The organism is Pantoea sp. EABMAA-21, from assembly GCF_030053335.1.
In the GTDB taxonomy this organism is placed as follows: Bacteria; Pseudomonadota; Gammaproteobacteria; order Enterobacterales; family Enterobacteriaceae; genus Pantoea; species Pantoea communis.
In genome coordinates this window covers 287,195-344,865 of record NZ_JASGBX010000003.1, presented here as the reverse complement: position 1 = coordinate 344,865, position 57,671 = coordinate 287,195, and the positions used below count along the sequence as shown (strand labels likewise).

47 protein-coding genes and 3 tRNA genes (2 of these 50 running past the window's edge) are annotated in these 57,671 nt (G+C 55.4%); 15 read left to right on the top strand and 35 right to left on the bottom strand.

Features of this window, described 5'->3' with window-relative positions:
• The 3 genes from mazG to rlmD form a co-directional block, all read right to left on the bottom strand.
• A protein-coding gene (gene mazG / locus QMZ65_RS06950) for a nucleoside triphosphate pyrophosphohydrolase (protein ID WP_283215659.1) crosses the window boundary here: on the bottom strand, positions 1-759 show its 5' portion. It extends 33 nt beyond the left edge of the window; the window shows 759 of its 792 coding nt (coding positions 1-759); the start codon lies at positions 757-759; the stop codon falls past the left edge of the window.
• 151 nt (positions 760-910) lie between these two features.
• Positions 911-3,145, bottom strand: a complete 2,235-nt coding sequence (gene relA / locus QMZ65_RS06945; protein ID WP_283215658.1) for a GTP diphosphokinase — start codon at positions 3,143-3,145, stop codon at positions 911-913.
• A gap of 32 nt (positions 3,146-3,177) precedes the next feature.
• Positions 3,178-4,494 carry a 23S rRNA (uracil(1939)-C(5))-methyltransferase RlmD gene (gene rlmD / locus QMZ65_RS06940; protein ID WP_097117968.1) on the bottom strand — a complete coding sequence of 439 codons (1,317 nt, stop codon included), beginning with the start codon at positions 4,492-4,494 and terminating at the stop codon, positions 3,178-3,180.
• Between the two features lie 91 nt (positions 4,495-4,585).
• Here rlmD and barA point away from each other — a divergent pair, with 91 nt between their 5' ends.
• Complete coding sequence (gene barA, locus QMZ65_RS06935; protein ID WP_283215657.1) at positions 4,586-7,315, top strand: two-component sensor histidine kinase BarA; 2,730 nt, start codon at positions 4,586-4,588, stop codon at positions 7,313-7,315.
• A 195-nt stretch (positions 7,316-7,510) separates the two neighbouring features.
• Here the strand turns inward: barA and QMZ65_RS06930 are convergent, their stop codons facing one another.
• From QMZ65_RS06930 to QMZ65_RS06905, 6 genes are all read right to left on the bottom strand, one after another.
• Positions 7,511-8,650 (bottom strand): glycerate kinase, encoded by a 1,140-nt coding sequence (locus tag QMZ65_RS06930; protein WP_097117970.1) that lies wholly within the window; start codon positions 8,648-8,650, stop codon positions 7,511-7,513.
• 85 nt (positions 8,651-8,735) lie between these two features.
• On the bottom strand, positions 8,736-9,620 hold the full coding sequence (garR, locus tag QMZ65_RS06925) for a 2-hydroxy-3-oxopropionate reductase (RefSeq protein WP_034823058.1): 885 nt from the start codon (positions 9,618-9,620) through the stop codon (positions 8,736-8,738).
• Positions 9,621-9,639: 19 nt separating this feature from the next.
• Entirely contained in the window at positions 9,640-10,407 is a 768-nt protein-coding gene (garL, locus tag QMZ65_RS06920) for a 2-dehydro-3-deoxyglucarate aldolase (protein WP_097117971.1), read from the bottom strand.
• A gap of 52 nt (positions 10,408-10,459) precedes the next feature.
• Positions 10,460-11,791 (bottom strand): glucarate dehydratase, encoded by a 1,332-nt coding sequence (gene gudD / locus QMZ65_RS06915; protein WP_058961510.1) that lies wholly within the window; start codon positions 11,789-11,791, stop codon positions 10,460-10,462.
• Between the two features lie 10 nt (positions 11,792-11,801).
• Positions 11,802-13,148 carry an enolase C-terminal domain-like protein gene (locus tag QMZ65_RS06910; protein ID WP_283215656.1) on the bottom strand — a complete coding sequence of 449 codons (1,347 nt, stop codon included), beginning with the start codon at positions 13,146-13,148 and terminating at the stop codon, positions 11,802-11,804.
• 9 nt (positions 13,149-13,157) lie between these two features.
• Positions 13,158-14,504 carry an MFS transporter gene (locus QMZ65_RS06905; RefSeq protein ID WP_058961512.1) on the bottom strand — a complete coding sequence of 449 codons (1,347 nt, stop codon included), beginning with the start codon at positions 14,502-14,504 and terminating at the stop codon, positions 13,158-13,160.
• Positions 14,505-15,010: 506 nt separating this feature from the next.
• Between QMZ65_RS06905 and garD the strand changes: the two genes are divergently transcribed.
• Positions 15,011-16,570 (top strand): galactarate dehydratase, encoded by a 1,560-nt coding sequence (gene garD, locus QMZ65_RS06900; RefSeq protein WP_211729268.1) that lies wholly within the window; start codon positions 15,011-15,013, stop codon positions 16,568-16,570.
• Between the two features lie 118 nt (positions 16,571-16,688).
• Here the strand turns inward: garD and QMZ65_RS06895 are convergent, their stop codons facing one another.
• The 4 genes from QMZ65_RS06895 to syd all read right to left on the bottom strand — a co-directional run bounded on the left by QMZ65_RS06895 (position 16,689) and on the right by syd (position 19,392).
• Positions 16,689-17,135 (bottom strand): flavodoxin, encoded by a 447-nt coding sequence (locus tag QMZ65_RS06895; RefSeq protein WP_034823070.1) that lies wholly within the window; start codon positions 17,133-17,135, stop codon positions 16,689-16,691.
• Positions 17,136-17,147: 12 nt separating this feature from the next.
• Positions 17,148-17,927 (bottom strand): tRNA pseudouridine(65) synthase TruC, encoded by a 780-nt coding sequence (truC, locus tag QMZ65_RS06890; RefSeq protein ID WP_283215655.1) that lies wholly within the window; start codon positions 17,925-17,927, stop codon positions 17,148-17,150.
• Positions 17,927-18,253, bottom strand: a complete 327-nt coding sequence (locus QMZ65_RS06885; protein WP_200681239.1) for a YqcC family protein — start codon at positions 18,251-18,253, stop codon at positions 17,927-17,929. Before QMZ65_RS06885 ends, truC begins: the two co-directional genes overlap by 1 nt.
• Before the next feature lie 590 nt (positions 18,254-18,843).
• Positions 18,844-19,392, bottom strand: coding sequence for a SecY-interacting protein (gene syd / locus QMZ65_RS06880; RefSeq protein WP_058961517.1), 549 nt, complete (start codon positions 19,390-19,392; stop codon positions 18,844-18,846).
• A 62-nt stretch (positions 19,393-19,454) separates the two neighbouring features.
• Between syd and queF the strand changes: the two genes are divergently transcribed.
• The 3 genes from queF (at position 19,455) to xni (ending at position 22,636) form a co-directional block, all read left to right on the top strand.
• A complete protein-coding gene (gene queF / locus QMZ65_RS06875) occupies positions 19,455-20,300 on the top strand; it encodes an NADPH-dependent 7-cyano-7-deazaguanine reductase QueF (RefSeq protein WP_160833100.1) in 846 nt (281 codons plus the stop codon).
• Between the two features lie 186 nt (positions 20,301-20,486).
• Positions 20,487-21,842, top strand: a complete 1,356-nt coding sequence (gene ppnN / locus QMZ65_RS06870) for a nucleotide 5'-monophosphate nucleosidase PpnN (protein ID WP_034823077.1) — start codon at positions 20,487-20,489, stop codon at positions 21,840-21,842.
• Positions 21,843-21,880: 38 nt separating this feature from the next.
• Positions 21,881-22,636: a flap endonuclease Xni gene (xni, locus tag QMZ65_RS06865; RefSeq protein WP_283215654.1), complete on the top strand. Its 756-nt coding sequence runs from the start codon at positions 21,881-21,883 to the stop codon at positions 22,634-22,636.
• A 340-nt stretch (positions 22,637-22,976) separates the two neighbouring features.
• Here the strand turns inward: xni and rlmM are convergent, their stop codons facing one another.
• The 4 genes from rlmM to QMZ65_RS06845 form a co-directional block, all read right to left on the bottom strand.
• Entirely contained in the window at positions 22,977-24,077 is a 1,101-nt protein-coding gene (gene rlmM / locus QMZ65_RS06860) for a 23S rRNA (cytidine(2498)-2'-O)-methyltransferase RlmM (RefSeq protein WP_097117981.1), read from the bottom strand.
• Entirely contained in the window at positions 24,070-24,465 is a 396-nt protein-coding gene (locus QMZ65_RS06855; RefSeq protein WP_034823080.1) for a DUF423 domain-containing protein, read from the bottom strand. The genes rlmM and QMZ65_RS06855 overlap by 8 nt, the downstream gene beginning before the upstream one ends.
• A gap of 50 nt (positions 24,466-24,515) precedes the next feature.
• Entirely contained in the window at positions 24,516-25,433 is a 918-nt protein-coding gene (locus tag QMZ65_RS06850) for a transcriptional regulator GcvA (RefSeq protein WP_045816412.1), read from the bottom strand.
• A gap of 408 nt (positions 25,434-25,841) precedes the next feature.
• Complete coding sequence (locus tag QMZ65_RS06845) at positions 25,842-26,066, bottom strand: YgdI/YgdR family lipoprotein (RefSeq protein ID WP_034823084.1); 225 nt, start codon at positions 26,064-26,066, stop codon at positions 25,842-25,844.
• 208 nt (positions 26,067-26,274) lie between these two features.
• On the opposite strand from QMZ65_RS06845, the gene csdA reads away from it, so the two are divergent.
• Positions 26,275-27,480 (top strand): cysteine desulfurase CsdA, encoded by a 1,206-nt coding sequence (csdA, locus tag QMZ65_RS06840; RefSeq protein ID WP_283215653.1) that lies wholly within the window; start codon positions 26,275-26,277, stop codon positions 27,478-27,480.
• Between the two features lie 4 nt (positions 27,481-27,484).
• Positions 27,485-27,934, top strand: coding sequence for a cysteine desulfurase sulfur acceptor subunit CsdE (gene csdE, locus QMZ65_RS06835; protein WP_097117983.1), 450 nt, complete (start codon positions 27,485-27,487; stop codon positions 27,932-27,934).
• On the opposite strand, the gene tcdA is transcribed toward csdE, so the two are convergent.
• Positions 27,922-28,728 (bottom strand): tRNA cyclic N6-threonylcarbamoyladenosine(37) synthase TcdA, encoded by an 807-nt coding sequence (gene tcdA, locus QMZ65_RS06830; RefSeq protein ID WP_034823088.1) that lies wholly within the window; start codon positions 28,726-28,728, stop codon positions 27,922-27,924. The two genes, csdE and tcdA, sit on opposite strands and share 13 nt — an antisense overlap.
• A gap of 132 nt (positions 28,729-28,860) precedes the next feature.
• Positions 28,861-30,009, bottom strand: coding sequence for a murein transglycosylase A (gene mltA / locus QMZ65_RS06825; protein WP_034823090.1), 1,149 nt, complete (start codon positions 30,007-30,009; stop codon positions 28,861-28,863).
• Between the two features lie 204 nt (positions 30,010-30,213).
• On the opposite strand from mltA, the gene QMZ65_RS06820 reads away from it, so the two are divergent.
• The 3 genes from QMZ65_RS06820 to QMZ65_RS06810 all read left to right on the top strand — a co-directional run bounded on the left by QMZ65_RS06820 (position 30,214) and on the right by QMZ65_RS06810 (position 30,546).
• Positions 30,214-30,290: transfer RNA gene (locus QMZ65_RS06820), tRNA-Met, on the top strand.
• Positions 30,291-30,341: 51 nt separating this feature from the next.
• Positions 30,342-30,418 (top strand) — tRNA-Met (locus QMZ65_RS06815).
• A 51-nt stretch (positions 30,419-30,469) separates the two neighbouring features.
• Positions 30,470-30,546: transfer RNA gene (locus QMZ65_RS06810), tRNA-Met, on the top strand.
• A gap of 79 nt (positions 30,547-30,625) precedes the next feature.
• Here QMZ65_RS06810 and amiC read toward each other — a convergent pair.
• Positions 30,626-31,861: an N-acetylmuramoyl-L-alanine amidase AmiC gene (gene amiC, locus QMZ65_RS06805; protein ID WP_034823092.1), complete on the bottom strand. Its 1,236-nt coding sequence runs from the start codon at positions 31,859-31,861 to the stop codon at positions 30,626-30,628.
• A gap of 232 nt (positions 31,862-32,093) precedes the next feature.
• Here amiC and argA point away from each other — a divergent pair, with 232 nt between their 5' ends.
• Positions 32,094-33,422 (top strand): amino-acid N-acetyltransferase, encoded by a 1,329-nt coding sequence (gene argA, locus QMZ65_RS06800; RefSeq protein ID WP_034823094.1) that lies wholly within the window; start codon positions 32,094-32,096, stop codon positions 33,420-33,422.
• A gap of 224 nt (positions 33,423-33,646) precedes the next feature.
• Here argA and recD read toward each other — a convergent pair whose 3' ends face one another.
• The 13 genes from recD to QMZ65_RS06735 form a co-directional block, all read right to left on the bottom strand.
• A complete protein-coding gene (recD, locus tag QMZ65_RS06795) occupies positions 33,647-35,497 on the bottom strand; it encodes an exodeoxyribonuclease V subunit alpha (RefSeq protein WP_283215652.1) in 1,851 nt (616 codons plus the stop codon).
• Complete coding sequence (recB, locus tag QMZ65_RS06790) at positions 35,494-39,039, bottom strand: exodeoxyribonuclease V subunit beta (protein ID WP_283215651.1); 3,546 nt, start codon at positions 39,037-39,039, stop codon at positions 35,494-35,496. The genes recD and recB overlap by 4 nt, the downstream gene beginning before the upstream one ends.
• Positions 39,036-41,933: a pitrilysin gene (gene ptrA, locus QMZ65_RS06785; RefSeq protein ID WP_283215650.1), complete on the bottom strand. Its 2,898-nt coding sequence runs from the start codon at positions 41,931-41,933 to the stop codon at positions 39,036-39,038. The genes recB and ptrA overlap by 4 nt, the downstream gene beginning before the upstream one ends.
• Before the next feature lie 105 nt (positions 41,934-42,038).
• Positions 42,039-45,419, bottom strand: a complete 3,381-nt coding sequence (gene recC / locus QMZ65_RS06780) for an exodeoxyribonuclease V subunit gamma (RefSeq protein ID WP_283215649.1) — start codon at positions 45,417-45,419, stop codon at positions 42,039-42,041.
• 79 nt (positions 45,420-45,498) lie between these two features.
• A complete protein-coding gene (locus QMZ65_RS06775; protein WP_502921524.1) occupies positions 45,499-45,771 on the bottom strand; it encodes a prepilin-type N-terminal cleavage/methylation domain-containing protein in 273 nt (90 codons plus the stop codon).
• A gap of 1 nt (position 45,772) precedes the next feature.
• Entirely contained in the window at positions 45,773-46,201 is a 429-nt protein-coding gene (locus QMZ65_RS06770; protein ID WP_283215647.1) for a DUF2509 family protein, read from the bottom strand.
• Complete coding sequence (locus QMZ65_RS06765; RefSeq protein ID WP_211729275.1) at positions 46,198-46,737, bottom strand: prepilin peptidase-dependent protein; 540 nt, start codon at positions 46,735-46,737, stop codon at positions 46,198-46,200. Before QMZ65_RS06765 ends, QMZ65_RS06770 begins: the two co-directional genes overlap by 4 nt.
• The gene (locus tag QMZ65_RS06760; protein WP_097117992.1) at positions 46,728-47,198 is read right to left on the bottom strand and encodes a prepilin-type N-terminal cleavage/methylation domain-containing protein; all 471 of its coding nucleotides are present in this window, start codon (positions 47,196-47,198) and stop codon (positions 46,728-46,730) included. Before QMZ65_RS06760 ends, QMZ65_RS06765 begins: the two co-directional genes overlap by 10 nt.
• 180 nt (positions 47,199-47,378) lie before the next feature.
• Positions 47,379-48,173 (bottom strand): thymidylate synthase, encoded by a 795-nt coding sequence (gene thyA, locus QMZ65_RS06755; RefSeq protein WP_045816400.1) that lies wholly within the window; start codon positions 48,171-48,173, stop codon positions 47,379-47,381.
• A complete protein-coding gene (lgt, locus tag QMZ65_RS06750; RefSeq protein WP_034823111.1) occupies positions 48,170-49,051 on the bottom strand; it encodes a prolipoprotein diacylglyceryl transferase in 882 nt (293 codons plus the stop codon). The genes thyA and lgt overlap by 4 nt, the downstream gene beginning before the upstream one ends.
• Before the next feature lie 115 nt (positions 49,052-49,166).
• Positions 49,167-51,413: a phosphoenolpyruvate--protein phosphotransferase gene (gene ptsP / locus QMZ65_RS06745; protein ID WP_038645088.1), complete on the bottom strand. Its 2,247-nt coding sequence runs from the start codon at positions 51,411-51,413 to the stop codon at positions 49,167-49,169.
• A gap of 12 nt (positions 51,414-51,425) precedes the next feature.
• Positions 51,426-51,956, bottom strand: a complete 531-nt coding sequence (rppH, locus tag QMZ65_RS06740; RefSeq protein ID WP_034823115.1) for an RNA pyrophosphohydrolase — start codon at positions 51,954-51,956, stop codon at positions 51,426-51,428.
• 512 nt (positions 51,957-52,468) lie between these two features.
• Positions 52,469-52,642 carry a hypothetical protein gene (locus QMZ65_RS06735; protein WP_283215646.1) on the bottom strand — a complete coding sequence of 58 codons (174 nt, stop codon included), beginning with the start codon at positions 52,640-52,642 and terminating at the stop codon, positions 52,469-52,471.
• Between QMZ65_RS06735 and mutH the strand changes: the two genes are divergently transcribed.
• The 4 genes from mutH (at position 52,641) to QMZ65_RS06715 (ending at position 55,755) form a co-directional block, all read left to right on the top strand.
• Entirely contained in the window at positions 52,641-53,327 is a 687-nt protein-coding gene (mutH, locus tag QMZ65_RS06730; RefSeq protein ID WP_097117994.1) for a DNA mismatch repair endonuclease MutH, read from the top strand. The two genes, QMZ65_RS06735 and mutH, sit on opposite strands and share 2 nt — an antisense overlap.
• Positions 53,328-53,524: 197 nt before the next feature.
• Positions 53,525-54,235: a TerC family protein gene (locus tag QMZ65_RS06725; RefSeq protein ID WP_084937541.1), complete on the top strand. Its 711-nt coding sequence runs from the start codon at positions 53,525-53,527 to the stop codon at positions 54,233-54,235.
• 117 nt (positions 54,236-54,352) lie between these two features.
• Positions 54,353-54,571, top strand: a complete 219-nt coding sequence (locus QMZ65_RS06720) for a YgdI/YgdR family lipoprotein (RefSeq protein ID WP_034823127.1) — start codon at positions 54,353-54,355, stop codon at positions 54,569-54,571.
• Positions 54,572-54,714: 143 nt separating this feature from the next.
• Positions 54,715-55,755: an NADP(H)-dependent aldo-keto reductase gene (locus QMZ65_RS06715; protein ID WP_097117995.1), complete on the top strand. Its 1,041-nt coding sequence runs from the start codon at positions 54,715-54,717 to the stop codon at positions 55,753-55,755.
• A 202-nt stretch (positions 55,756-55,957) separates the two neighbouring features.
• Here the strand turns inward: QMZ65_RS06715 and lplT are convergent, their stop codons facing one another.
• Together lplT and aas are read right to left on the bottom strand one after the other, a co-directional pair.
• Positions 55,958-57,148 carry a lysophospholipid transporter LplT gene (gene lplT, locus QMZ65_RS06710; RefSeq protein WP_058961810.1) on the bottom strand — a complete coding sequence of 397 codons (1,191 nt, stop codon included), beginning with the start codon at positions 57,146-57,148 and terminating at the stop codon, positions 55,958-55,960.
• A protein-coding gene (gene aas, locus QMZ65_RS06705) for a bifunctional acyl-ACP--phospholipid O-acyltransferase/long-chain-fatty-acid--ACP ligase (RefSeq protein WP_283215645.1) crosses the window boundary here: on the bottom strand, positions 57,145-57,671 show its 3' portion. 1,624 nt of this gene lie beyond the right edge of the window; only the last 527 of its 2,151 coding nucleotides appear in the window; the start codon falls outside the window, past its right edge; its stop codon occupies positions 57,145-57,147. Before aas ends, lplT begins: the two co-directional genes overlap by 4 nt.

Here is a 57,671-nt window from a genome sequence, read left to right as displayed (position 1 = left end):
CCAGGCGGCTTCCATTTGATCCAGGGTCGCATCCTGCATCGCCAGTCCCTGCACGCTGATGATGGATTCAACCTGACGGAAGCGACGCTCAAATTTATCATTGGCTTTTTGTAAGGCGATTTCGGCTTTGCTGCCCAGATGGCGCGAAAGGTTGACGGTGGCAAACAGCAAATCGCCAATCTCCTCTTCCAGCTTGTCATTGTCGACCACCGCCTGCTGCGCTTCGTGCATCACTTCATCGATCTCTTCATGCACTTTATCCAGCACTGGCCCCAGGTTGTTCCAGTCGAATCCCACCGTGCTACAGCGCTTCTGGATTTTGTAAGCACGCATCAGTGCAGGCAAGGCTTTAGGAATGTCATCCAGCACCGAATGCTGTGACTTCTCTGCGCGCTCGCTGTGTTTGATCGCTTCCCAGTTTTTCAGTACTTCCTGCGTGGTGTCGGCCTGCACATCACCAAAGATGTGCGGATGACGGCGCTCCAGCTTGTCGCTAATCGCATTGCAGATGTCATCGAAGTTGAAACGCTGTTGCTCATCCGCCATTTGCGCGTAAAACACCACCTGAAACAGCAGATCGCCGAGTTCACCTCGCAGGTCATCAAAGTCCTCACGCTGAATCGCGTCGATCACTTCGTAGGCCTCTTCCAGCGTGTAAGGGGCGATGGAGGCGAAGGTCTGCTGACGATCCCACGGGCAGCCACGTTCCGGGTCGCGCAAGGTTTGCATGATGGTGAGCAGACGATTCAGGGCTGTCATGGGGAAATCCTTAGGGGTTAAAATGGAAAAGGTCGCCAAAATGGCGACCCTGAGGCGCACCGAAATCTGGTCGACGCGCAGAACAACCTGGACGTGCCATTTCGGGCGTACAGTAAATGCCAGGCTGCCCTTTCATGGCGGCCTGGCCACATCAGTTCAGACGGCGTGCGTCGATGATATCCGGCACCTGATTAAGACGCGCCAGCACGCGACCCAGCACCTGCTGGTTGTAGATTTCGATATCCATATCAATGGTTGCCAGCTGCTTTTTGGTGTCGCTGCGGCTGGAAACGCCCAGCACGTTAACCTTCTCATTCGCCAGAATGGTAGTGATATCGCGCAGTAACCCGCTGCGATCGTTGGCGGTGACGCGTACCACCAGCGAATAGCCGCTCGAATAATCTTCGCCCCACACCGCATCGACAATACGTTCCGGCGCATGGGAGATCAGTTCGCTTAACTGGTCACAGTCGGCTCGGTGAATGGAAATACCGCGCCCCTGGGTGATAAAGCCCACGATATCGTCACCCGGGATCGGCTGGCAGCAGCGCGCAATGTGGTGCAGCAGATTGCCCACGCCTTCCACCACCACGCGTCCACTTTCTCTGCGCGCAGATGAGGACTGATGTGATTTTTGCGTCAGCTGGCGCAGCGCTTCACGATCTTCCTCTTCCGCACTCGGCTTATTGAGTTTGGCCTGCAGGAAGTTGACCATCTGATTGAGGCGAATATCGCCGCCGCCAATCATCGCCAACAGCTCATCCTGCGAGCTGACGTTATAACGCGGCAGCAGAATTTTTTCTGCATCGCGGAAACTGATATCCAGCTGGCTCAACTCGCTTTCAAGAATCTGGCGGCCAGCCAGAATGTTCTTGTCGCGATCTTGTTTGCGGAACCAGGCGTGAATTTTTGAACGGCCACGGCTGGTGGTGATATAGCCAAGGTTCGGGTTCAGCCAGTCGCGGCTCGGGTTCGGCTGCTTCTGGGTAATCACCTCAATCTGATCGCCCATCTGCAATTGATAGGTGAACGGCACAATGCGACCGCTGATTTTGGCACCAATGCAGCGATGTCCGATATCACTGTGAATGTGATAAGCGAAGTCCAGCGGTGTTGAGCCAGATGGCAGATCGACCACGTCGCCTTTCGGGGTAAACACGTACACCCGATCGTCAAATACCTGACTGCGCACCTCTTCCAGCATCTCGCCGGAATCCGCCATCTCTTCCTGCCAGGTAATCAGCTTACGCAGCCACGCAATGCGTTCCTCGTGCCCTGCCGCACCGCGCGCGTTACTGGAAGTCGGGCCTTCTTTGTACTTCCAGTGCGCGGCCACGCCCAACTCCGCATCTTCATGCATCTGGCGAGTACGAATCTGGATCTCTACCGTCTTGCCCTGCGGACCGAGCACCACGGTGTGAATGGATTGATAACCGTTGGGTTTTGGATTGGCAACGTAGTCGTCGAACTCGCTGGGAAGATGGCGATACAGTGTGTGCACGGTGCCTAACGCGCCGTAGCAATCCTGCAAACGTTCTGCCACGATGCGCACCGCGCGCACATCGAACAGCTCATCAAACGCCAGCGACTTTTTCTGCATCTTGCGCCAGATGCTGTAGATATGTTTCGGGCGGCCATAGACTTCAGCACGCACGCCCTCCTTCTGCATCTCTGCACGTAAGTTACTCACGAAATTATCAATGTAACCTTCGCGGTCAATACGGCGTTCATGCAGCAGTTTGGCGATGCGTTTGTACTCATCGGGGTGCAGATAGCGGAAGCAGTAATCTTCCAGCTCCCATTTGAGCTGACCGATACCCAGACGATTGGCTAACGGCGCATAGATGTTGGTGCTCTCTTTGGCGGCGAGAACACGTTCGTCTTCTGGTGCATCCTTCATTTCACGCAGGTGGGCAATACGCTCTGCCAGCTTGATAACCACGCAGCGGAAATCTTCCACCATCGCCAGCAGCATGCGGCGCACGTTATCCACCTGCTCGGAGGCCATAGAATCATTGTGGATGGCTTTCAGCTGGCGGATCGCGTCCATATCGCGCACACCGTGTACCAGCGAGACAATGCCTTTGCCGAACGACTTTTCCAGCTCTTCTTCACTGACCACATCCGCGTTGGCCAGCGGGAACAGTAAGGCCGCGCGCAGGCTATCGTTGTCCATACTGAGCATGGTGAGTATTTCCACCATCTCAATACCGCGCCACAGCAGCAGAGCCTGATCTGGATGGTTGTGCGTTTCGGTTTCACAGTAGCGCCAGGTGTCCGCCAATCGCTGACAGGATTGCGGATTATTGATATTTAAACTGGCGATCCACTGGTCAAGGGCAAACTCCCCTTCCGTATTTAAATGCGCACTTCTAACCGCAACCATATCCTCTCCTGCCATAACGACGAAAACGCCGCTTATGCTTTGCTAAACAGCACCATGGACTCGAGATGACTGGTATGTGGGAACATATCCAGCATCGCGACCCTTTCCAAATGGTAGCCCGCCGACAGTAATGCCTGACTGTCGCGCGCAAGTGTTGTTGGGTTACAGGAAACATAGACCACGCGTTGCGGCGCAAGTTTAACGATATGCGACATCACACCCGCGGCCCCAGCACGTGCTGGATCCAGTAACACCTTGTTAAATCCCTGCGCTGCCCAAGGCTGGTGGGCAACGTCTTCCTCCAGGTTGTGCTGGAAAAAGCGGACATTTTTAAGATTATTCAGCTCAGCATTATACGCTGCCTGGTGGACTAATGCTGCAACACCCTCCACACCCACAGCATTTTGTACGAACTTTCCTACAGGCAAAGTGAAATTACCCATACCGCAAAACAGATCCAGCACCCGATCTTCGGGCTGTAAATCGAGCCATTCAATGGCTTTTGTCACCATCTGCTGATTCACGCCATCATTCACCTGGATGAAATCCTGCGGGCTGAAAGTCAGTTTCAAATCAAACGATTGGTAGAAAGGTGCGTAATCCCCCAGCGGCTGCAAATGCTCGCTGCCGTCCGCCAGATACAACATCAGCTGATGCTCATGCGAAAAGCGTTCCAGTTTTACACGATCGCCTGCGGACAATGCATCAAGATGACGCAGCACCATCACCGGGCCATTATCTGCCAGCACTAACTCGACATGCCCCAGTCGCCGTGCGGCCTGTAAGCTGCTAAGACACTGGTGCAACGGCTGCAGTAACGCTTCAAGCTCGGGCACCAAAATGGGGCATTGAGTTAACTCAACCAAATCGTTGCTGGCCGCCTGGCGGAACCCCATTTGTAAACGCTGCTGTTTAGGCTGCCATTGCAGTCCCAGACGGGCGCGACGGCGATAGCCCCAGGTGTTGCCGCTGATGATCTCATTCACCTGCACCGGCAAAGGCGCATCCCGGCTCAACATTCGGCTCAGCGCACGTGCTTTACTGTCCTCCTGTAACGCGATCGCGGCATGCTGTTGCTGGCAGCCACCACACACGCCAAAGTGCACACAGCGCGGTTTTTCCCGCTGTGCGCTTGGCTGCATAATCTTTTTGGCTTTGGCCCGCGAGAACTGACGTTTATCTTCCTCGACCATAACTTCGGCCTGTTCACCCGGCAGTGCGCCGCTGACAAACATCGCTTTGCCATTATGGCGCGCAACACCTTGTCCAAAGGGGTCAAGGTCTTCGATAGTGACGGTAATACGCTGCTTTGTCGCCACACGCTGTTTTGCGGAGTAAAATTGCGCCATAGTGTTGTGAATTCTCTAAATTAATGGGGTGTGCCATCGCAAGCGGATTGTGCACAGGGATATCAATGCCAGGAGTTGCCAGGCCACAATTATGACCAAATATAGCCTGCGGGCGCGAATGATGATTTTGATACTGGCGCCAACGTTAATGATTGGTCTGCTGCTCAGTACCTTCTTCGTGGTGCACCGTTATAACGAATTACAACATCAGGTGCGCGATGCCGGATCGAACATTATCGAACCGCTGGCAGTCTCCAGCGAATACGGCATGACCTGGCACAATCGTGATGCGATTCGCGAGCTGGTCAGCCTGCTGCATCGTCGTCATTCCGATATTGTCCGTGCCATTACCGTTTTCGACAACAACAATCACATCTACGTCACTTCGAACAACAACCAAAATCTGGCGTTGTTGCAGAAAGAAGACATCTCGACGCTGGAAGAGGGTGTCTCCGTCGAGCGCCACGGCAATTTGATGGTGCTGCGAACCCCAATTATCTCCGAACGCTATTCCGTAGACGAACTGCCCGGAGAAGATGCCAAACCGGCGGGTAATCCATTGGGGTATGTGGCTATTGAACTCGATCTGCAATCGGTGCGGCTGGAGCAGTACAAAGAGGTGTTTGTGGCCACTTTGCTCTTACTGTTTTGTTTGTGCATCGCCATGCTGTTTGCCTATCGTCTGATGCGCGACGTCACCGGGCCAATTCGTAACATGGTTTCCACCGTGGACCGCATTCGTCGCGGCCAACTCGACAGCCGCGTTGATGGCTACATGCTGGGCGAACTGAGCATCCTGAAAAACGGCATCAATGCCATGGCGATGTCGCTCACCGCTTATCACGAAGAGATGCAGCAGAATATCGATCAGGCCACCTACGATCTGCGTGAAACCCTGGAGCAGCTGGAGATTCAAAACGTCGAGCTGGATTTGGCGAAGAAGCGCGCCCAGGAAGCGGCGCGTATTAAATCAGAATTCCTCGCCAATATGTCGCATGAGTTACGAACACCGCTCAACGGAGTGATTGGCTTTACCCGTCAGATGCTGAAAACCGGACTGAGCACCAACCAGCGCGATTATATGAGTACCATTGAACGCTCGGCCAATAACCTGCTGAGCATCATCAACGATGTGCTGGATTTCTCAAAGCTCGAAGCCGGTAAACTGGTGCTGGAATCGATCCCCTTCCCGCTGCGCGCCACGCTGGATGAAACGCTGGTGCTGCTGGCACCTTCGGCACATGACAAAGGACTCGAGATCACCGTTTGTCTGGAAAAACAGGTGCCGGATAATGTGATTGGCGATCCGCTACGTTTACAGCAGATCATGATTAACCTGATTGGTAATGCCATTAAGTTTACTGAGCAGGGGCACATCGATTTGCGTGTTGAGCTGCGTAGCCTGAGCACCACGCGCGTTGAACTGGAAATTCAGGTACACGACACCGGCATTGGCATTTCTGAGCAGCAACAGTCACAGCTGTTCCAGGCGTTTCGTCAGGCCGATGCGAGTATTTCCCGCCGCCACGGCGGCACTGGTTTGGGTCTGGTGATCACGCAAAAACTGGTGTCGGAGATGGGCGGAGAGATCGCGTTCCACAGCCGTCAGAATCAGGGATCCACTTTCTGGGTGCACGTTCATCTCGATCTCAATCCCAACGCGCCGCCCATTCCGCGTATGCTGGAAGATCTGCGCGCCATCCCGTTAGCCTATATCGAACCCCATGCGGCGGTGGCGAAAGCGGTGCAGGAGATGCTTAGCATCACGCCGCTGCAGGTTCAGCATTTCACTTCACTGGAAGCGCTGCCGGATACCCGCTTCCCGCTGTTGTTGATGGGATTGCCGGTGAACGATCCTCACCCCGCCACGCTGCCGGATGCTTTAATTCAACGGCTGCGCGCCCATGCCGATTCGGTACTGCTGGCGCTGCCCAGCGAGATGATGCTGTTCGCCGACGATTTGCGCGCACGAGGCATCGCCGGCTGCATCGCCAAACCTGTCTCACTGACGCGCTTATTGCCGATGCTGCTGGATTTGCACAGTTTGCATAACGATGCCTTACCGCACAGTACCCGTCAGCCGCTGACGGTGATGGCGGTGGATGACAATCCTGCCAATCTGAAGTTAATCGGTGCGCTGCTGGAGGAGCAGGTTCAGCACATCATTCTGTGCGACAACGCGGAACAGGCTATCCGCCAGGCGCGTTTACACAAGCTGGATGTAATTTTGATGGATATCCAGATGCCGGATATCGATGGCATTCGCGCCAGTGAAATTATCCGTAGCCTGCCGCTGCATGCCAATACCCCGATTGTCGCGGTGACCGCGCATGCGCTGGATGGCGAGCGCCAGCAGCTGATTGGCGCCGGGATGAATGATTATCTGGCGAAGCCGATAGACGAAGGCAAACTGAGCCAGCTGTTGCAGCGCTATGCCCCGAACCCCACGGCGGCATCCACACTACTGCCGGATGTTGCGCCATCGCTCGACTGGGCGCTGGCACTGCGTCAGGCCGCCAACAAACCGGATCTGGCGCGCGATCTGCTGCAGATGCTGCTGGATTTCCTGCCGGAGGTGGAAGCGCGCGTGGAGGGTTCCATGGCCAGTAACGATGTTAATGGCCTACGCGAGATCATCCATAAGCTGCACGGCAGTGCCAGCTACAGCGGCGTGCCCCGACTGAAACAGCTGTGTCAGCAGCTGGAAAAGAGCCTGCATCAGGAGAGTGATATCGAAGCGCTGGAGCCGGAATTGCTGGAGTTGAGTGATGAGATGGCGAACGTGGCGCGTGAGGCCAGGAAAGTGTTGGGCGTGGGATAACGGAACGTTTCATGCCCTCTCTTAAGCACAAGAGAGCGCTAATCGAGCATGGTTAAAGAATGACTCGTCGTCTCAATCATCGCCACCAACGGTCCCCTCGCCCGATAACGGGAGAGGGTTAGGATGAGAGGGGCGCGCCTGTAAGGCCTGCCCCACATTGTTCGCTGCCACGACATTGCGCGCGATTAGCCGCATCTATAAGGCCTGCCCCACCTTGATTGTTGCCGCCACATTGCGCGCGGTCAGTCGCACATTCTGCGCCGCATTGGCTAACGCATCCTCCAGTGAGCCAATGCTAAACAACACGCTGAATACCGCATCCAGCCCGTGCTGATGCACCACGCCAACATCTGCGGTTAAACTGCCCGCAATGCCAATCACCGGCTTGTTAAACTGCTTTGCCACCTTCGCCACACCAATCGGCACTTTGCCGTTAATGGTCTGGCTATCAATACGCCCTTCGCCGGTAATCACCAGATCGGCATCCTGCACCTGATCCGCTAACGCAAGGGCTTCCGTGACGATCTCAATACCGCGACGTAGCTCGGCCTGGCAAAACGCATGCAGTGCCGCGCCCATGCCCCCCGCCGCACCGCCGCCCGCAATGTGCAGCACATCAATGTCTAAATCGCGATGGATAATCTCAGCGTAATGCGCCAGCGCTTTATCCAGCTGCTGCACCAGTTCCGGCGTGGCCCCTTTTTGAGGACCAAAAATCGCCGAAGCCCCCTCTTCGCCGGTCAGGGGATTAGTGACATCGCAGGCCACTTCAATGCGGCACTGCTGAATACGTTTATCCAGCTGATCGATTTCAATCCGCGCCAGCTGCGGCAGTGCGCCGCCGCCAAAGGCAATCTCATTGCCCTGCTGGTCCAGCAAGCGAGCGCCCAGCGCCTGCATCATGCCGGATCCCCCATCGTTGGTGGCGCTGCCGCCAATGCCAATAATGATGTGGTCAACACCGCGATCGAGCGCGTTTTTAATCAGCTCGCCAGTGCCATAAGAGTTGGTGATCAACGGGTCACGCTGCGCGGCCGGCACCAATTCCAGGCCGCTGGCTGCCGCCATTTCAATAAAGGCGCTGCGCTCATCACCCGATAATCCATAAAATGCCTCAACCGGCGCGCCGAGCGGTCCGGTCACGGTCAATCTGACAATACTTCCCTGCGTCGCCGCCACCATGGCTTCTACCGTGCCTTCGCCACCGTCGGCGACCGGTATTTTCACGTATTCGGCGTCGGGAAAAATTTCGCTAAATCCCGCTTCAATCGCCGCAGCCACTTCCAGGGCGGACAAACTCTCTTTATATGAATCCGGTGCGATGACAATTTTCATAGGCAATCCGAGCGCGATGGATGACGGAGTTCCGTCCTGCTAATGCAGTAAGCTGCCCGGCATCCGCAGACACCGGACAGGCAAACTACCGGGTGATCTCGACCTGAGCTAATTTTTCATAATAGCAAGCCAGTGCACTATGGTCAGATGTGCCCTTGCCGTCGACTTTCAGCGCTTGCATCATTTCCATCACCGCAGCCGTCAGCGGCAGATGCGCGCCAATGCCGTGTGAAGTGTCCAGCGCATTCGCCAAATCCTTGATGTGCAAGTCGATGCGGAAGCCTGGCTTAAAGTTACGATCCAGCACCATCGGCGCTTTGGCATCGAGTACAGTGCTGCCTGCCAGCCCACCACGAATCGCCTGATAAACCAGTTCTGGGTTCACACCGGCTTTGGTTGCCAGCGACAGCGCTTCGGACATCGCCGCGATGTTCAGCGCCACAATCACCTGGTTTGCCAACTTAGTGACGTTACCTGCACCGATATCGCCGGTGTGCACCACCGAACCGGCCATGGCTTTCATGATGTCATAGCACTGGTCGAATACCGCTTTATCGCCGCCAACCATCACAGACAGCGTGCCCTCAATCGCTTTTGGCTCGCCGCCGCTGACCGGCGCATCCAGCATCTTGATGCCTTTTTCTGCCAGCGCATCGTGCACTTCACGGCTGGCCAGCGGCGCAATCGAACTCATGTCGATCACAATCAGTCCTGGCTTCGCACCTTCGATAATCCCGTTGGCGCCGAGGCAAACCTCTTTCACCTGCGGTGAGTTCGGCACCATGGTGATCACCACATCAACCTGTTCGGCGACCTCTTTTGGCGTTTTCGCCACGGTAGCGCCCAGCTCCACCAGCTCGGCTTCATTGCTGACGTTGTGGTCACGTACCACCAGTGAATAACCGGCTTTCACCAGGTTTTTACTCATCGGTTTGCCCATAATACCGAGGCCGATAAATCCAATTTTCATTGCCTTTCCTCTTCGTCAGTTATTTCTTAAATTTGTCACACAGCGCCTGCGTGGCGTTGCGGAAAACACCGAGATCGCTGCCCACGGCAACGAATGTGGCGCCCCATTCGAGATAACGGCGCGCGTCGGCTTCCACCGGCGCCAGAATGCCGCTTGGCTTGCCCGCCGCTTTGGCACGTTCAAAGATGTGTTTGATTACTTTCAGCACTTCAGGATGTGCAGGCTGACCGAGATAGCCCATCGCCGCCGAGAGATCGCCCGGTCCGACAAAAATGCCATCCACGCCGTCAACGGCAGCAATCGCATCGATGTTATCCACCGCCTGCTGCGTTTCGATCTGCACCAGCACTGTGATGTTGTCATTGATGGTGGCGTTGTAATCCGGCAGCGTGCCGTACATATTGCTGCGATGCGAAACCGACACGCCGCGAATGCCCGCTGGCGGATAACGCGTTGACGCCACGGCGCGAATCGCCTCTTCCTCGGTCTCCACAAACGGCACCAGGAAGTTGTAGAAACCGATATCCAGCAGGCGTTTGATGATGATGGGTTCGTTGCACGGCGGACGCACCACCGGCGCACTGTGGCTGCCCTTCAGCGCCATCAACTGCGGGATAAAGGTGGTGATGTCGTTGGGCGCGTGTTCGCCATCCAGCACCAGCCAGTCAAAACCCGCCAGACCCAGAACTTCGGTGGAAATCGGGCTGGCAAGTGCGCACCAGCTACCAATCAGGGTTTCCCCTGCCTGCAAACGGCGACGAAAGTGGTTCGGCCAGGCATTGCTCATTGTCTTTACTCCTGTCTGTTACAACAGGCGCCCGCACGGGGCGCCGGAAACATTAGCGCACCAGGCACGGACGCTTGTTATCGAAGGTCCAGTTCGGCACGAGGTACTGCATCGCCTGCGCATCGTCGCGCGCGCCCAAACCGTGTTTCTGATACAGCGCATTGGCCTGCATGACCTGATCCATATCCAGCTCGACACCAAGACCCGGTTTTTGCGGTACCTGTACCATGCCGCCCTTGATCTGGAACGGCTCTTTGGTCAGGCGCTGATTGCCCTCCTGCCAGATCCAGTGAGTATCGATGGCGGTAATCGCGCCCGGCGCGGCAGCGGCCACGTGGGTGAACATCGCCAGCGAAATATCGAAGTGGTTGTTAGAGTGCGAACCCCAGGTCAGGCCGAAGTCATGACACATCTGCGCCACGCGCACTGAACCTTGCATGGTCCAGAAGTGTGGATCCGCCAGCGGGATATCCACCGATTGCAGCGACAGCGTGTGGCCCATTTGGCGCCAGTCGGTGGCGATCATGTTGGTGGCGGTCGGCAAACCGGTTGCGCGACGGAATTCCGCCATCACTTCGCGGCCAGAGTAGCCCTGCTCGGCCCCGCATGGATCTTCTGCGTAGGCCAGCACGCCTTTGAGTTGTTTACCGAGCAGAATCGCCTCGTTCAACGACCAGGCACCGTTGGGATCGAGAGTGACGCGCGCCTGCGGGAAGCGTTTCGCCAGTGCCGTGACCGCTTCGGCCTCTTCGCCACCGCGCAGCACGCCGCCTTTCAGTTTGAAATCGTTGAAGCCATATTTTTCATAGGCAGCTTCCGCCAGTCGCACCACGGTATCCGGCGTCAGTGCCTCTTCATGACGCAGGCGATACCAGTCGCACTTGTCTGTTTCCTGGCTCTGATAAGGCAGCGAGGTTTTCTTGCGGTCACCGACGTAGAACAGGTAACCCAGCATCTCCACGCGGTCACGCTGTTGGCCATCGCCGAGCAGCGAGGCAACGTTGACGCCCAGGTGCTGACCGAGCAGATCCAGCAGCGCCGCTTCAATGCCAGTCACCACATGGATGGTGGTACGCAGGTCGAAGGTCTGATTGCCGCGTCCGCTGGAATCGCGGTCGGCAAAAGTACTGCGAACCAGGTTAAGGATGTTTTTGTACTCACCCACGGTCTTCTGCACCACCAGCGCCGCCGCATCTTCCAGCGTCTGACGAATTTTCTCACCGCCGGGAATTTCACCCACGCCGGTGTGGCCCGCGTTATCCTTGATAATGACGATGTTACGGGTGAAGAACGGTGAATGGGCGCCGCTCAGATTCAGCAACATGCTGTCGTGACCGGCCACCGGAATGACCTGCAGCGATGTGATTTTTGGTGTCTGACTCATTTCCTGCTCCTTATGCATGACGGCGACCGAAGGCCGGACGCTTACGGTCGAATGACCAACCGGGAACCAGATACTGCATCGCCGTGGCGTCGTTACGCGCACCTGCCGGCAGAGATTTGTAGAGGGCATTGGCTTGATGCAGACGATCCCAATCCAACTCGACGCCGAGGCCGGGCTTATCCGGTACGGCAATCTTGCCGTTGCGGATTTGCAGCGGCTCTTTGGTGAGGCGCTGATCGCCTTCCTGCCAAATCCAGTGGGTATCGATAGCCGTCGGTTTGCCCGGTGCGGCAGCGCCAACGTGGGTAAACATCGCCAGCGAAATATCGAAGTGGTTGTTAGAGTGGCAACCCCAGGTTAAGCGCCAGTCGTCGCACAGTTGCGCCACGCGCACCGCACCGCTCAGCGTCCAGAAGTGCGGATCGGCCAGCGGGATATCGACTGAGTTGAGCATCACCGCGTGATTCATCTCGCGCCAGTTGGTGGCAATCATATTGGTGGCGACCGGCAAGCCGGTGGCACGGCGGAACTCCGCCATCACTTCGCGGCCGGAATAGCCCTGTTCGGCCCCGCACGGATCTTCAGCATAGGTCAGCACCTCGCCCATGCCTTTGCACAGACGGATGGCTTCATCAAGCGTCCAGGCACCATTGGGATCGACGGTGATACGCGCATCCGGGAAACGCTTTTTCAGCGCGGCCGCGGATTCCATCTCCTGCTCGCCCGGCAATACGCCGCCTTTCAATTTGAAATCTTTGAAACCGTATTTGTCCTGTGCCGCTTCCGCCAGGCGCACCACCGCATCTGGCGTCAGTGCTTCCTGATGACGCAGGTGATACCAGTCATGGCTGGCACCTTCGCCCGTCAGATACGGTAAATCGGTTTTGCGACGATCGCCGAGATAGAACAGATAACCGAGCACGGTGACTTCATCGCGCTGTTGTCCCGGACCGAGCAACTCGGCTACCGGTACGCCCAGACATTGACCCAGCAAATCCAGCAGTGCCGCTTCCAGCGCCGCCACCGCGTTGACACGCAGTTCGAAGGTCCAGGCCCCTTTACCGAAGGTATCGAAATCCGCTGACTGATTACCTTTGTGCACCTGCTGCACCAGGCGGTTCATGCGCGCCACCTGCTGGCCTTTGACCTGTGGAATCGCCTCCACCAGCGTTTGACAGATCGTTTCGCCACCCGGCGCTTCACCGACGCCGGTATGACCATCACTGTCGGTCAGTACCACAATGTTGCGGGTGAAGCAGGCGCTGTGCGCTCCACCAATGTTCAGCAACATGCTGTCGTAACCGGCAACCGGAATCACCTGCATATCGGTGATCACCGGGCTACTTTGCGTATTCATAGTTCGTCCTTATGCTCGGTGTTTCAGTTCGATACGTTTGATATCACCCGTGATGAACAGGAAGCTAAACGCAGCGACGAAGGCGTGGATCCCGACATAAATCAGCGCTCCTTCGAAAGAGCCAGAAGCGGCGATGATGTAACCGATAGCAATCGGCGTCACGATGCCGGAGAAGTTGCCGAACATGTTGAACAAGCCACCGCTCAATCCACTGATCTCTTTCGGTGCGGTATCCGCCATCACTGCCCAGCCCAGCGCACCAATACCTTTGCCGAAGAACGCCAGCGCCATAAACAGCACCACTACCCACTCAGTTTCGGTGTAGTTACACATCACCATGCTGATAGAGAGCAGCATGCCAACCACGATGGGGGTCTTACGTGCAACGTTCAGCGAACCAGTTTTGCGCATCAGGTAATCGGAAATCACGCCACCTAACACACCACCGAGGAAGCCACAGATGGCCGGAATCGAGGCGATCATGCCCGCTTTAAGAATCGACATGCCGCGCGCCTGCACCAGATACACCGGGAACCAGGTAATAAAGAAGTAGGTCAGCGCGTTAACGCAATATTGTCCGAGATAGATACCCCACATCATGCGGGTCGAAAGCAGCTGTTTGATTTGATACCACTTCTCATCCCAGCTCACTTTGCGGTCGGCTTTTTTGGCATCCATGTTGATCAACGCGCCGCCCTGCTCCATGTACTCCAGCTCAGCTTTGTTCACACCCGGATGGTTGTTCGGATCGTGCATGAACTTGAGCCAGACGAAGCTGAGGATGATGCCCAGTCCGCCCATGAACCAGAACACGTGCGCCCAGCCCACTTCGGCCACCAGCCAGCCCATAATCGGGGCGAAGATCACCGTGGCGAAATACTGCGCCGAGTTGAAAATGGCGACGGCGGTGCCGCGCTCTTGTGCCGGGAACCAGGCCGCAACAATACGGCTGTTACCCGGGAAGGAAGGCGCTTCTGCCAGGCCGACCATAAAGCGCAACAGAAACAGTGAAACGACGATGCCGAAGCCGCTGAACAGATCGACAAAGCCCTGCAGCAAGGTAAACAGCGACCAGAGGAAAATACTCCAGAAGTAAACGCGTTTTGAGCCAAAGCGGTCAAGCAGCCAGCCGCCAGGTATTTGTCCAATAACGTAAGCCCATGAGAAGGCGGAGAAGATATATCCCAGACCGACCGAATCAAGGCCGATATCTTTAGACATCGCGGAACCGGCAATCGAGATGGTTGCACGGTCACCGTAGTTGAATGATGTGACGATAAATAACATCACCACAATCCAGTAACGGGCGTTGGTGCGTTTTTGCACCGCTTCCGCTGTCTGGCTGAAACTATTCATGATGCACTCCTGAAATATAGCGAACGCTACATTCACTCTGACTGCATACACATCGCGTTGGGTATCAGAATGATGTCGGGTTAAACACGGCGATTGTTGTTATGGCAAAACGATGATGCGTCGTGACGAATAACCAAACGTTGAAGAACGAGAATCAGTATAGGAACAGCCAAACCACGAGGCATTGGAATAACGCATGATGATGAACATTGATTCATGCTGATTTTATGGCAATTGCACATATCCCTGCGGCGTAGCTCACGGAACCTGATTTTTCACCCGTAGATTGATTAAGAAGCAGCCAGCCAACGTGCGCTTTGTGAGTCTGTTCACTTGTATTTGGATAAACGAACCAAACTCAGGTAATAAAACCCCAAAAAGCCAGTCAGTTGCACAATGCGCAGGCCAATACCCCTGCATATACTGAGGCTGGCAAAAAATGATGACGTGACGGAAGCATTTACAACGCGCTGCCATGTACAGCGCGACGAACTGGAAGGTGAGCAATGAACCGACCGCTAACAGAGAAACCGCTTTATATAAAAGTACACGACGCCGACAACGTGGCGATCGTGGTGAATAATCAGGGTTTGCCTGCGGGTACCCGCTTTGAGGATGGCCTGCAGCTCACCGAACACGTGCCGCAAGGACATAAAGTGGCGCTGGTGGACATTCCTCAAAACGGCGTCATCCTGCGCTACGGCGAAGTGATTGGCACCGCCTTGCGCCCGATTGCGCAAGGGAGCTGGATTGAAGAATCTCTGGTGGCGCTACCCGAAGCGCCTCCGCTCAACAGTTTGCCACTGGCGAACAATGTGCCCCCCACTCTGCCACCGCTCGAAGGATACACCTTTGAGGGTTATCGCAACGCCGATGGCAGCGTAGGAACACGCAATCTGCTCGGTATCACCACCAGCGTGCACTGTGTCGCTGGCGTCGTGGATTACGTGGTGCAAATGATCGAGCGCGATCTACTGCCACGCTATCCCAACGTTGATGGTGTAGTGGCACTGAATCATCTTTATGGCTGTGGTGTGGCGATCAATGCGCCCGCTGCGGTGGTGCCGATTCGCACTATCCATAACCTCGCGCTGAACCCCAATTTTGGGGGCGAAGTGATGATTGTCAGTCTCGGCTGCGAGAAATTACAGCCGGAGCGTCTGCTGACCGGCACGCCGGATGTGCAGGCCATCTCGCTGGATGATCATGACATTGTGCGTTTGCAGGATGAACGGCACGTTGGTTTCGGCGCGATGGTCGATGAAATTCTTCAGGTGGCTGAGCGCCATCTGAAAAAACTGAATTTGCGCCAGCGCGAGACCTGCCCGGCATCAGAACTGGTGATTGGCACGCAGTGCGGCGGCAGCGATGCATTTTCCGGCGTGACGGCCAATCCGGCAGTCGGCTTTGCTTCTGATTTGCTGGTGCGCTGCGGCGCCACCGTGATGTTCTCCGAGGTCACCGAAGTACGCGATGCAATACATCTGCTGACGCCGCGCGTGGTCGATGAAAATGTGGGTAAACGCCTACTGGAAGAGATGGCGTGGTATGACGATTATCTTAGCCAGGGCCAAACCGACCGCAGCGCCAATCCCTCGCCGGGTAATAAGAAAGGCGGGCTGGCGAACGTGGTGGAGAAAGCGCTGGGATCGATTGCCAAATCAGGACGCAGTCCGATTGTAGAAGTGCTGTCACCAGGGCAGCGCCCAACAAAGCGCGGTTTGATCTATGCAGCGACACCGGCCAGTGATTTTGTCTGCGGCACCCAACAGATGGCCTCGGGCATTACCTTGCAGGTGTTCACCACCGGTCGTGGCACACCCTACGGTTTGGCTGCGATTCCGGTGATTAAAATGGCGACGCGCAATGCCCTGGCTGAACGCTGGCACGATTTGATGGATATTAATGCAGGCACCATTGCGACAGGTGAAGAGAGTATCGAGCAGGTGGGCTGGCGGTTGTTTGAGTTGATACTGGAGATTGCCAGTGGTCGCAAACAAACCTGGTCTGATCGCTGGGGCATTCGCAATCAGCTGGCGGTGTTTAATCCGGCGCCGGTGACCTGAGTGCGATCTCACCCTCTCCCAACAAGGGAGAGGATGCAATCTGGCGCGCCTGAAACATCATCATCTTATTTTCAGGCCGTTCAGATTGCCGCTTGCCAAAGACGAAGCGAAGGCAGAATTACAGCAGCTTACCCCAGCTCTCAACCCAAGGCGTGGTCACTGACTCAGGCTCAGGATCTTCAGTGGCATCCACCAGCAGCACATCACCGATGCGTTTGGCACTTTGCTCCTGCAAGGTGGCATCAAAAGTTTTACCCGCGCCGCAGAAGTTCTCATAGCTGCTATCACCCAGTGCAATCACGCCGTAGCGAAGCTCTGGTTGATAACCCACTTCATCGCGTATCTGCACATACAAGCGGGCAATATTGTCCGGGAAGTCGCCCTGGCCGGTGGTGGAGGTGACAATCAGAATGACCTCCTTGCTGTAAGCCTGCCAATCCGCCAGTGACGCATCCTCAAAAACTTTCACTTCGTGGCCCTGCGCTTCCAGTACCGGCTGCGCTTCTTCCGCCACCAGCAATGCATTGCCGTAAACCGTACCTGTAAAAATGCCAATCTTTGCCATCTTGCCGCTCCTTTATTCTGTTGGCTTATCCTGGACTGCCTCGTCGGCAAACTCAACCCTGGGAACCTCAGGGATCTGATCCTGCCAGCCAAAATGTTCCAGCATGCCTTGCCAGACGCGATCGAGCCCGGCGCGAATCACCAGAGGTTCTCCGGTGACCGGATGCGTCAGACTCAGCGCACTGGCATGCAGCATCAATCGATTCATACCAAAGTGCTCTGCTGCCCCCCGATTCTGCCGCAAATCACCATGGGCGCTATCGCCAATAATCGGGTGGCGCAGATGCACCATATGGCGGCGAAGCTGATGTTTACGGCCGGTACGCGGCGACATCTCCACCAGGGTATAACGCGCGCTGTTGTAGCGACTGATCGCCACGGGCATCTCTACCTGCGCCAGTGAGCGATAGTCGGTGACGGCAGGCTGCGCGGTACGTTCCTGAGTGGCGAACTTATCGGCAATCTTATCCAGCTCTTCGACCAACGGATAATCGAGCGTCGCGCTGCCATCCAGCCAACCGCGCACCACCGCATGATAGGTCTTCTGCATTTTATGCTGCTCGAACTGCTGTGACAGTAGATGCGCCACTTCGCTGGAGAGCGCCATTAACAGTACGCCGGAGGTGGGGCGATCGAGGCGATGCACAGTAAATACGTGCTGACCAATTTGATCGCGTACCGTTTGCATTACCACCACTTTTTCGTCGCGATCGAGCCAACTACGATGCACCAGCCAGCCGGACGGTTTGTTGACGGCGACCAACCATTCATCTTGATAAAGGATTTCCAGCATTAAGAGGTCGGGTCCTGAAAAAGCGCATCAAACTGGCCCAATGTCAGCAACAGGACCGCATGGCCGGGTGTGGTCGCAGGTAACGCGACTTCATAATAAGGCGTGACTGAGAAATTTTGCGGCAGTGGCGCGCCGGCTTCGATTAGCGCATGGAAACGTGGGATGAGTACCCACTGCAGCCACTCCAGCGGCTCCATGGTATTGAGACAAAAAGGCTCGGTGCTGGCGAAGGCTGCCGGCTCAGGGGATTGCGTCTGCCAGTGGCCATGTTCGCGCATCACCGCTTCGATTTGCTGCAGCTGTTGAATAATCATTTGCGACGACATACGCCACCTCCAGAGAAAAATTGGGCGGCAAGCATACCACTAGTCGTTCAACGTGCAAAAAAGGCATAAAAAAAAGGGAGCACTGTGATTACAGTGCTCCCGGTTTCGTTCGCAGCATTCCCGCCACCGCTGTGCTCCCTGCTCATCCATGACAACTCTTCCTCTGCTTTCCATTGCCTGTCATCGTGACAGTTATCCTTAGCATCCTGGCCCACCACCATCCACGTGGCTCTCATTCTCCGTCCTGGAGGTGTCCCTGACTCAATCCTGAGTGTCCTGCTTCATCCTGAAGCCTTCCATGTGCCGTAAACTCCGTTACGTTCCTGCCTCCTGGCTGACATTCTCCTGAACGTCTCTTTATCCCCAGCATCCTGCCAGTGGTGACTATTCTGTCAGAAACCATCGTAATAACAAGTTAGTAAGACGCGTTAATAGATTTCTCACACTACTAATTTTAGGAGTGATGCCATAACCTTATGATTCACAATATTTTTACATCTTTGTTTTCCGGATGGCTGCAAGATGATCTAGCGATCTCTCACACCTGATGTGAGAGATCTCTTACAAACCTAACCTGTGAAATCTGCTAATTAGGCTTTAACCGGTTGTAAATCATTAAGAAATGTCTGAATACTTGCCGCCAGCACCTGGCGCTTTTTACTACCAGGCTGTTCCAGAATCACTTCACCGGAAAGATTACACAGAGCAATCACATCCTGCTCCGATTCAGTAGTCGCAATAAATAATGTTGGACTCTGTTTTAACCGGCGCTTCATGACCAGATGGCCAATCAGATTCTCCTGCAAGCGGGTAAAGTCTGATTCGCTCCACACCTGTAACAACGTTATCGGCTGCTGTTGAAAGGTTGCGGTCATATCGCCGGCAAACTGCGAGGTGTAAAAAGCACTGATTTCCGATTGCAACTGAATATCCAGTGCCCGCTCGACGGCTTCCAGCGTGGCTGGCAAGGTGAAGGGCTGTGGTTGCCACAGCACACAATCATCCAGCGTGCTGACAATACAAGGGGATGGCACACCCAGCAGATCCGAACTGGCGGGCAGATGTCCAGCCTGCTGCTGCCAATGTTGCACATAACGGGCGGTAAACTCACGCAGGGCATCTGCGGTTTGCTGCATCATTCTTCTTCTCGCTTGTGATCGGTTACACTTAGCCACTTTGATGGAATTTAGTGGTAACCGATATGTCTTCTGAAAACCGCGATCAGGCGTTAAGCGGCCTGACGTTAGGTAAGCCCACGGCTTATGTTGATCGCTACGATAACACGCTGCTGCAATCGGTGCCGCGCAGCCTGAATCGCGAACCGCTGGGGCTCTACCCGGATAATCTGCCGTTCCAGGGCGCAGATATCTGGACGCTGTACGAACTCTCCTGGCTCAACAGCAAAGGCGTGCCGCAGGTGGCGGTAGGCGAAGTGGTACTGCGCGCGGACAGCGAAAACCTGATCGAGTCCAAGAGCTTTAAGCTCTATCTTAACAGTTTTAACCAGACGCGTTTCGCTGACTGGGGCGAAGTGCGCCAGACACTCGAGCGCGATTTGCGTGCCTGCGCCAATGGCGAGGTCAGCGTGGCGCTGTTCCGTCTGGGCGAAGTGGAAGGACAGCCGATCGGCCATTTCAATGGCGATGTCATTGACGAGCAGGATATCGAGATTCACGACTATGCTTTTAACGCCGATTATTTAGTGCAGGCTGCGGGCAGTGAAGTGGTGGAAGAAACGCTGGTGAGCCATTTGCTGAAATCCAACTGTCTGATCACCCATCAGCCCGATTGGGGCTCTGTGATGATTCGCTACAAAGGCCCACGTATCGATCGTGAAGCCCTGCTGCGTTACCTGATCTCATTCCGTCAGCACAATGAATTCCATGAACAGTGCGTTGAGCGCATTTTCAACGACATTCAACGCTTTTGCCGACCAGAAGCCCTCACTGTTTATGCACGTTATACGCGCCGTGGAGGACTGGATATTAATCCGTGGCGCAGCAACGTCCCCTTCTCTCCCGGGTTTTCCCGCCTGGTCCGTCAGTAACAGATTGCGAGACGCCTCGCAGGCCGCAGCACGGATGCGCGGTTCCACTTGAGCATTCACTGCGTACAACGTTACTCTGTCAAAGGCGCTAAGGTCTAAACCTGCGCCCCGAAGGATTTTCGTCACTGCGTTCAGCAAGTTAAGCGCAGCGTCACCCGCCACGCATTTGCGTGTAAAGGAGTTCTCTTGATTACACATATCAGCCCGCTTGGCTCAATGGATCTGCTCTCCCAGTTGGAAGTCGACATGCTGAAGCAAACGGCCAGCAGCGACCTTTACCAGCTTTTTCGCAACTGCTCACTCGCAGTGCTCAACTCCGGCAGCCAGACCGACAGTAGTCAGGAACTGCTCTCCCGTTTTGAAAATTTCGACATCAACGTGCTGCGCCGTGAGCGCGGCGTCAAACTCGAACTGATTAATCCTCCGGAAGAAGCCTTTGTTGATGGCCGTATTATTCGCTCATTGCAGGCCAACCTGTTTGCCGTGTTGCGCGATATTCTGTTTGTGAATGGCCAGCTTGAGCGCAGCGATCAGAAAAACGCTGATGATTCCGCTCACATCACGAATCAGGTGTTTTCGATTCTGCGTAACGCGCGTGCGCTGCACATTGGCGAATATCCCAACACCGTGGTGTGCTGGGGTGGTCACTCGATTAACGCGGTGGAGTATCAGTATTGCCGCAATGTCGGCACGCAAATGGGCCTGCGTGAACTCAACATCTGCACCGGCTGTGGGCCTGGCGTGATGGAAGCGCCGATGAAAGGCGCCGCGGTGGGTCATGCCCAGCAGCGCTATCATGACAGCCGTTTCATTGGTCTGACCGAACCGTCGATTATCGCGGCTGAGCCACCGAATCCGCTGGTGAATGAACTGATCATCATGCCGGATATCGAAAAACGCCTTGAAGCCTTTGTGCGTATTGCCCATGGCATCGTGATTTTCCCAGGCGGCGTCGGTACGGCAGAAGAGCTGCTGTATCTGCTGGGCATTCTGATGAATCCCCATAACAGCGATCAGGTGTTGCCGCTGATTCTGACCGGCCCGAAAGAGAGCGCCGATTACTTCCGCGTTCTGGATGATTTCATCGTTAATACGCTGGGTGAAACCGCGCGTAAGCACTACAAGATCATCATTGATGATGCCGCCGAAGTGGCGCGTCTGATGAAGAAAGCCATGCCGCAGGTGAAAGAGTATCGTCGTGAAACTGGCGATGCTTATAGCTTTAACTGGTCAATCCGCATCGCGCCAGAGTTGCAGGTGCCGTTTGTTCCAACACACGAAAACATGGCCAATCTGAAACTGTTCCCGAACCAGCCTGCTGAGAAACTGGCCGCTGATTTGCGTCGCGCCTTCTCAGGTATCGTGGCAGGAAACGTGAAGGAAGTGGGCATCCGCGAAATTCGTGAAAAAGGTCCGTACAAACTGCACGGCGACGCCGACATCATGCATCGCATGGATGAACTGCTGCAGGGCTTCGTCGCACAACAACGTATGAAACTGCCGGGCAGCGCCTACATCCCCTGCTACGAAATCATTAAATAACCCACCAGGAAGGCAGCCTGCGGGCTGCCGCTATCATTATGTCGTTTCATCTTCTGATTATTGATGCTCTAAACCTGATCCGCCGTTTGCATGCGGTGCAAGGCACGCCCTGCCGCGAAGCCTGCGTCGCCGCGCTGCATCAGCTTTTAGGCCACACGCAACCGACGCACGTCGTGGCGGTATTCGATAGCCACGATCGTCACCCTGGCTGGCGGCATCAGCTGCTGCCCGATTACAAAGCGGGCCGCCCACCGATGCCGGATGATTTGCAGATGGAGATGCCCGTTATCCAGCAGGCCTTTGAGGCTGTCGGCGTGCGTTGCTGGGTCGCCGATCTCGATGAAGCTGACGATCTCGCTGCCACGCTGGCGGTGAAAATGGCCGATGCCGGACATCAGGCAACTATCGTCTCCACCGACAAAGGTTATTGCCAGCTTTTAGCGCCGAATATCCGCATCCGTGATTATTTCCAGAAACGCTGGCTGGACGTGCCTTTCATCGAGCACGAGTTTGGCGTCACGCCCGCGCAATTACCCGATTACTGGGGACTGTGCGGCATAAGCAGCAGCAAAATCCCCGGCGTTACCGGCATCGGTCCCAAAAGCGCCCGCGATTTGCTCACGCAGTTTGGCACCCTGGAAGCCCTGTATCAGCAGTTCGATCAGGTTCCGGAAAAGTGGCAAAAGAAATTGCGCGATCACCAGCAGATAGCAGAAATTTGCCGCCAGGTCTCAACGTTAAAACGCGATTTGGTTCTGCAGGGGAATTTAAATACGTTGCGGTATAAGCCGTGAATGGCAGGTGCAGCGCCCTCTACCACATAAACACGCGAATCTCTTGATAGGTGACAGGTGATAGGTGATTGGTGCTAGGTGCAAAAAATTGCACTGCGACGAACTTAACCCGAGAGATCCTGCGAAATAATTTGTGCTACAGCAAGGCGGCAAGTGCGAGAGTCCCCGGGAGCATACGCCAGTATGTGACCGGGGCGAACAAGCATAGCCAACGCCGCTGTAGTGCAAAGTATGAAGCAGGATCGGCAAGTTTATTAAGTCCCCAGAGACATACATCAGTATGTGACTGGGGCGTATAAACGTAGCCAACGCACCTGTGGCGCGAAGTATGACGGGAAATTTAGCGTTCGTCGCGACGGCCGCCCACAGCCGCCCAAAGCCGGCGCACATGTACAGTAATTTCTTCCCGATCGTGATACAGCTGGCGCGCCTGAATCTGGGCATTCACGCCCTTCTCTTTCAATGCCGCATCCATCATGGCCAGATTTTGCGTCACTTCTTCATAACGCTTTTTCATCGGCAGCTTGAGGTTGAAAATCGCCTCACGGCACCAGCCGTTGACCAGCCACTCCGTCATCAAACTGGCGACGCGAACGGGTTTTTCCACCATGTCACACACCAGCCAACTAATGTTATTGCGCGATGGGCGGTATTTGAAACCGTCTTCACGGCAGTGCGTGACTTGCCCGGTATCCATGAGGCTGGGCGCCATCGGGCCGTTATCTACGGCGTACACCCACATGCTGCGTTTAACCAGCTGATAGGTCCAGCCGCCAGGACACGCGCCAAGATCCACGGCATACATGCCGCTGCCCAGGCGCTCATCCCACTCATCGGCCGGGATGAAGACGTGAAACGCCTCTTCCAGCTTCAGCGTTGAACGGCTTGGCGCATCCGACGGGAACTTGAGGCGCGGGATGCCCATATAGAATGGTGAGTTGTTCTCTGGCAGCGAGTAACCGACATAGCAGGTACCCGGTGCAATAAAGAACACATGCACCACCGGGCGTTTCGGCGATTCGTAGTTGAGCAGGATTTTGCTCTCACGCAGGCTGGCGCGCAGCGGTACGGTTAACTTACGACAGAACCTGGTCAGTTCTTTCGCTTCATTGGTATCCGGCACTTCGACACGCAGCTCGCCGCCCTTCTCCACCACACCGGTTAGCATGCCGACAATCGGGGTAATACGATCTTCTGGCGGCAAATCGCGCAGCAGTTCACCCACCACCAGCATCTGACGGGCAAAAATCAGCTCGGCAAACGGCAGCGTTTGAATCAGCTTTTCGGCATCTTCCTGCTGATAGCACTCATAGAGCACGTAACCAGAATCATCTTTGACACGGGCAAAACCGTAAACTTCACGTTCAGCGGCTTTGGCGCTGATCTCTGCCGCACACTCTTTCTCAAAGCCAGGACGGCAATAGAGTAAAACTTTATTCATGGCGATCCGCCTTTCGTTTAAGACGCAATGCGCCAATCAACATCAAGAACCAGCCAATCAGGAAAAACAACCCTCCCACTGGCGTAACAAAAACCCAAAACTTCAAGTGCGACAACGCTAAACAATACAGGCTGCCACTGAACAACACGGTGCCAAGCGCCAGCGCAGCGCTGCTCCAGTAAAACCAGATATTGGCGCGACGCAGCATGGCCGCACCCAAACCAATCACCGCCAATGTGTGATAGGCCTGATATTCAAGACCGGTATGGATCCACGCCATTTCCGCCGGGCCGAGCGATTTGCTCAGCACGTGTGCTCCAAAAGCACCAAAGGCCACCAGCAGGAATCCGCTAATGGCGGCAAACACAAACATGGCACGACTGGACATTCATTGTTCCTCAGGATGACACTGCACATCACTGTGCAGCACTCAACGCATTAGTGATCGTAGCGAAAGCGGAATTTTTCTTGTTCAGCTGCGGCTTTTTCCAGGATCCACTGACGAAAGGCGGCTATTTTACCCAGTTCTGCCTGGCTGTCATGACAAACCAGATAAAAAGCGTTTTTACTGACTAACACGTCATTAAATGGACAGACCAGCCGTCCAGCTTCAATTTCACTCTGCGCCATCACATTATTAGCCAGCGCCACGCCCTGGCCGTGAATCGCCGCCTGCAGCACCATCGCGCTATGGCTGAAGATCGGCCCCTGCTGCACATTAATGTGCTGCAATCCTAGCTGACGGATATAGGATTGCCAGTCGCGGCGCGAAGCATCATGCAGCAGCGTAAAGTGTGCCAGATCGGCGGGCGTTTTAAGCGGATGGTCGCCAGTCAGAAACATGGGCGAGCAGACCGGCAGCAAATATTCGGCATACAGTTTCTCAACCCGCAAACCCGGCCAGTTACCGCGCCCATAGAAAATCGCCACATCAACATCATCGGCCAGTTTCTCTTCATCACGGTCCACCGCCTGAATACGCACATCGATGCCCGGATAAGCCATATTAAAGCTGGAAAGACGGGGTACCAGCCATTGAATGGCAAAGCTGGGCAACAGACTGACGGTTAAGGCACCCTTCGCGCTGCGCGCCTGAAGTTTACGCGTCGCATCGTTGATAGCCGAGAAGATCTCTTTAATATCCAGATAGTAGCTTTGACCTTCTTCTGTCAGTAAAAGCGAACGATTCCTCCGTCGAAATAGCTTAAGACCGAGGAAATCTTCCAGAGATTTAATCTGGTGGCTAACAGCTGCCTGGGTGACAAACAGCTCTTCAGCGGCTTTTGTAAAGCTTAAATGGCGGGCTGCAGCATCGAAGACGCGTAAAGCATTAAGCGGTGGAAGGCGTTTAGACATGGTTTTCCATCAGCGGATTCACAAGGTAACAGTCCGACTTATACAAGGTCGTTACGTATTAGTTATTTTAATCCGAGACATTATAATTTGTCCGTTGAGGAAGCTCCAGCAAATACCTATAGTTGCCGCACTTCCTGAGCCGGAACGAAAAGATTTCTGGAAACGTGCGAGAGATCGCAGACTTTTGGAGAGCTTTTGGCTTGTGGTCGTGATGTTGTGTTTGCATTTTGATCTGACGATTGCAGATCAAGCTTTTAATTCCTGTAGATTTACCCTGTCTGTCCAAGTGATTTTATGCAGCACCGCAAATTGCGGTGCTTTTTTTTGTCCTACACATCCCTGTGTACCCCTTTCGGGCCGTCACTGAAGCGACGTAAAAATTTCTCCGGGAAATTTTTGGCTTGCTGCTTACTGCCCCATCTCAACCATCTCTTTCACATCTGTACGATTGATCTGCTGCTCGTTGCCATTGGCATCTTTATAACTGATCATACCGGTTTCATCGTCAACTTTCGGTTTCCCGTCCGCTACAATGGTGCGACCATCATTGGTATGCATGACATAATTGCTGGAACAAGCAGCCAGGGTAAAGGCCATGGTACACACGGCCAGCACTGCGGCGAGTTTTTTCATCTTCTATCTCCTTGCAGATTGATTGCATTAAACCACCCGCAAGCGCTGACCAGAGGCAGCAAAAAGTGAAATCGACTGGTAAAGGTCGATTCGTTATGCGGGTTGCGGTTCAAACCTTGCAATAAATAGCATAACGCGCTTTTCCAGCTTTGCCAGCGAATCGGCCGGGTTTCAGCCTGGTCCTAAAATTGAATACAGTGGGTTTCGTATGACCATCTTCTCCCCAACCGCCTTCCGTGCGCAGTTTCCGGCATTAAGCGATGCGGGCGTTTATCTTGATAGCGCAGCCACTGCCCTGAAGCCTCAGGCTGTGATCGACGCCACATCGCAGTTCTATAGCTTGAGCGCAGGCACCGTGCATCGCAGCCAGTTCAAATCAGCACGCGACCTGACAGAGAAGTATGAACAGGCGCGCGGCCGGGTGGCCAAATGGCTGCACGCGGGCGATGACCGTCAGATTGTCTGGACGCGTGGCACCACGGAGGCCATCAATCTGGTGGCGCACAGCTGGCTGGCACCGCGCTTACAACCTGGCGATGAAATCGTAGTCAGCGAAGCCGAGCATCACGCCAATCTGGTGCCGTGGTTAAAGGTGGCACAAGCCGCAGGCGCGAAAGTGGTGAAATGGCCGATTGGCGCGGATCGTCTGCCCGATATTCGTCTACTGCCTGATTTGCTAAACGCACGCACTAAGCTGCTGGCGATTGGGCAGATGTCGAATGTCACCGGTGGCTGTCCGGATCTGGCACAGGCGATTACCCTGGCACATCATGTTGGCGCCAAAGTGATGGTAGATGGCGCACAGGGCGTGGTGCACGCGCCCCCCAACGTTCAGGCGCTGGACATCGACTTTTACGCCTTCTCCGCGCACAAGCTGTATGGCCCAATGGGGATTGGTGCGCTGTACGGCAAAGCCGAGCTGCTGGAAGAGATGGATGCGTGGCAAGGCGGCGGCAAGATGTTAACGCACGTCGACTTTAATGGCTTAACGCAGCAGGCGGTACCGTGGCGATTTGAAGCCGGCACGCCCAATGTCGCGGGCGTGGTGGGCCTGAGCGCGGCGCTGGAATGGCTGTCGCATCACCACGCTGAAAAAGCAGAGATGTGGAGCCAGCAACTGGCCAGCCTCGCCGAAGAGCAATTAGGCGAGATTCCCGGCTTTCGCAGTTTCCGTTGTGGTAATGCCAGTTTGCTGGCGTTTGATATCGCGGACATTCATCACAGCGATATTGTCACTCTGCTGGCAGAGCAGGATATTGCGCTGCGTGCCGGACAGCACTGTGCACAGCCATTAATGGCGGCACTGGGTGTTAGCGGCACCCTGCGCGTATCATTCGCCCCCTATAATAATTTGCAGGACGTGGATGCGCTGGTGCGCGCCATGCATCATGCCGTAGACCTGTTGAGTGAATAACGTTATGACCACCCTGATCGGCCCACATCCGTTTGGCGATGTGATTACTGAAGCCAGCCTGACCGAAAAATTTTCCCATTTTCATCAGTGGGAAGATCGCTATCGCCAGCTGATCCAGCTCAGCCGCCAGTTACCCGCTCTGGAAGATGACGTGAAGACGGCAGAGATTGAGCTGAGCGGTTGCGAAAATCGTGTCTGGCTGAGCAGCCAACGGCTACCCAACGGCAAACTTCACTTTTACGGCGACAGTGAAGGCCGCATCGTGCGCGGTTTGCTGGCGGTGCTGTTGACGGCGGTGGAAGGCAAAACGCCAGCCGATCTGTTAGCACAAGATCCGCTGGCGTTGTTTGATACTTTAGGCCTGCGTGCGCAGCTTAGCGCCTCACGCAGCAGTGGCTTAAAAGCGTTGGCAGATGCAGTGCAGCGCCACGCGCGCGCGCATCAAGCAGCCTGACGCGCCGCGCGTGCGAGGAATTTCTTCAACGCGTGCGACACCGCGATAAACCCGAAAGTGGCGGTCACCATGGTGGCCGCACCGAAGCCCGCCGCACAATCCATACGTTTCGGGCCTTCTGCGGTGCTTTTGGAAGTACAAACACTGCCATCCAGCTGAGGATAAACCAGCGCCTCAGTGGAAAACACGCAATCAATCCCTAACTTGCCTTTGCTGTTCTTCACCACACCAAAGTCGCCTTTCAAGCGCTCACGCAGTTTTGCCGCCAGCGGATCCTGAATAGTTTTGGCTAAATCGCTGACCTGAATCTGCGTCGGATCGATTTGCCCGCCCGCACCGCCGGTAGTGATCAGCGGGATCTTGTTACGACGACACCAGGCAATCAGCGCGGCTTTAGGGCGCACACTGTCAATTGCATCAATCACGTAATCAAAACCGGCTGACAGCATTTCAGCGGTGTTATCCGGCGTGATGAAATCATCAATGCAGATCACTTCGCACTCAGGATTTATGGCGCGAATACGCTCCGCCATCACCTCGGTTTTCGCTTGTCCTACTTTTCCTTGCAGGGCGTGGATCTGGCGATTGGTGTTGGTAATGCAGACGTCGTCCATATCGATCAGCGTGATTTTACCAATCCCGGTGCGCGCTAACGCTTCGGCGGACCACGAACCGACACCGCCGATACCAATCACACAAAAATGGGCGTCGGCAAAACGCTGCAGCGCCTCTTCCCCATACAGACGTGCCGTACCGCCAAAACGTTGCCGCCAGGCATCGCTGACTACTTTCATATCAAACCTTTTGATGCGGTGCGCATGAATACGCACCCTACAGAAACAGTGATGGACGCATTGGATCGCGAAGACTGGCGACCCATGGCAAATCAGCTGAATACTCCCGCTGATTTGCCGCAGGGAAGAATATCAATTCGCCCCGATAATCAGTGAACCATTATTGCCATTTTGCGGATTGCTGAACAGCGGCTGTCCTGCACCTGGCGCGGCTTTCAGCACCCAAACGCGGCCATAGTGATTATAAAATCCGGCAAGATGCGCAGCGTCTGGACCCACACCCTGATAGATGTCGAAGTGCTGACCTTTAATCGCCCCACCCACATCCAGTGCCACCATCAGGCGCATCTCATACTTGCCGTTAAATTTGCCCTTCTCGTTCAACTGCGGCACTTCGGCTAACAGCGCCGTACCTGCGGGAATCAATGAACGGTCGGATGCGACAGACGCTTTGGCAATCAAAGGCACTGCGCTGGCACCGCGCACCGGCACATACTCTTCTGGTTTAAAGAACACGAACGATTGGTTGGTCTCCAGCACGTCACGCACCTGCTCCGGCGTATGTTCCTGTGCCCACTGGCGAATCGCCTGCATCGACATATCTTCTCGCTTCACTTCACCACGATCGATCAGTTCTTTGCCGATACTGTGATAGGCCCAGCCATTTTTGCCGCCGTAGCCGAAGAAGCGCAGCGGGCGACCGTCGCCGAAATCAACGTAGCCGCTACCCTGCACGTCCATCATAAAGTTGTCGATCAGCGAGTTGCTCCAGGCAATCACGTAACGATCGTCAAGTCCGCCACTATATATAGAAGCACGGCTCGGCAGCTTCTGACCGCGCGTGCGCGGTGGCATGCGATAAATGGGATACTGGAACTCACCCTGACGCGTGTAGCGCGCTTCCACCACAGGGGTGTAGTAGCCGGTAAACTGCACGTTACCGTAATTATCGGTGCCTTCCATCTGATAAGCGTTAAGTCCGAACTGGCTCAACTGACGGGTATCGGCACCGGAGAGCAGCCAGTTCTGAATAGCGCTGTAAGTGCCGGTGTTGCGGCTGTATAAGCCACTGGAGGCACTCTGAATCTGCTGAATCTGCACACCAAAATCTCTGCCATTCACCGGGCGCCCTTTGGCATTCGGTTCATTGACCAGCCCAAGCGGTTGCTCCAGCTTGCCATCAATATATTGCTGACCACGGTCAGTCGGTTTAGAACTACAACCTGCTAACAGCGCGAGAAACGCGCCAGTAAGTGCATACTTCGCCCAATGTCCTTTCATCACTTTCTCTTTTTCTCGGTTGTTTGCACCGCGACGATAGCAAAGGGGCAGAGAGAATGAAATCCGCCACGAGTTACCGCGCTCACATCTGTACAATTAATCGCCCAATGGCACTATTAATCACCAACTGGCTGTAAATTTAAGGCTTTAACACAAAAAGGGGTTGCATCGCCGCGCGTCGAGAGTATAGTGCGCATCCACGGACGCGGGGTGGAGCAGCCTGGTAGCTCGTCGGGCTCATAACCCGAAGGTCGTCGGTTCGAATCCGGCCCCCGCAACCAATTGTCTTAAGAAGAATACAATGTGAAAAGTCGCTTAATGCGGCAGACGGACGCGGGGTGGAGCAGCCTGGTAGCTCGTCGGGCTCATAACCCGAAGGTCGTCGGTTCGAATCCGGCCCCCGCAACCAATTGTCTTAAGAAGAATACAATGTGAAAAGTCGCTTAATGCGGCAGACGGACGCGGGGTGGAGCAGCCTGGTAGCTCGTCGGGCTCATAACCCGAAGGTCGTCGGTTCGAATCCGGCCCCCGCAACCAATTACAGATAAGCACCTTAACGGGTGTTTTTTTGTTTTTGGCTTCCGGTAAAAAAAGCGGCGCAGTGGCCGCCCTCCTCTCAGCGACGCGCCAGCACCGCACCTTTATCGAAATACGCCTTAATCCCATGCAGAATCGCCTCAGCCACCTGATGCTGATAACGCGGCGTGCGCAGCTTACGCTCCTCCTCCACATTACTGATAAACGCGGTCTCCACCAGAATCGACGGAATATCCGGGGCTTTGAGCACCGCAAACCCCGCCTGATCCACCGTGCGTTTATGCAGGTGATTAATGTGGCCCATGCGCGATAACACCTCTTTGCCGAACTTAAGGCTGTCGCTGATGGTCTGCCGCTGCACCATATCGAACATGGTGTGATCCAGATAGCGGTCACCGCTCATGCTCACCCCACCAATCAGATCCGATTCGTTCTGGGTTTGTGCCAGGAAGCGCGCTGCGGTTGAGGTTGCGCCGCTGGTCGAAAGGGCGAACACCGACGAACCGCGCGCCGCACGGCTGGTAAAAGCATCGGCGTGAATCGAGACAAACAGATCGGCGCGCTGTTTACGTGCTTTCGCTACCCGCACGCGCAGCGGGATAAACACATCCTCGTTGCGCGTCATATACGCCTTCATGTTGCGCTCTTTGTCGATCAGCGCCTTCAGATAGCGACCAATCTTCAACACAATGTCTTTTTCGCGCGTTTTGTATTTGCCATGCGCACCGGGATCTTCGCCACCGTGGCCGGGATCGATCATGATGATGATCGGACGATCGCGCCCCGCTTTGCCCGGCAAAGGTGCTTGCGCCGGTTGATCACGCTCAAGATCGCCCTGGTTGTAATCGTTCAGTAACGCCAGTAGCGGATCCTCTTCCGGCGAGGGCTGGCTCGGATAGAGATCGACCACTAAGCGATGTTTGATGCCCGCAACCGGTGCCAGCGTGAAGATCTTCGGCGCCACGTTGCGTTTCAGCTCCAGCACCACTCGCACCGTGTTGGCATCAAACTGGCCAACTCGCGCATGTTTGATATAGGGATCGTCAACGCGCACTTGCTTATCCACCCCTCTCAGGACCGGATTGATATGCAGGTTATCGATGTCGATCACCAGACGATCGGGATTGCTCAACGTGAACTGTTTGTACTTGAGGGGGACGTTCGACTCCAGCGTCACGCGGGAGTAGGTTGACGATGGCCAGATGCGCACCGCCACAATGTGCTGACTGGCCGCCAGCCCGGTTCGCGTTACGCTTAATAGCATGAGCGCACCCGCGCCCTGCAATAATCGTCGTCGTGTAAAAGCCTGGGACATGCCGCTCCAACTGCCGTGTAGTGTCTAAAATATCGTCAATTGACGAGAGGAAGGCGAAAACTTTGCTTAACAAGCCGTGTCATGTTTTGCCAGAAAAACCAGATAATGCAGGCTGTTAGCGAGGGTTGCATCAGGAAAATCGTAAAGTAACGTCAGGCCCGGCACTTGCATTAGCTGGCAAAAGAGCATAAAAATACACAAATTACGAATAAACATTCACAGAGGGTTTGCCGTGAAGGAACGTAGTACTGAACTGGTTCAGGGTTTTCGCCATACCGTTCCCTATATAAATGCCCACCGTGACAAGACCTTTGTCATTATGCTTGGCGGCGAAGCTATCGAGCATGAGAACTTTTCCAACATCGTTAACGACATTGGCTTGTTGCATAGTCTCGGCATTCGCCTGGTGGTTGTCTATGGTGCCAGACCGCAAATTGATGCCAGCATGGCGCAACAGCAGCTGGAACCGATTTACCACAAACACACGCGCGTAACCGATGCCCAATCACTGGAACTGGTGAAGCAGGCAGCAGGACGTTTGCAGCTGGATATCACCGCACGCCTGTCGATGAGCCTGAATAACACCCCGCTGCAGGGCGCGCACATCAACGTGGTAAGCGGTAACTTTATTATTGCCCAGCCGCTGGGCGTCGATGATGGTGTGGACTACTGCCATAGCGGCCGTATTCGTCGTATTGATGAAGAAGCCATCCATCGTCAGCTGGATAATGATGCCATTGTGCTGCTCGGCCCAGTCGCGGTGTCGGTGACCGGTGAAAGCTTTAACCTGACATCAGAAGAAGTGGCCACGCAGTTGGCGATTAAGCTAAAAGCCGAGAAAATGATTGGCTTCTGCTCTGAACAAGGCGTCACCAACCGCGAAGGTACGATTATCTCTGAGCTGTTCCCCAACGAAGCGCAGGCGCGTATCGATGAGATGGAGAACGACGGTGATTTCCTGTCAGGCACCGTGCGTTTCCTGCGCGGCGCGGTGAAAGCCTGCCGCAGCGGCGTGCGTCGTAGCCACCTGATCAGCTATCAGGAAGATGGCGCATTGATTCAGGAACTGTTCTCGCGTGACGGTATTGGTACGCAGATTGTGATGGAGTCCGCTGAGCAGATTCGTCGCGCCACCATCAACGATATTGGCGGCATTCTCGAATTGATTCGCCCGCTGGAGCAGCAAGGCATTCTGGTGCGTCGTTCGCGCGAGCAGCTGGAAATGGAGATCGACAAATTCACCATTATTCAGCGCGATAATCTGACCATCGCTTGTGCTGCACTCTATCCGTTCCCGGATGAGCAGATTGGTGAAATGGCCTGCGTGGCGGTGCATCCCGATTACCGCAGTTCTTCACGCGGTGAGCTGTTGCTGGAGCGTGTGGCGCTACAGGCTCGTCAAATGGGCCTGAAGAAGCTGTTTGTACTGACAACCCGCAGTATTCACTGGTTCCAGGAACGTGGCTTTACGCCGGTGGATATTGAGTCATTGCCGGAGAGTAAGAAGCAGATGTATAACTATCAGCGCCGGTCCAAAGTGCTGATGGCGGATTTGCGCTAACGGCGGGGAATGCCAGCTAACGCGGTTAAAGGCAGTTAAAGGCAGTTAAAGGCAGTTAAAGGCAGTTAAAGGCAGTTAAAGGCAGCGTAGGGTAGGTTTCGCTAAACGGTCTGGAATTGCCCAACGTCTTAAACTGATAACGTTGTCAGGATGCGCATCCACGCGCATCCAATAAAACATCTGCATTGCCTGCGGTCGGTTTCTTTACCGACCTCAACTCTCGCTCAGAATGACTCTCCGCTTAACCGGTCCAACAATCCGCTGCGACGCTGAGTGCGTAATTGCACCGCACGACGAAATACGCCTTCATCGCTGTAAAGGGTTAACTGTTTGCGCGCACGCGTAATGGCGGTGTAAATCAGTTCGCGGGTGAGTACCGGTAAAAACTGTGCCGGCATCACCAGCGCGGTATGCTCGAACTCCGATCCCTGCGATTTATGCACCGTCATCGACCAGGCCGTATCATGCGCCGGTAACCGGCTTGGCTGTACGGCTTTGATGCTGCCATCCGGCAACGGGAAGAAAACTTTCAGCAGCCCTTCATCATCAAACAGCGTAATGCCAATATCGCCGTTAAACAGCCCAAGCGCGCTGTCATTGCGAGTCACCATCACCGGACGGCCCTGATACCAGCGGCTCCCCCCCAGCGGACGACGAATCAGCTGCATCTGCATCAGTTTTTGCTCAATACGCTGATTTAATCCCTGCACGCCAAACGGCCCTTCGCGCAGTGCGCACAGCAGCTGATAACGCCCAAATGCGTGCAGAATCTCTGCGGGCTGTGCTCGCTGGCTCACCAGCCGCAGGAATGGACTGTAGCCTTCCGCGATAGCATTCAGCATTGCCTGATAGGCCTCGCCATCATTAAGTGGCTGGCGTGATATATCGCTGAAGCCCGCGTTAAATGCCGCCTCAACCGCCTTTGGCTCACCGGCATTGACCGCAGCCGCCAGCTTGCCGATGCCCGAGTTAGCATCAAAGCGATAGCTCTTGCGTAGTAGGCAGATGGCGTCGCGCACGGCTGGCGCGCTGTCATCATCGTGGCCTTCAACCTGGCAACCGGTTAACGCACTCAGCTGGGCTGCACGCGCGACGCTGTATCCCGCTTCCGCACAGCGGCAAATATCGCCCAATACCGCACCGGCTTCTACTGACGCCAGCTGATCGCGGTCACCAAGAAAAATCACGCGCGCCTGGGGTGGCAGTGCGGCGATGAGATTGGCCATCATGCCCAAATCAACCATTGAGGCTTCATCCACCACCAGCACATCCAGATGCAGCAGGTTACCGGCGTGATAGCGCAAGCGCTGGGTTTCGGGCTGGGCACCTAGCAAACGGTGCAGCGTGGTAGCTTCCGCTGGGAAGCGTTGGCGCTCAGTGTCGCTGACCGGCAGTTTTTGCAGCGCTTTACCGAGCGATTCGGTTAAACGCGCCGCCGCTTTGCCGGTCGGGGCTGCCAGTTGAATGCGCAGTGCACCCTGGCTCAGGCGAATCAATGCCGCCAGCAATTTTGCCACGGTGGTGGTTTTCCCGGTGCCTGGGCCGCCGGAAATGACTGCTGTTTTCTGCGTTAGCGCCACCGCCGCCGCGATTTTTTGCCAGTCATCGGGTTCAGTACCAAACAGGTTATCCAGTACCGCACGCACCTCTCCATCAGGAAATGCCTGCGGAGCAGACTGCGCCTGAAAGAAACGCGCCACCTGCCCTTCATGGTGCCAGAGACGATGCAGATAAAGACGGCCTTCGGTCAGTACAATCGGTGCTGCCTGCTCGTTGTTGCTGTTGCTCAGAGCAGGCCAGCCAGCCAGAATTTGCGTCCAGTCCTGCGGCTCGCCCGCCGCCAGCCAGATGGCCTGCGCCAGTTCAGGATGGCGGCCATTGAATAACCCTTCACGGCTCAGCTGTGACAGCGGTAAGCAGACGTGCCCCTCACCCGCTTCCGCGCTGAGACAGGCAGCCGCCAGGAGGCGTGCTGGCTGCGTGTCATCCGCCAGCAACAGGGCGAACTGAACATCCAGTGAGCGCAGCAAACGCAGCTCAACCGCCTGTTGAAGTAGCGCTGTAATGCCACTCATGCCGAGGCTCCCTGCCCGCGAAACAGGCTATCCAGTTGTGAAACAAAATCCAGAGTTGGCCGTGTGTGGAATACGCCGTTGGCCGGTGAAGTGCCATCCATGCCACGCAGGAACAGATAAAACACGCCGCCAAAGTGCTGCTCGTAGTCATAATCTGCCAGGCGATGTTGAAGATAGCGATGTAGCGCCAGCGTGTAGAGTTGATATTGCAAATCATAGCGGTGGTCGATCATCGCCTGTCTCATCGCTGCTGGCGTATAAGCTTCGTGGCTGTCGCCCAGCCAGTTGGATTTGTAATCCAGCAGGTAATATTTGCCTTGCCAGCGGAACACCAAGTCAATGAAGCCTTTCAACATGCCCTGTACCTCACGAAAATCGAGCGGCGGCGCATCGGACGATAAAGCATCCTGACGGATCAGCGCATCCAGATCATTCGCGGTCAGCAAACCGTCAATCGGCAAGTAGAAGCCCATCTCCACGAGTCGATCGCTGGTCTGTACCTGACCGAGCTGTATCCCCTGATCGTTGAGCGGCGTACTCACCACGCGCGCAATCCAATCCGTCAGTACCGGTTGCCAGTGTAATGGATACCCATTCTGCTGCAGATGTTGCTCCAGCAATGCGGCCGTGGGGGGATGTGGGAAATCGAGAGATTCGAACAGTTCATGCAGGAAAGTCCCCGGCGCGGCGCCGCGCGGGAAATGGTGCGGTGTCAGTGCAGCTTCAGCGATCTCTTCCTGCTGTTCTTCGCCTGCGGCTTCCAGATCGAAGCGTGGCATCACATCAAGTAGTCGCTGGCTACCGTGTTGCTGCAAGCCTGAGTAGCTGGTGACGCGCCAGGGTTCCACCAGCGTGCGGCTAACGGTGCGGGCAGCCAATGTGTCATGAGCGGGATCAGGCGCGTGCCAGCGTTCGGCTACCTGTTCCTGCACGTGTATCACCTCGGTACCCGCGACATTGTGCTGATTGAGTAAAGTTTCCAGCTGTGCCGCTGTCGCCGCTTCACCACGCTGCAAAAGATGGCCCAGTGCGCTTTTATGCAGATCGCTCTCGCCTTCTTTTTTGCGCGTGCCGCGAAACAGCGGTGCCACACCTACGCTACAGTGATACACCGAACGGGTAAGTGCCACGTACAGCAAGCGCAGGTCTTCGGCCAAACGCTCCTGCTCGGCCATCGCCAGGCTTGCATCATCGGCCTGCAGATCCAGCACCGCCTCAAAGTTGTCGCGATCGTGATACAGCGCGGTATCCGCCTCGCGGAATCCGGCAGCGAACGGCAGCCATACCAGTGGGTATTGCAGACCTTTGGATTTATGGATAGTGACGATCTGCACCAAATGGCGATCGCTTTCCAGACGCAATTGCTGGCTGGACGACTGGCTGTCCGGGCTGGCTATCTGCTGCGCCAGATAACGCACCAGCGCGTGCGGGCTGTCGAGCTGCGCCGCCGCTTCCTGCATCAGTTCACCCAGATGCAGCAAATCGGTCAGGCGGCGTTCGCCATTTTCTGAGGCGAGCAGGTTTTCCGCAAGCTGGCGTTCCTGTATCAGCTGGCGCAGCATCGGCAGTACGCCGCGCTGCTGCCACAGCAGTTGCCAGCGGGCAAAAGTCTCCACCAGCTCATCCCAGCCACGCGCATCCTGATCCAATGCATCCAACTGTGCCGCATCAAAGGCAAACAGCGAGGTAGCGAGCGCCGTGCGCAGCATGCGCTCCTGCTCGGGAGCCAGCACCGCCTGCAGTAACCACAGCAACTCGCGCGCTTCGGGCGTGGTATAGACGCTGTCGCGGTTCGATAAATAGACCGAGGGAATGCCAAGCTGGTTAAGTGCTTCGCGGATCAGATTGGCTTCGTTGCGGCTGCGCACCAGCACCGTGATATCCGATGCCTGCACCGGGCGTTGCGCGGCCGCTTTACCCAGCAGTGCACGCTGTTGCTGCCCCGCCTGTAACCAGTGGCTGATATCCGCGGCACACTGTCGCGCTAACGCCTGCTGATAATCGCCTACGCTGCACCCGTCGCCCGGCAGCAGCCAGAAACGCAGTGCCGCCTGATCCTGGTTATCCAGTGTGAGAGAAAGCGTCTGATTTGGCTCAGCGAAGTGCACCGGCAAGAAAGGGATAGCATCAAAGACAAAAGGCGCTTCGAGCCGATTGAACAGCTGATTGACGCTCTCCACCATTGCTGGCGAAGAGCGCCAGTTGGTGTCGAGGGTGTAATGCGCGCTCACTTCATTACGTGCGCGAATATAGGTAAAAATGTCTGCGCCACGAAAGGCGTAAATGGCCTGTTTTGGATCGCCAATTAACAGCAATGCATGGTCAGGCTGATTACCGTACAGCGTACGGAAAATACGGTATTGCTGCGGATCGGTGTCCTGGAACTCATCAATTAACGCCACCGGGAAACGCTGACGAATCGCCTGCGCCAGCATTTCTCCTGCAGGCTGCTGCAGGGCATCATCCAGTCGGCTCAGGAGATCATCAAAACCCAGCAGCGCCTGCTGGCGTTTCTCTTTCCGTACGGCGGCGCGGATATCCACCAGCGCGCGCGCAATCAGCAAATCGCGTAGTGAAATGGGCTGAGTCAGAAACAGGTCGATGGCCGCAAACAGGGCATGGTGCGGAGGATGGCCTTTTTTGGTTTTCTCCTCCAGCACCCGTTGACCAAAGCGCGCCAGCTCTGCGGGCACCTGATAATCCAGGGTTTCACTCTGTGCCCAGAAACTGACTTTATTCACCCACACCGGCAGATTTTTACTGCTGTAGCTGCGTTTGTCCACGTCGGACTGCCCCACCAGCGTCAGCACCTCTTCACCCACCGCGCGCCACTCGGCTTTCATCGCGTTAATACGCGCCAGGTTTTCGTTGTGGCGCATCGTCAGCGTTTCGTCGTCAGCGGGCGCTAAACGCAGGTTAGGTGATTCGCCTTGCAGCCACGGCCGCAACGTCGCCAGCAATTGCTCCGGACCACTCCACTCACTGACAATCACGCGGGCGATATCCAACGAGAGTGGATAACAGTGGCGACGCCAGAAATCGGCAGTGGCCTGACGCAGCAGCTGTTGTTCATCTTCAATCAGCTGCTGTTCAAACAGCATGCCGGATTCAAAGGCGTTGAGATTGAGCATGCGCTGACAAAAGCCGTGGATAGTAAAGATCGCCGCTTCATCCATCTGCCGCTCTGCAGCCAGCAGTAGCGATGCCGCTTCTGCAGGTTGCGGCATCTCCAGTAGCAACTGCATCAGCATCGGATTGCGGCTGGTACCGCGAATGCAGGCCAGCCGCAGCTCATGGATGTTGGCACGGATACGTCCGCGCAGCTCTGCGGTGGCCGCCTCAGTAAAGGTCACGACCAGAATTTCTTCGACCGACAGTGGCCGGGCATAGGCATGTTGCCCGCCCAGCCCCAACAAAAGCCGCAGATAAAGCAGACCAATAGTGAAGGTTTTACCGGTTCCAGCAGACGCCTCAATCAGCCGCTCGCCACGCAACGGCAGCGTCAGCGGATTGAGCGGTTCTGGCGGCTGAATCAGACTCATTGCGCGTCACTCTTAACCGGCAGGGATTGCTGTAGCTTCTCCACCTGATCCCAGGTCGTGAAGCCCGGCAGAGGTGCATAATCATCTTTGGTGGCGCCATCGTGGCTACCGCCAATCTGCGAAATCATCGCCATACCCTGCTGTTCCAGCACCGCTTTATGGAAGAAATCGGCCACGCCCTGCGGCGTGAGCTTTTGAATCTGCTCGATGGCTTTTTCACGGGTATCGAAAGCAAAATTCTGCCGGTTGAAGTCACGGCTGTAGCGATTCGCTTCTTCATCAAGCGTTTGCGGGCGCTGTTTTAAGTCATTGATCAGCGCCTGCTGATACTGGGCAAAATCTTCCGGTTTCATGTCGCGCAGGCGTTGCTCAGCCTGCGGATAAAACGCCTCAAAGCGCTGCATCAGATAGGCTGGCTGCTTGCTGTTGCTTTGCAGCAGGAAGCCAATCCCCCACTGGCGACCAATCGGCATCTGATACGAGAACACCGCATAGCCCAACTGTTCCTGGGTGCGCAGTTGGTTATAGAACCAGGGTTGGACAATCTGGCTCAACATGGTGCTGTTGGCCATGCTTTGATACTCGTCGTAACCCAGTGGCACGTAGAGTGCTGCCAGTGCTGAATCCGTGCTGCTTCCTGCGGTTTGCAGGTTGGCCTTCATGGCTTTATCGATCACCACGTAATCGCTGTGCCAGTAACTGTGACCATCGCTGTGCAACTGCTGTTGCAGATCGGTGCCCAGCTGTTTAACGCGATCGGCGGAGAGGTTGCCCACCACCATCATTTCCGGCGTGGCGTTGCGCAGTAAGGCATCACGGTAATCCGTCACGTCTTTCAGCGTCAGATCTTTCACTAACTTGCGGCGCGTCTCACGCTGGGTATACGGCAGCTGTGACAGCATCTGCATCGGTTGAATCGCCTGCTCGAAGGCTTTGCCCTTCTCGGCGGCTTCCAGTCGATCCAGATACCAGGATTTTGCCTGTTCCAGTTGCTGTGCGTCCGGCTGGAAGCTGGCATAGCCCTCAACCAGTTTTTTCAGTAACTCCGGCAGACGCTGGGTAAAACCACTGGCGCTGAACACAATGCCGTCATCTTCACCGGTAGAAAAACTGATCCCCCCCACTGACGCCTGCGAGTTCAACTCATCCAGCGCCACGCTTGAGAGATAATCATTCAGACCAAATAACACCTGCTGACGCGCGTCGCTTATTGCCGCTTTGTTGCGCAGTGCCAGAGTAATGGCTGCCTTTGGTTCACTGGCGTAGAACTGGCTTGGCATCCAGTAGATGCGCATGCTGTCACCGTCGGTCAGCGCCACCGGATGCGTATACGTTTTGCCATCGCCAGGCATAATGGAGAAATCAGAAGGGATATACGGATTCAGCGTCGGCATCGACAGTTGAATATGCGCGCCACGCTGCTGCCAGTCACTGAACTGCGCATCACTGATCTTATCGACCTGGTAAGGCGCATTCACAAAGTAGGCTTCTTTGTTGTGCGGCTCATTCGGGCTGATATACCAGATGCGGGCATTTTGCGGTGTCATCTCATCCAGACGAGATTTGATTGCCGCAGGGTCAAAGTTATCCGCGAGATAAGGTGCATCCAGCGTATGATCCACTGGCACGCGCAGCATGGTATCCACTAACCATTCAATATAATCCATGTCACGGGTGATCGACGGATAGCGGAAATCCAGCGCCAGCACATGCGACACCTCATCGAAATAACCCTTATCGATGCCTTTACTACGCAACATGTCGAGGTAGCTAAAGATCGCCGCCACCACTTCATCACGCTGGGCCAGGCCTTTGTCGGTCAGGGAGACCGTGATGGCAAACACGCCGCTGTTGCGGTCCGTCATCGGATCGGCACCGGCATTCACGCCGTCGGCCAGCCCCTGCTTTTGCAGCCAGTCGTTAAGGGTGTTTTTACTGCGGTTACCCAGGATGTAACTGATCAACGTATCGGTTTTGCTGCGGAACTGGTCGCTGTTGTTGGCGATGCGGAATTCAACTTTAAGCTGTTTTCGCGGTTGGGCAGGCACGTAGTGGATGATGATGCCTTTCTGCGCATCGGTCACCACCGGCACTTCGATTTTCGGTACGATGGCCTGATGGTTAGCCACTCGTCCAAAAGTCTGGACCGCAATGTCGGCCATCTCTGGCAGCGATTTGTTGCTGTATATCACCGCTTTCATCAGATTGGCGGAGTAGTGGCTGTGATAAAACTCGGTCAGCGCCTGATGCAAATTGCTGTCGGGCTTATCGCGCAGCGTATCAAGGTTACCGCCTGAGTAGCGGGAAGCTGGATGCGCTGGATTCAGGGTTTCCGCCCCGACCTGCGCCATACGCAGGCCGTCGCGCGAACGCGCCATAGTGAGCTCTGCATTAACTGCATGACGCTCACGATCGGCGTTGACCGGATCGAGCAAAGGCTCTGCAATGGCATCGGCCAGACGATCCACCGCCGGTTGCAGTGCATCGTTTTCCACTTCCAGATAGAACGCGGTGCGATAAGAAGCGGTACTGGCATTGTGACTGCCGCCGTGCTTTTTCAGGAATTCGGCCAGATTATCCGGTTGCGGATAGCGTTTTGAGCCCATCAACACCATGTGTTCGGTATAGTGCGCCAGCCCTAGCTGCTGATTCGGATCGTCCAGCGAGCCGATAGGCAACGTCAGTGCGGCCAGTGATTTAGGCGCTTCTTTGTCAGACACCAGCAACACCGTCATACCGTTAGTCAGCGTGATGGCCTGATAACTGCGCGGATCGTGATCGCTTTTTCGAATTGTTTCATTGATGGGCTGCCAGCCGCGATCGCTATCGGCAAAGGCATTCAGCGCCAGCATGCTTAGCAGCAGCGCTCCCATCCAGCGTGCGTAAATCCGCATTTAAACCCCTTTCTTTACCCTTTACCGCTGGCTGTGTGCCCAGCGGCGCAATAGACAACTTTTTATGATTTTGGGAACACCCGCAAAAGCGGCGTTACCCAATTGCTATTCATCATCTTGATGCGCAAGGCGCACCGGTAAATACCACTGGCGAGCGGCGGCAACAATTACCTGCACCGCCTCATCATCCAGCGTCCGGCTCAGGCGCTGCAGATAAGGATCGCTGCCTTCGCCCTCCACCTGAAAACCACCCTGCCAGGCTTGCAGCAATTTGTTCAATGCCTTTTTCTGCGTGGCGTCATCGTCCAGCAACTGGCCGGATTTTCGATCAAAACTGGCATCCAGCCACGCGCCACCCGATTTGTTCAGCAACATCAACGGTTCCGTCATCCCCGCCTGATAAGCCGTCACGTATTCGTTCAACAGTGACAGCGCAGACTCAGCGTCGATGGCTTTAAAACGCCAGCGGCTTTGTTTGCGCCCGTACATGCGGCTTTCTCCTTTGCCGCCCAGCGCGCAATAAACCAGATGCTCCAGCCACAATAGCAGACCATCGTTCATGTTCAGCACACCCGGACGCCAGCGTAACAGTCCATCAGCTTGCACCTGGGTTAACCAACCGGTCAACTGCACCCCATTCAGCGGCAGATTGATTTCCCAACTCTCTGAGGGCTGACGCTGTCCACTCACTTCCGCAGCCACTTCCTGCATCTCTTCGGTCTGGCTCTGCCAGAAAAGTTCCCCAAAAGCACCATAAGGCAGATTGCCCGCAGCGCGATGACGCGCATAAAGCTGCGCGGGATCCTCACCGTTGACCAGGGTATTCAGTAGCTGCGCATTGATTTGATAACGCTCCAGACTATCTGGCGCAAACGGCTCGCTGTCCGGCAATTCGCTCTCTTCCATCCAGAAAGCCACGCCCAGCCGCTGTTGGAACCAGGCCCGTACCGGATGACGCCAGAAGCGCAGCAATTGCTCAAGCGAGAGCGTTTCCAGCGGCAGTGGCGGCAACCGTTGCACAAAGTCTGGCTGTGCCACGCCACTGTCGGTAGCAGCAGGCAACCACTCTGCGGCGAAGCTCTGGCCGTAAGCGTCAGGGCGGAAGTTCTCCGCTGCAAAGGGCATGCGGCTGTGGAGCTTCTGTAAATGCTCACGTACACGCTGCTCGCTGACGTCGGGTTCGCACGCTTCATCGCCTGGCAGACAAAAACTCTGACCAAGATAATCCACCAACTCTGTCACCAGCACTGAGGGATAACGCTCGGTGTTGTCCTGAATCGCGCGGCCGATATAGCTGATGTAGAGCTGATGCTGTGCCGAAATCAGGGCTTCAAGGAACAGGTAGCGGTCATCATCACGGCGGCTGCGATCGCCTTTGCGTGCCTGCTGCTGCATCAGGTCAAAACCGAGCGGCGCCAGCGTGCGTGGATAGACACCATCGTTCATCCCCAGCAAGCAGACGACTTTGAACGGAATCGAACGCATTGGCATCAGGGTACAGAAGTTTATCGGCCCGGCCAGGAAGCGCTGACTGATACGCTGCTGATCGAGGCGCGAGCGCAACTCATCACGCAGTAAGGTGACGGGAATCGGTTGCTGATAATCAGCCTGCGTGCCCTGCTCAATAATCTGTTTCCACTGGGTTTCAACCAGCAGTAATGCTGCGTCGCTTTCGGCATCGCCGTTGAAGAAGCTGTCGATCAGCTCGCGGCACAGCGGCAACCACTCCGGTAGCGTACGCTCGCCAGTCAGTCGGGTGCGCCACGACTCTAAGCGAGAGAGCAATTCGGCCAGATGCCCGGCCAGTTCGGCAATCAATCCGCTGGATTCGTCGTAAGGCAGAATGCCCTGCCAGTCACCGTTGCGGCTTTCCAGCGCGTAACCCAGTAGCATGCGCTGCAGGCCAAAGCGCCAGGTATGTTGACCGGTGGCAGGCAGTGCCAATGCTTCGACGCTGGCATCATCCAGCCCCCAGCGAATACCGGATTCCATCACCCAACGGCGCAGCAGGCGCAGACCGCTTTCATCCACCGAGAAGCGCTGCGCCAGCGCAGGCACTTCGAGCAGTGCCAGCACTTCTTCGGAAGCAAAGCGGCTGTCTGGCAGCGCCAGCAAGCTCAATAAGGCCAGAATCGCCGGATGTGCCTGGCTGGCGCGGCGATCCGAGATGGCAAACGGCAGATAACGATCCGCAGGCGCACTGGCAAACGCCGCCTGAATGAAGGGCGCGTAGCTATCGATATCCGCCACCATCACGATGATGTCGCGCGGTTTGAGATCGGGATCGGCCTCCATCAGCGCCAGCAGATGATCCTGTAACACTTCCACTTCACGCTGAGCGCTATGACATACCTGCAGCGTGATGGTGCGATCATCAGGGTCGAGCACCCGTTTTTTGTGGCTGTTACCCAGTTCATCGGCGTGCAAACCGATCACGGCGTGGTCATCCAGGTTGAGCAGGTAGGCTTGCAGACTGTGTAGCAGGCTGTCCTGCGGCATCTCAACAAAGGCATCAATATCGTTAGCGGCGGATTCCATCTGACTCAGCAGAAACAGATTATCGCGCCCCAGTTTGCCCCACGAGGCCAATAACGGATTGGTGAGTTGTTGCTCGCCGAGTTCATTGAACAGCGTCGGCGCTGCTTCGGGATCGCGGAACAGCGGCTGTGCTTCTTCAGACTGCATGCGGCGACGTTTGCGGCTCTGCAATTTGGCGAGGAAAGCGTAATCCTGAATATCGCCCCAGTAGTGGCGGCAGGGGTTGGTGAACAGCAGGTGAATATCGATATGGCGGCCAAGCGCTTCCAGCGCCTGTAAATACACCGGCGGCAGCGCGGAGATACCACAAATAAACACGCGCTGCGGCAATCCCGCCGGTGGCGTTTCGGCCTGCTCCAGCGCATGGATAAAGCGCGCATACAGGTTGGCACGGTGCCACATCGGCTGGCCCAATTGTTCAGTGAACGCCACCAGATCGCGCCACAGCGGTGCCTGCCACTGTTGGGCATCGCTCAAGCCGTCGATGAGTTCTCCGCGCTCCCAACTGTTGAGCCAGTCAGATCGATACACCAGATACTGGTCAAACAGATCGGCCACGCGGGCGCTGAGCTGATAAAGCTTGCGCTTGTCATCGTCATCATTGAGGTAGTGACGCAACGGCTGAAAGGCCTCCTGCTCCAGCAAGGTGGGCAAGCGATGCATCAATTTCCAGCTCATGCTGGCTTTAGTGAAAGCGCTCTCCTCTGGAATGCCGGGCAGCACTTTGACAAACATGTTCCAGATAAAGGTCGCAGGGAGCGGAAAGTCGATATTCGCTGCAATACCAAAACTGTTTGCCAGTTCCATCTGCAGCCACTGCGCCATGCCGGGGCTTTGCACCAGCACCTGTTCGGCCGCGAACGCATCGTTCAGCGGCTGGTTTTCAATCAGAATACCTGCCAGATTTTTCAACAGATCAAGCTGATTGGAGTGGTAAACCCGGAACATAAATCTCCTTGAGAGGGAAAACAGCGCAGCCTGGTCACTCTACCCTGTATCGCTAACGATGCCTATCGCCGAGGTCACCTTAGTGACAATTGAGCTGAGCCAGGCTGGCACTGCGCTGTTGCGAGCTCGTCACCGTGACGCGCTCCAGCACGCATCCTATGCCCACACTCTGCTGCTGACGATCGATCTGCCAGCCCGCCACCTCACGCCCCAGCAAGGCTTGTCCGGCAACCTGCCACGCCTGGCGCTGCTGCCACTGTTGACTAAACCCTAAGGCCAGCGCGCGATGGTATTGCAACAGCGTGCTGATGGTCATCGCCAGCAGCAGCATCGCCACCAGCGTTTCTGCCAGGCTAAAGCCCTGCTGATCCTTCCTGCGGCTGGCAGTGCTCCGGTTTAGACAATGGACAGTAGTCAATCCAGCCGTGCGCCTGGGGTTGCAGCCGATGGCTGCGTGGTGAGACCCATTGCCAGAGGCGGAGATCACTCTTTTCATCCTGACCCGATAACAGCGCATTGCCCTCCTCCGTATGTAATAAACAGCTTAACCACTGGTGTACGGGCTGTTGCTGACATTGCCAGCCGGACGCCTCTGGCCAACTCTGCATCAGTCCCCATTGCAGCGCAGCCTGTGCCTGCGCAAAATCTTTATGGTGCTGCTGCGTATCGGCCACCAGCACCATACCCTGTGACAACTGCGTGCGTGTGGCATGCAGCGTCAGGCTGCCGAGCAGTAACAGCATCAGCACCATGCCCAGCGTGCTGTTGCCGTGCTGGTTCATAAGTTTCGTCCTTCAATCCAGTGCTCCACCTGCAGGCTTTGTCTACCCGATCGCCCCGTCAGATGGAGCATTAATCGGGTGCCTTGCCGCACCACGCTAAAATGTTCGATGGTGAGGAAAGCGGGATCGGTTAGGCGTTCCCAACCGTTGCCGTTGCAGTTATCCACCGCGCGCTGCATTTCCAGCTGCCCGCTGCGCAACCGATAGCCGTAAAAGTCGCTGTCACTGCTGCCCACATCTTCCCAGCGCCCATTGCTGTTTTCATCCCAGCGCAGCAGCACACAGCTGCCACTCGCAGCCAGAGTCAGTGCGGGGCCAGTACATTGCCCACGACAGTATCCCGCGCGCTGTAACGCTTTTTGCAGCGTATGAGAAAGCTGCTGTAGCTCCTGTTGCAATTGCACGCGCTGCTGCAGGCGCAGATTTTGCTCCAGCAGTAGCGGCAAAAATCGGCCCACACTCACCATCAATATCGCGCCTACTGCCAGAGCAATCAGCATTTCCAGCAGGCTGAAACCGGCCTCCGCTACTCGCACCCTTTTTCTCCGGTCTGGCAGGCGCGAATACGTGCTCGCGCAGAGATAATCACCCGCCAGCGACCGGCCGCATTTTCAATCTCAATGCTGCCAGGGCGCGCCACGTCACGCCGTCCAAAGAAACCCGGCTCGCCGATGATGGCACTGAAGCGTACCCCGGCATGCGGCGGTGCTAGCCACCAGCGTGAAGGCAGTTCACAGCCCTCCGCCGGTTTTACACCTACGCCCAAACAGCCGCGTTCGCCGGGAATCAGCCACAAATTGAGATCGCTGTTATGCCCGTTCGCATGGGCGCGCAGCCGTAACAGAAACCCCTGCAGCTGCAGCACGCTATCGCGCAGTTGTTGATGCTGCTGCCAGCGCTGCCAACTGTGCAGGGCGCCGAGGCTGAGTATGCCGGCGATCACCATCACCAGTAGCAACTCCAGCAGGGTGAAACCGAGATTTGCGTGTTTGTTCATGGCAGCCAATGTGCGCTTCAATCGAACAGGCAACAAGGCATCAAGCGGCAGGATGGAAAGCGTCGCGCAGGCTGTTTTCGCGCGGTACAGGCAGAGACAAATTTTTGCGAGGCGGATACAGATAACAGAGATAAAAAAGCCCCGCACAGTGGCAGGGCTTCAGCGTGATGACGCGTGCGTTTACACCGCAACCGGCGCTTTAATGGCCGGATGCGGGTCGTAACCCTCAATCTCAAAATCTTCAAAGTTGTAATCGAAGATAGAAGCAGGTTTACGTTTGATCACCAGTTTCGGCAGCGGGCGTGGCTCGCGCGTCAGCTGCAGCTGTGCCTGTTCCAGATGATTGCTGTACAGATGCGTGTCGCCACCGGTCCAGACAAAATCACCCACTTCCAGATCGCACTGCTGCGCCACCATATGCACCAGCAGCGCATAGCTGGCGATATTGAACGGCAGACCAAGGAAGATATCGCACGAGCGCTGATAAAGCTGGCAAGAGAGCTTGCCGTTTGCCACGTAGAACTGGAAGAAGGCATGACAAGGTGCCAGCGCCATCTGATCCAGCTCGCCCACGTTCCATGCCGATACGATGATGCGGCGTGAATCGGGATCGCGCTTCAACTGCTCAATCACTTTGCTAATCTGGTCGATCTCTTCGCCTGACGCACTGCCCCAGCTGCGCCATTGCTTACCGTAGACCGGTCCTAAATCGCCATTCTCATCCGCCCACTCGTCCCAAATCGTCACCTTGTTATCTTTCAGGTAGCTGATATTGGTTTCGCCTTTCAGGAACCACAGCAGTTCATGAATGATCGAACGCAGGTGCACCTTCTTGGTGGTGACCAGTGGAAAACCGTCCTGCAAATTGAAACGCATCTGGTGGCCGAAAATCGACAGGGTGCCTGTACCGGTACGGTCGGCTTTCTCTGCGCCTTCATTCAGCACATGTTGCATTAAATCCAGATACTGTTTCATTTTACCTCACGAGTTTGTTGCTGCGGACGACGACGAAACGCCCAGATCATCATAATCACACCGGCCAGAATCATTGGGATCGAGAGAATCTGCCCCATGCTGATGCCGCCTTCAAACAGGCCCAGTTGGGCATCCGGCTGGCGGAAGAATTCGACGATGATGCGGAAAGCGCCATAGCCAATCAGGAACAGGCCAGAGACGCTGCCCATCGGGCGCGGCTTGCGAATAAACAGGTTGAGGATGATGAACAGCACGATACCTTCGAGGAACAGCTCATACAGCTGCGAAGGATGACGCGGCAACACACCGTAAGTGCTCAGCAACTGCTGATACTGCGGATTGTTGGCCGCCAGCGCGATATCTTCACTGCGCGACCCCGGGAACAGCATGGCGAATTTGAAGTTGGGATCGACACGCCCCCACAGCTCGCCGTTGATGAAGTTACCGAGACGACCGGCGCCCAAACCAAACGGAATCAGCGGCGCAATGAAATCAGATACCTGGAAGAAAGTGCGTTTAGTACGACGCGCAAACACCAGCATCACCACAATCACCCCAATCAAGCCACCGTGGAACGACATACCGCCATCCCAGACTTTGAACAGATAGAGTGGATTATCGAGGAACAGTGGCAGGTTATAGAACAGCACATAGCCGATACGGCCACCGAGGAACACGCCGAGGAAGCCCGCATACAGCAGGTTTTCCACTTCTTCTTTTTTCCAGCCGCTGCCGGGTTTGTTGGCTCGGCGCACCGCCAGCCACATAGCAAATACAAAGCCCACCAGATACATCAAACCGTACCAGTGAAGCGAAATCGGTCCGATGGAGAAAATTACCGGATCGAATTGGGGAAACGAAATGTAGCCGTTAGTCATCTTTCACCATCGTTTTTTCTGCCCTGAAACGGGTCTGGCTAAGGGGTCATACCATAAAAGGCTGCGCATGATAGCACAGCCGCTTTTCACAATTGCCGTGGAAATGTAAACGCCGTTAACGGCCGCCGCGAATCAAACCGCCCAGGCCACGTCGTTCCATAAACGCGGACACCAGATGGCGCACTTCTGAAGCGGTATGGGCCGCCACACCATTTTCACTGAGCTTCTGCGTTTCCTCGTGATCGAGGTGACGCAACAGATACTTCACGCGCGGAATATTTTTACCGTTCATGCTGAGGTGGTGATAACCCATGCCCACCAGCAGCGCCACGCACATTGGGTCGCCGGCCATTTCACCACACAGGCAGAGTTCCAGTTTGGCCTGACGGGCTTCGTGGGCAATGCTCTGCAGCGCGCGCAGCATCGCCGGATGCAGCGGATCGTAGAGATTCGCCACACGGGTATTGTTGCGATCCACCGCCAGCAGATACTGCGTCAGATCGTTGGTGCCCACCGAAATAAAGTCCACGCGATCCGCCAGATGCGGGATCATAAACAGCATGGAGGGCACTTCGATCATCACGCCAATACGCGGTTTCGGGATCACATAGCCCAGCATCTCTTCCACTTCGCGACCGGCACGATCGATCAGCCGACGCGCATCGTCGATCTCATCGATATGACTGATCATCGGCAGCAGAATGCTGAGATTGCCGGAGGCCACGTTGGCACGCAGCATGGCGCGTACCTGCACCAGGAAAATTTCTGGCTGGTCGAGCGTCAGACGAATGCCGCGCCAGCCGAGGCAAGGATTTTCTTCACTGATCGGCATGTAAGGCAGCTGTTTATCGGCGCCGACATCCAGCGTACGCAACGTCACCGGCTTATCGTAGAACAGTTGCAGCATGCCTTGATATTGCGCGACCTGCTCCTCTTCCGACGGGAATCCGTTGTGCAGCATAAATGGAATTTCTGTGCGGTACAGGCCGATGCCATCCACCCAGTTATCCAGCTTCTGCTCATGCTCAGGGCTCAGGCCCGCATTCAGCATCACCTGCACCCGTTCGCCGCTTTTCAGCTCGCCGGGCTGCTCCACCACACCTTCAGCCATTTTGCTCAGCGCATTTTCTTCGCTGATCAAACGCTGATACTCCTGCACCAGCACGGGTTCAGGATCGATTAACAACTCGCCGCGATAGCCATCGACAATCAGCAGGCGTTTGTTGAGCTGCGCAGGGATGATATCCGCACCCATGACGGTGGGAATGCCCATCGCGCGCGTCAGAATAGCCGCGTGGGAATTGGCCGCACCGTCGCGTACCACCACACCGGCTAAACGCTCCGGTGGCAGCTCTGCCAGCGTGGTCGCGGTGAGTTCATCCGCCACCAGCACGAAGCGTTCAGGCCAGGCATTGGTGCCGACCAGCGTATCGTCGAGATGGAATAGCAGACGTTGTCCGAGCACGCGCAAATCGCCCGCACGCTCGCGTAAATATTGATCCTGCAGGCTGGCAAACTGTTCGGCGAACTTCTCGATCACCGTTTTCACCGCCCACTCGGCAACCGATCCGCGATCAATCTCGGCAAACAGATCTTTTTTCAAACGGGCATCGGTTAACAGGTGCGAGTAGAGATCAAAGATCGCCGCACTCTCTTTTTGCACGCTGGCGGTAAAGCGTTTGCTAAAGCGGCGAAATTCATTGCCCGCCTCGCCCATTGCCAGCACCAGACGCTCGCGTTCACGCTGCACATCCAGCGTGGAGGCCGCAGAGACTTGATCCAGCAAGGGCTGGGTTTCATCAACCCAACCGGGCGCGACCGCCACGCCAGGTGCCGCCGCGATGGCTTTCACCCGCGTCTGACGGAACTGACCAAACAGTTGGCCGAGCTGTGATTGCGATAACAAGCCCGCCATCTGCGTGGCCAGCGTCACCAGGAAGGATTCTTCGCTTTCGTCGAACTGACGATGTTCGCGCTGCTGAACCACCAGCACGCCAAGCAGTTGGCGACGGCTGATGATCGGCACGCCAAGGAAAGAGCGATAACGCTCTTCTTTAACAGAAGGAATGTATTTGAAGCTGGGATGGCTTTGCGCATCGGCAAGGTTGATCGGCTCGGCTAAACGTCCGACGAGCCCGACAATACCTTCATCAAACGCCAGCGTGACAGTGCGACCGCGCGGCTTTTTCAGCCCGCGCGTCGCCATCAGGTAGTAGCAACGACGATCGTGATCTGCGAGATAAACCGAGCAGACCTCGGTTTCCATCGCAAGGCAAATTTCGTTTACCAGAATGTCGAGTGCTTCATTCAGACGCGGAGCACTCGCCACTTTCTCTACTATTTCGCGCAACTGAGTGAGCATAAAGGGCGTGGCCTATCCTCTTTTACGTCGATGAGCGGCATTGTTATTACGCTGCCCCGCACTCTCCTGCATAGACATCACCACGCCAGCGAATTCTTTCATCACGCGGCGATAGACATCGCGCTTAAAAGAGACGACCTGACGCACCGGATACCAAAAGCTGACCCAGCGCCAACCATCAAACTCCGGCGTGCTGCTGTGTTGCACATTGATCTCCGCGTCACTACACATCAACTGCAGAAGAAACCACTTTTGTTTCTGGCCGATACACACCGGCTTTGTGTCCCAACGCACCAAACGTTTTGGCAACTTGTAACGTAACCAGTTACGGGTTGAAGCAAGTATTCGAACATCTTTGCGGTGTAAACCCACTTCTTCGAACAGTTCGCGATACATCGCCTGTTCAGCGGTTTCACCCGGATTGATGCCTCCCTGAGGAAATTGCCAAGAGTGCTGTCCAAAGCGCCTGGCCCATAACACTTGTCCTTGCCTGTTACAGATTACGATACCAACATTCGGGCGGTAGCCATCATCATCGATCACTGGACTACCTCAAAGCAAAATTTGAATAGCCTGATTGTTTCACACTCCTTACAGGCGGTAAACCACTGGATATCCGGGGCGATAGCCGAATAAAAACAGGATAACTCACAGAGTTTAGCCAAGTTATAAACAGCGGAGCGGTTTTCAGGGCGATCTTATTCACCTTTTCTGTGGATAGCTTTGTGCAGAACACGGGAATGAGTTGAATAACCACTTCGGAAAATTCTCATAAGGCAGATAAAGAATAGCACTAAAAACACCATTAATCATGGTGATAGGAAAAAATGACAGTGGTGTTTCAACGCGGAGCACTTTCTAATTATCCTCAGGTTCCATTCGCTGCTCAAAGATCCACCAGCGTCGCTTTTATCCACAGATAATGCCCTAAACCTGGTCAAAGAAAGGAAAAAAAGCGTTCAAATCGCTAAAGTCAAGGCTGTAAATCGAAACAGTGGTGCTCTGCGAGGGGGGTTATCCCACCATTCTGTGGATAAGTAGTCTTGAGATCCTGTTCATTGTCGATAACAAACTGGGATAACCTTGCCATAGCATCCACAACCGTCCGGCAATGCAAATAAAAAAGCACGCTTAATCATGCTATTATCACGGTTATTCACGCTGCGCGCATGTGGAAAACTCGCACCCGTCAGCGCTGTACATCCTTTAACCAATATGAGTTTTGCCATGAATTCCCCCGTTTTATTGCCGCCGCCACCACAAGATGAAGCGGAATTACTGCAACGTGCACAACAGCTGGCAGGCCAGACGTTTGCTGCACTGGCAGCTCAGCTGCGTTTGCCGGTGCCAGCCGATTTGCGGCGGGATAAAGGCTGGGTTGGCATGCTGATTGAGCTGCACCTTGGTGCCAGCGCGGGCAGCAAAGCGGAGCAGGATTTCGCCCATCTCGGTATCGAACTCAAGACCATCCCCGTGGATGCGCTGGGCAAACCGTTGGAAACCACCTTTGTCTGCGTTGCGCCTCTGACCGGCAACAGCGGCGTAACCTGGGAGACCAGCCATGTGCGCCACAAGCTGGCGCGGGTGTTATGGATCCCGATTGAGGGCGACCGTGCTTTGCCCCTCGCGGATCGTCGTGTGGGATCGCCGCTGTTATGGCAACCGAGCGAGGAAGAAGATCAGCAGTTGCGTGAAGACTGGGAAGAGTTGATGGATATGATCGTGCTGGGCCAGGTGGAACGTATTACCGCCCGTCACGGCGCCTGGCTGCAGATCCGCCCGAAAGCGGCCAACAGCAAAGCGCTGACGGAAGCCATCGGTGAGCATGGAGAGCCTATAATGACGCTACCGCGCGGTTTTTATCTCAAGAAAAGCTTCACCGGACCGCTACTGGCACGCCATTTTCTACTGTAAATGACTCGACTCCTTACACGACTGGTTCGGTTCCCGTGATGGGGCCTTTTTTTGGTGCAGCAAGGCGGCAAGTACGCGAATCCCCGGGAGCATACATAAGTAAGTGACTGGGGTGAACGTGAGCAGCCAAGGCAGCTGCAAGCCGAAACAGGACGTGTATAATCGCCGTTTAATTTTCGTTTAGGATTGAATGATTCATGTTTGACTGGATTGCTGATCCCAATGCCTGGCTGGCACTGGGAACTTTGACCATTCTGGAAGTGGTTTTGGGTATCGACAACATTATCTTCCTGTCGCTGGTTGTCGCTAAGCTACCGAAACACCAGCAAAACAAAGCTCGCCGCCTCGGTTTAATGGGTGCCATGCTGATGCGACTGGGTCTGCTGGCGTCTATCGCTTGGGTTGTGCGCCTCACCAACCCGCTGTTTACCCTGATGGATCACAGCTTCTCGGCGCGCGACCTGATCCTGCTGTTTGGTGGTCTGTTCCTGCTGTGGAAATCCAGCATGGAGATTCATGAAACCATCGAAGGCGCCGAAGGTGAGCACAAAACCAACGTCCACTCCTTCTTCGGCGCGATCGTTCAGATCATGTTGCTGGACATTATTTTCAGCCTCGATTCAGTGATCACCGCCGTCGGGTTGTCCGATCATCTGTTCATCATGATGGCAGCCGTGGTCATTGCCGTATTGATGATGATGTTTGCCGCACGCTCTATTGGTGAGTTTGTTGAGCGCCATCCATCGGTGAAAATGCTGGCACTGGCGTTCCTGATTCTGGTCGGCTTTACCCTGATTCTGGAGAGTTTCGGTATCCATGTACCAAAAGGTTACATTTATTTTGCCATGTTCTTCTCCATGGCCGTGGAGTGCCTGAACCTGATGCGCAGCAAGAAAAGCGCGGCTTAACGATGTCAAGGGCGAGCGCATCTCGCCCTTTAATTTTAGGAATGATGCGATTACGTCAGCCAGCGAAAGCATTTATTACTACACTTTTGCAGTTGAAGTAGGTTGAGGGAGATAAGAATGAAAGGGTTGGTGAGTGTCGTGGGTATTATGCTGGTCGCGCTGACGTTGAGTGGTTGCAGTAGTGATTACGTGATGGCGACCAAAGATGGCCGTATGATTAAAACTGATGGCAAACCGTCCATCGATAAAGAGACAGGTTTGGTGCAGTACACTGACGATCAAGGTCATGTGATGCAGATCAATGGTGACGAGGTCTCCACCATCATTGAGCGTTAAGTGCCAAATTCGATTGCCTGCACGATTTTTTCCCCAGTGCAGGCGATTTCCCGAACTTTCCCCCCTTCCTTCCGCGCCGCTTCACAGGATATAGTCCCAGAGGACACAACATTCCCTTTCATAATGAAAAAAGGAAGCCGGCAATGCATTATCACCGCATCCCCCACAGTACGCTGGAAGTCAGCCAACTGGGGTTAGGAACCATGACGTTTGGTGAGCAAAACAGCGAAGCCGACGCCCACGCGCAACTCGATTACGCGATGAGCAGTGGCATCAACCTGATTGATACCGCTGAAATGTATCCGGTGCCGCCACGCCCGGAAACCCAGGGATTAACCGAACAGTACATTGGCAGCTGGCTGAAGAAGCGCGGCAGCCGTGACAAGATCATTCTGGCCAGCAAAATTGCCGGTCCGGTGCGCGGCGCAGATGCGTCGATTCGCCCTAACCAGGCACTGGATCGCAAAAACATTCGCGAAGCGCTGGATGCCAGCCTGAAGCGTCTGAACACCGACTATCTCGATCTCTACCAGCTGCACTGGCCGCAACGTCAAACCAACTACTTCGGCAAACTGGGCTACCAGTACAGCGAAACCACCGCCAACGTGACGCTGCTGGAAACGCTGGAAGCCCTGAATGAGCAGGTGCGCGCAGGTAAGATTCGCTACATCGGCGTGTCTAACGAAACCGCATGGGGCGTGATGCGCTATCTGCAGCTGGCTGAGAAGCACGAGTTGCCGCGTATTGTGACCATTCAGAACCCGTACAGCCTGCTGAACCGCAGCTTTGAAGTTGGCCTGGCGGAAATCAGCCAGCACGAAGGCGTTGAACTGCTGGCCTATTCAAGCCTGGCGTTTGGTACTTTGAGCGGCAAATATCTGAATGGTGCGAAACCCGCCGGTGCGCGTAATACGCTGTTCAGCCGCTTCACCCGCTACAGCGGTGAGCAGTCGAATCAGGCGATTGCCGCTTACGTGGATTTGGCGAAGAAGCACAACCTGGATCCGTCACAGATGGCACTGGCTTACGTGCGTCAGCAGCCATTTGTCGCCAGTACCCTGCTGGGCGCGACGACGCTGGAACAGCTGAAGATTAACGTGGAGAGTTTCAACCTGACGCTGAATGCCGATGTGTTAGAGGAACTGGAAGCGATTCATCGTCAGTATACTTACCCGGCACCCTAACGGGATGCCATCGTTGCGGCGCAACGGTTTGCGTCGCAACGACCTGCAGCATTGATGGCCTGGTGGCTAAGACTTTGGCCCGATGTGCCTGGATGCACACCCTACAGGCGTATGACGCGGTTTTTGATTGTGTGCAACCGAATGCGCGCATTTCGGATCTATGGTCGCCATTGCTGGCGACCTGGTTTTTCAACGCACCGCCTTAACGGCGCGATTTCCACCACAGCAACGCAATCGCCACAGCAAAAATCCCACCGAACCCGATACCGGTTGCCACTGCAGGTGCACCCAACTTAACAGCGATGGTGTACAGCGCCAGCATCACCAACATCGCTATGTTTTCACCGAAGTTCTGCACGGCAATCGCATTACCCGCGCCCACCGACTCTTTGCCGCGCTCCTGCAACAGCGCATTAAGCGGCACCACGAAGAAGCCACCGAGCGCACCCAACACCATCAGTACCAGATAGGCATTCAGCAAGCTGGTTTGCAGTGAGAACACCACCACCATCACACCAATCAATATCCCGGCGGGCATGCAGCGGCGCACGGTTTGCAGCGTCACCAGTTTCGCCGCCGCGGCAGCGCCAATCACAATCCCGATCGCCACCATGGCATTTAACGTGGTGGGCGTTTTATTGTCGGTGATACCGAGCGCGACGGGCACCCAAAGCACCAGCAGGAAACGCAGCGTCACGCCTGCGCCCCAGAACATGCTGGTGCCGAGCAGGGAAAAACGCGTCTCGCCGTTACGCCACAACAGCAAAGCGGATTCTTTGAAACTGCGGAACATGGCACCAAACTGCCAGCTCTGACCCGGTCGTGCCGCCAACAGCTTAGGAATAAAGATATTCGCCACCACTGCCAACGCGTAAGTGAGTGCACACACAATCAGCGCGGCCAGCAGATTCCAGTCCGCCAGAATACCGCCCGCCACTGAACCCAACAGGATGGCAGCAATGGTAGAGGACTCCATCAGACCGTTGGCCTTCACCAGTCGTTCACCGCTGGTGATCTCGGTGAGGATGCCGTACTTAGCAGGCGAGTAGGATGCCGCACCAATACCCACCAGCGTATAGCCAAGGAATGGATTGAAGCCAAAACAGATAACCAGTGCACCCAGCAGCTTGAGGCTGTTGGCGAACATCATCACCCGGCCTTTAGCAAAGCTGTCAGCCATCTGCCCGACAAACGGTGCCAGAAGAATGTAAGTGGCCACAAACATCATCTGCAGAATCGGCTGGCTCCAGTCGGGATAGAGCTGACTTTTCAGCACCGCCAGCGTGGCAAACAGCAGCGCATTGTCGCCAAACGCGGAGAAAAACTGCGCCACAATCACCGCCATCATATTGCGTGACAGTAACGGTGAATCGGGATTAACCGCCTGACTCATGCTTGATCCTCTTCGGCCAGCTGTTTCAGGCTGACGTAGTCTGGTTTACCGCTACCCAGCAGCGGCAGCTGTTTCATAAAGCGAATGTCACGCGGCACAGCCAGTTCTGGCGCACCGATATCGCGGGCGGCTTTAAGCAGTTGCTCACGCCCCAGTTCGCCGTCAGTAGTGAACAACACTAAGGCTTCACCGCGATGACCGTCAGGGCGCAGTGACGCGGCATGCTGCTTCTCGCCCGAGGCTTTCAAAGCGATCTGTTCGACGCTTTCCAGTGACACCATCTCACCGGCAATTTTGGCGAAGCGTTTGGCACGGCCCTGAATCTGACAGAAGCCACCTTCATCGAAGCTAACAATGTCGCCGGTATCGTACCAACCGGCTTCCATCTCGCCTTCACCGTTATCGGCTACTGGCTTCTCCAGCACGCCAGGATTCTCGACGCGCAGATAACCGTTCATGATGTTCGGACCACGCAGTTGCAGACGACCGCCCTGCTCAATACCCGGCACGGAGATCAAACGTG

Coding starts and splice junctions, on each gene's coding strand:
- relA (WP_283215658.1), bottom strand. CDS start 3,145: ATGGTTGCGGTTAGAAGTGCGCATTTAAATACGGAAGGGGAGTTTGCC.
- rlmD (WP_097117968.1), bottom strand. CDS start 4,494: ATGGCGCAATTTTACTCCGCAAAACAGCGTGTGGCGACAAAGCAGCGT.
- barA (WP_283215657.1), top strand. CDS start 4,586: ATGACCAAATATAGCCTGCGGGCGCGAATGATGATTTTGATACTGGCG.
- QMZ65_RS06930 (WP_097117970.1), bottom strand. CDS start 8,650: ATGAAAATTGTCATCGCACCGGATTCATATAAAGAGAGTTTGTCCGCC.
- garR (WP_034823058.1), bottom strand. CDS start 9,620: ATGAAAATTGGATTTATCGGCCTCGGTATTATGGGCAAACCGATGAGT.
- garL (WP_097117971.1), bottom strand. CDS start 10,407: ATGAGCAATGCCTGGCCGAACCACTTTCGTCGCCGTTTGCAGGCAGGG.
- gudD (WP_058961510.1), bottom strand. CDS start 11,791: ATGAGTCAGACACCAAAAATCACATCGCTGCAGGTCATTCCGGTGGCC.
- QMZ65_RS06910 (WP_283215656.1), bottom strand. CDS start 13,148: ATGAATACGCAAAGTAGCCCGGTGATCACCGATATGCAGGTGATTCCG.
- QMZ65_RS06905 (WP_058961512.1), bottom strand. CDS start 14,504: ATGAATAGTTTCAGCCAGACAGCGGAAGCGGTGCAAAAACGCACCAAC.
- garD (WP_211729268.1), top strand. CDS start 15,011: ATGAACCGACCGCTAACAGAGAAACCGCTTTATATAAAAGTACACGAC.
- QMZ65_RS06895 (WP_034823070.1), bottom strand. CDS start 17,135: ATGGCAAAGATTGGCATTTTTACAGGTACGGTTTACGGCAATGCATTG.
- truC (WP_283215655.1), bottom strand. CDS start 17,927: ATGCTGGAAATCCTTTATCAAGATGAATGGTTGGTCGCCGTCAACAAA.
- QMZ65_RS06885 (WP_200681239.1), bottom strand. CDS start 18,253: ATGTCGTCGCAAATGATTATTCAACAGCTGCAGCAAATCGAAGCGGTG.
- syd (WP_058961517.1), bottom strand. CDS start 19,392: ATGATGCAGCAAACCGCAGATGCCCTGCGTGAGTTTACCGCCCGTTAT.
- queF (WP_160833100.1), top strand. CDS start 19,455: ATGTCTTCTGAAAACCGCGATCAGGCGTTAAGCGGCCTGACGTTAGGT.
- xni (WP_283215654.1), top strand. CDS start 21,881: ATGTCGTTTCATCTTCTGATTATTGATGCTCTAAACCTGATCCGCCGT.
- rlmM (WP_097117981.1), bottom strand. CDS start 24,077: ATGAATAAAGTTTTACTCTATTGCCGTCCTGGCTTTGAGAAAGAGTGT.
- QMZ65_RS06855 (WP_034823080.1), bottom strand. CDS start 24,465: ATGTCCAGTCGTGCCATGTTTGTGTTTGCCGCCATTAGCGGATTCCTG.
- QMZ65_RS06850 (WP_045816412.1), bottom strand. CDS start 25,433: ATGTCTAAACGCCTTCCACCGCTTAATGCTTTACGCGTCTTCGATGCT.
- QMZ65_RS06845 (WP_034823084.1), bottom strand. CDS start 26,066: ATGAAAAAACTCGCCGCAGTGCTGGCCGTGTGTACCATGGCCTTTACC.
- csdA (WP_283215653.1), top strand. CDS start 26,275: ATGACCATCTTCTCCCCAACCGCCTTCCGTGCGCAGTTTCCGGCATTA.
- csdE (WP_097117983.1), top strand. CDS start 27,485: ATGACCACCCTGATCGGCCCACATCCGTTTGGCGATGTGATTACTGAA.
- tcdA (WP_034823088.1), bottom strand. CDS start 28,728: ATGAAAGTAGTCAGCGATGCCTGGCGGCAACGTTTTGGCGGTACGGCA.
- mltA (WP_034823090.1), bottom strand. CDS start 30,009: ATGAAAGGACATTGGGCGAAGTATGCACTTACTGGCGCGTTTCTCGCG.
- amiC (WP_034823092.1), bottom strand. CDS start 31,861: ATGTCCCAGGCTTTTACACGACGACGATTATTGCAGGGCGCGGGTGCG.
- recD (WP_283215652.1), bottom strand. CDS start 35,497: ATGAGTGGCATTACAGCGCTACTTCAACAGGCGGTTGAGCTGCGTTTG.
- recB (WP_283215651.1), bottom strand. CDS start 39,039: ATGAGTCTGATTCAGCCGCCAGAACCGCTCAATCCGCTGACGCTGCCG.
- ptrA (WP_283215650.1), bottom strand. CDS start 41,933: ATGCGGATTTACGCACGCTGGATGGGAGCGCTGCTGCTAAGCATGCTG.
- recC (WP_283215649.1), bottom strand. CDS start 45,419: ATGTTCCGGGTTTACCACTCCAATCAGCTTGATCTGTTGAAAAATCTG.
- QMZ65_RS06770 (WP_283215647.1), bottom strand. CDS start 46,201: ATGAACCAGCACGGCAACAGCACGCTGGGCATGGTGCTGATGCTGTTA.
- QMZ65_RS06760 (WP_097117992.1), bottom strand. CDS start 47,198: ATGAACAAACACGCAAATCTCGGTTTCACCCTGCTGGAGTTGCTACTG.
- thyA (WP_045816400.1), bottom strand. CDS start 48,173: ATGAAACAGTATCTGGATTTAATGCAACATGTGCTGAATGAAGGCGCA.
- lgt (WP_034823111.1), bottom strand. CDS start 49,051: ATGACTAACGGCTACATTTCGTTTCCCCAATTCGATCCGGTAATTTTC.
- ptsP (WP_038645088.1), bottom strand. CDS start 51,413: ATGCTCACTCAGTTGCGCGAAATAGTAGAGAAAGTGGCGAGTGCTCCG.
- mutH (WP_097117994.1), top strand. CDS start 52,641: ATGAATTCCCCCGTTTTATTGCCGCCGCCACCACAAGATGAAGCGGAA.
- QMZ65_RS06735 (WP_283215646.1), bottom strand. CDS start 52,642: ATGGCAAAACTCATATTGGTTAAAGGATGTACAGCGCTGACGGGTGCG.
- QMZ65_RS06725 (WP_084937541.1), top strand. CDS start 53,525: ATGTTTGACTGGATTGCTGATCCCAATGCCTGGCTGGCACTGGGAACT.
- QMZ65_RS06720 (WP_034823127.1), top strand. CDS start 54,353: ATGAAAGGGTTGGTGAGTGTCGTGGGTATTATGCTGGTCGCGCTGACG.
- QMZ65_RS06715 (WP_097117995.1), top strand. CDS start 54,715: ATGCATTATCACCGCATCCCCCACAGTACGCTGGAAGTCAGCCAACTG.
- lplT (WP_058961810.1), bottom strand. CDS start 57,148: ATGAGTCAGGCGGTTAATCCCGATTCACCGTTACTGTCACGCAATATG.